Origin of the sequence: Pseudoxanthomonas sp. CF125, from assembly GCF_900104085.1 — a bacterium.
Taxonomy (GTDB): Bacteria; Pseudomonadota; Gammaproteobacteria; order Xanthomonadales; family Xanthomonadaceae; genus Pseudoxanthomonas_A.
Genome location: NZ_FNLD01000004.1, coordinates 164738 through 219922 on the forward strand (window position 1 = coordinate 164738; position 55185 = coordinate 219922).

Consider the following 55185-nt stretch of genomic DNA (forward strand, 5'->3'; position numbering starts at 1 on the left):
TTTGAGCGTGCTGACACTCTGGATTCTGATCCGTGGTTACCGCATCGTCACCGGCCAATCCCATCAACCGATGCTGGGGTTGGTCGTGGATTCCCTACGCACCACGATCATCCTTGGTTTCGCCTGCGGCATGGCCTTGGGCGGCTCCACGCTCTACGAGTTTCTGGGCAGCGACCTGCCCAACGAAATCTCGCGCGTGGTGACCGGCAGCGACACGCCAGTCATCGAACAGATCGACCGCAGCCTGGCCGTCATGCAAGTGGCGTTGACCAGCATCGATTCGCTGGAAGTGGGACACGACCCGATCGTGAACAAGGCCAAGAGCCGGGACTTGTGGTTCACCGGTATTGGCACGGCCGTACCGGCACTGAGTGGCGGGGCGATGCTGTTGATGAACCAGATCGCCCTGGCCTTGTTCATAGGGCTGGGGCCGCTCTTCATCCTGAGCCTGCTGTTCGAGCAGACCAAGAGCCTGTTCGGCAAATGGCTGTACTACGGCATCGGCACGATGTTCTCGCTGGCGGTGCTGAGCGTGATGGTCACAATGGCCTTGGACATGGTGCTGGCAGTCGCCACGGCGTTCTGGCTCAGCGCCCCACTAGCAGCCAACACCGAAGGCATCACCAGTCTGGCCATGCAACAAGGCGGCCTGGGCCTGATCCTGACCGTGCTGATCCTCAGCGCCCCGCCGATGGCGGCTCAGTTCTTCAATGGGGTGTTGGGCAATTTCAGTCCTTTATCGGCGTTTGGGGGTGGCATGGCTAGGCGTGGCGCGACCAGCGAGAGCGGCTATGCCGGAGCGGCCCAGGAAGCTCCAGAAGAGTTCCATCCGGGGCAGCATCACTTCCGGCATACATTGCCGACTCAGGATGAGGTGGATCAGGTAAGGCGCCAGCAACAATCTGAAGGATCTCAGCCGCCAGGAAGAGCGGCAGAATTTGACGTTATCGCAGATACAAATGCGGCCGCGAAATCTGCTGCTATCGCCGAGACAGGAACCGCGCAAGTCGCTGATGTAGGAATGCGAGGGGATGACTTCAATGCGTGGTTGTTTGGTCTGGGCAGGACCGACTATCTGCGCGACAACCCACAAGTACGAGACGCGCTACGTACTCAGCTACTCGCGTTTGAAGCGGGATTGATCACAGGCCCATTGGCACAAAATAATTTTCAAATAGAGGATCGCGCTGCGTTCACCATCGTCCTGAGCGAGAATCCGGATGAGCTTGCTAGAAGACTGGACAGTGGGCTCAAGTCCGCACTGCTTGGTGCCGATGAGGTGTTGTTGCAACAAGCCAGAAATCCCCAGGCGGTACTGACTGCACAGCAACAGACTGATGTAACGACCGCTCTACACAATCGGCTGATGATGGTCGGCGTTAGAGAGAACGATCCGGCCTTGACCGGCTTGCCCATCGGACAGAGGATCGAGATGCTGAAAGGCACAGACGCAGGGCTGAGAGACCGGTTGGTTGAGCGGTCGACGGAATTGCTGGAAATGTCTGCGCGTGAGTTGACGGTAAGACAAGCAATGCACAGCGACCTCACGCAGGGTGCTGATGGCGAAGTGCGTGCTGTTTACTATGATAACAACGACATCCGCCGCCAGATCCAATTCGATGCGGCACAGAATGTGGCGTATGCAGCGCGCGCTATCGGTGTCAGCCAAGAGGAAGCGTTAGCCAAAATTGATTGGTCGCTGTATGACGCGTCCTTATATGCGGCCGCCAATACAAATGGAATAACCCAAGTGCAGTTCAATGGTGCTTGGCGCCCACGGGCCGCTACGATGCGTGACTACCGCAATTCACTGGAGCGGGAGTCGCCAGAACGTCGAGAGTACGATCGCTGGTTCGGAGCATCCGGCCTTCCAAATGACTACAGTTGGTCTCGTCTACACACCGAAGGGGTAGGCGTGGATATAAGGCAGCTTAATGGCGTCAATCTGTCACCTTCCTCTGCAACCCAAGAACAATTCGATTTTATTCGAAAACTCATTGAATACAATAATGGGGATTCCGTGACTAGGATTATCGGCCCTGTGGAGCACATTGGTACAGGCATCGTGACGCACGAAACACGTGATGGATTCAGCGCGAATGTGGGAAGAAACACAACGCTCCAGAATCACAGAGATCACATCCATTACGGAGAATAGAGCGATGAAACTGTCAAATTTTTTGATTTTTGCTTTACTGCCGTTGTTCGGCTGCTGTGGATCAGGGGTGCCAGAACCGGGCTCAGATGCCGACTTCGTTGATCACAGTGCAGTGTATGTATGTGGAAAAGGAGAGTCTCAAGCAGTTAGGACTGGTGAGCCTGTTTATATCAGGGCGAAGGGCGGAGCTGATCAGCATGTCCGTTACTTCGTAGATACCTATGCCGATTTCAATGGAGATCAAGCCGCTCCTGTATTCGGGGCTTTCAGTGCGATTAGTAAGTCAATCTCTATTCCTCAAAGATGCGCTATCAATTTCGTAAACTTCAAGAGAGCAGACTCATTGGAGTCTAATTATTTTGCTTTTGATATTTCTCCCGCCGAAAAAGAGATGTGGGCGGGAACAGATAGCTTTACATATGAAGATCCAGCTCAATATTTAAAATTCATGCCGGGCGGCCGCGTTGAATTAGGTTCATATGCTGAAAGAAAGGTTGACGATAGCAGTATGCCGGATCATCTAAAGCATTATGGATGGGTGTGGGAGTACGGTGATTTCTACTATGCCAGGATTGATATTGGTGACGGACAGCATCTGTACGTAGCTGGAGGCAAGAAAGACAGAAAGATAGTCTCTGTTTTTGGTGGCAAGCCTCTTGCTTCTAACGGAGTCCAGTCGACACGATCAAACAATGATCTCGGGCCGCGTTCGTCAGCTGATGGCGTCACGGCCTCTCAAGGAGTAGAGCCAAATTGCGAGAACCGTCGAGAAGTGACTCTTAACCAGCGTGGCTTCAAGCACTCATTGACGTACTCAATCCAAGGCAAGTCATGCATGAGCTCTGTCTACACAGTAGAGATAACGAGCTCGACTGGACAGACTCTTTACTCTTTCTCCAGAAATATGGCGGAAATGTACGTCAGCCACGCAACAACGAACATGGACAAGCGCGCTGAAGCACTGAAAGAAGCGAAGATACTCATCCATGGAATTAGTCTGATCCCAATCGTGGACGCAGTGTCTCCTATCGAGGAAGAGGGTCAAGATCTGAGAATTGACGCTGCGCAAGCCGAGCGATTGACGCAGTCGAATGATTGGGCTATTGGCCATCCTGAGTCATTCGAAGGCCATAGCTTTATTGCTTATGATCCGGAACTAAACCGATATGTTGTTGTTTCCTTAATCGGCTCATGAAACTGGAAGTTAGGCCCCGTAAGGTGGCTTCAGTCCGCCGCTCTTTCCGAAATCATTGCAACTGGATTCACGGCAACGGTGGGCCAAGACCCACCCTACGAGCTGGCTCCCTCACGCGCCATCTGCCTGAAAGCCGTAGTGGCAATGATTCCCCACTTTCCCACTTCTCCGCTCGGTGAGCCGATAGGGGTGTGGTAGATCGCCGGCACGATGCTGGTGCTGATGTGTGTGTTTACAGTGATGCGGCCGGCGAAAAGCGAGCCGCGATCGTTCAAACCTCCAGCGAGGCTAGATCGCCCTTCTGTTCCAGCCACGCCTTGCGATCCGAAGCGCGCTTCTTGGCTAGCAACATATCCATCAGCGAACGCGTACCGCTGTCGTCTTCGTTGGTCAGCTGCACCAAGCGCCGCGTATCCGGATGGATGGTCGATTCGCGCAGCTGCGAAGGGTTCATTTCGCCCAGTCCCTTGAAGCGGGTGACGTTGACCGCGCCCTTGAGCTTCTCGCGCTCTATCTTCTCCAGCAGCAGGCGCTTCTCTTCCTCGTCCAGCGCGTAGAACACCTGCTTGCCCACGTCCACACGGAATAGGGGCGGCATAGCCACGAAGATGTTGCCGGCTTCCACCAGGGCAGGGAAATGCTTGAGGAATAGCGCGGTCAGCAGCGTAGCGATGTGCAAACCGTCTGAGTCCGCATCGGCCAGGATCACCACCTTGCCGTAGCGCAGGCCGGTGATGTCGTCCTTGCCGGGATCGCAACCGATGGCCACGGCAAGGTCGTGCACTTCGTTGGAGGCCAGCACGCCGCCTGAGGCCACTTCCCAGGTGTTGAGGATCTTGCCGCGCAACGGCAGGATGGCCTGGAAATCCTTGTCGCGCGCCTGCTTGGCGCTGCCGCCGGCCGAGTCGCCTTCCACCAGGAACAGTTCGGTGCGCGAGAGATCCTGCGAAATGCAGTCGGCCAGCTTGCCGGGCAGGGCAGGGCCCTGGGTGACCTTCTTGCGCACGATCTGCTTTTCGGTCTTCAGACGCGCGCTGGCGCGTTCGATCGCCAGTTGCGCGATGCGTTCGCCGAAATCGGTGTGCTGGTTGAGCCACAGCGAGAACGCATCGTGCGCGGCGCCTTCGATGAAGCCGGCGGCCTGGCGCGAACTCAGGCGTTCCTTGGTCTGGCCGCTGAACTGCGGGTCGGTCATCTTCAGCGACAGCACGAAGGCCACGCGGTCCCACACGTCTTCCGGCGCCAGTTTCACGCCGCGCGGCAGCAGATTGCGGAAATCGCAGAACTCGCGCAGCGCATCGGTCAGGCCGCTGCGCAGGCCGTTGACGTGGGTGCCGTGCTGGGCGGTGGGAATCAGGTTGACGTAGCTTTCCTGCACCAGCTCGCCTTCGGGAATCCAGGACACGGCCCAGTCCACGATCTCGCTCTGCTTGGACAGCTGGCCTACGAACAGTTCCGGCGGCAGCAGCTCGCGTCCGCTGAGTTCCCCCAGCAGGTAGTCGCGCAGGCCGTCGGCGTAGTGCCACTCGTCGCGCTCGCCGCTGGCTTCGTCGAACAGCTTCACGGTCAGGCCCGGGCAGAGCACGGCCTTGGCGCGCAGCAAATGCTTCAGCGCGCGCAGGTTGTACTTGGCGGTGTCGAAATATTTCGGATCGGCCCAGAAGCGCAGCCGGGTGCCGGTGTTCTTCTTGCCGACGCTGCCTACGATTTCCAGCTTGGAAGCCGCGTCGCCGTCGCGGAATTCCATGCGGTATTCGTTGCCGTCGCGCTTGATGAACAACTCGACCTTCTTCGACAGCGCATTGACCACGCTCACGCCCACGCCATGCAGGCCGCCGCTGAAGGTGTAGTTGCGGTTGTTGAACTTGCCGCCGGCATGCAGGCGGGTGAGGATCAGTTCAACGCCCGAGATCTTCTCTTCGGGATGGATGTCCACCGGCATGCCGCGGCCGTCGTCGCTGACCTGGCAGCTGCCGTCCTTGAACAGGATCACCTCGATCTCGCTGGCATGGCCGGCCAGCGCTTCGTCCACGGCGTTGTCGATGACTTCCTGGGCCAGATGGTTGGGCCGGGTGGTGTCGGTGTACATGCCCGGGCGGCGTTTGACCGGGTCCAGGCCGGAAAGGACTTCGATATCGGCGGCGTTGTAGCGGGTATTCATGGAGTGGGCGGTTTTTTTCTGATGGCGACTACAGCCCCGAAGTGTGCGGCTTGGTTTCTTTTTTTGCACGTTCAGTGGCAGGTGGGTTGCGGTGGACTATGTTTCGCGCGACCGGCGAGGGCGTTTCGGCTCGATTTGCTCCCCGGTCGGCAGTAAACGGAGAACCCCCATGAACAAGCGCAACCTGATCCTCCTTGGCGCCATCGCCGCCGCACTGACCGCCACGGCGGCCTTTGCCCAGTCCAAGGCCAATTCCAACGCCGACCGGACCGCTACCGCCGCCGGGGACGAGAAATCCGACGCCGACAAGAAGGCCGAGCGCCGCGCCCAGAACGAGGCCGCAGCCGCCGCCAGGGCCAAGGCCAAGGGCGAAAGCGGCAAGAAATCGGACACGGAAGAAGAAGAGGAAGAGCGCAAGCCCTGATAGGCCGCGCCTGACTACGCTTATCGGGCCGAATAGGCCCACGCATGCCCCGCTTGGTCGGGGCGTGCGGTTTTAATGGGTCCGCCCCACCGGATAGCTTTGTACATCAGAGGGTCAACCGGTAAACTATGGCTTTCCGGGAGGCCTCGAGCCATGACCCCCCTGATTTTCGTTACCGGCGGTGTAGTGTCCTCGCTTGGCAAGGGCATCGCCGCCGCTTCGCTTGCCTCCATCCTTGAAGCCCGCGGCCTGCGGGTGACGATGATGAAGCTGGACCCCTACATCAACGTGGACCCGGGCACCATGAGCCCGTTCCAGCACGGCGAGGTCTACGTCACCGACGACGGCGCCGAAACCGACCTGGACCTGGGCCACTACGAGCGCTTCGTGCGCACGCGCCTGAGCCGCAAGAACTCCATCACCACCGGCCGCATCTACGAGAACGTGATCCGCAAGGAGCGCCGCGGCGACTACCTGGGCGCCACCGTGCAGGTGATTCCGCACGTCACCGACGAGATCAAGCGCTGCATCGACGATGCCACGGCCGGATTCGACGTAGCCCTGGTGGAGATTGGCGGCACCGTGGGCGACATCGAATCGCTGCCGTTCCTGGAAGCGATCCGCCAGATCCGCACCGAGCGCGGCCAGGAAAAGGCGCTGTTCATGCATCTGACCCTGGTGCCGTACATCGCGGCGGCCGGCGAGCTGAAGACCAAGCCCACCCAGCACTCGGTGAAGGAATTGCGTTCCATCGGCATCCAGCCCGACGTGCTGCTGTGCCGCAGCGAGCAGCCGTTGCCGGATTCGGAACGCCGCAAGATCGCCTCGTTCACCAACGTGCCCGAGCGCGCCGTGATCACCGCGCGCGACGTGGATGTGCTGTACAAGATTCCGCTGGAGCTGCACGAGCAGCATCTCGATGAAATCGTGGTCAACCAGCTGAAGCTGCCGGTGACCGGTCCGGCCGATCTTTCGGAATGGGAAGCGGCGGTCGATGCCACGCTCAATCCTCTGGATGAAGTCACCATCGCCGTGGTCGGCAAGTACGTGGACCACAAGGACGCCTACAAGTCCGTCGGCGAAGCGCTGAAGCATGGCGGTCTGCGCCAGCGTACGCGGGTCAACCTGAAATGGCTGGAAGCCCAGGAGCTGGAAGGCGGCGATATGGCCGCCCTGCAGGACGTGGACGGCATCCTGGTGCCCGGTGGCTTCGGCGACCGCGGCTTCGAAGGCAAGGTCGTCACCGCGCAATACGCGCGCGAGCACGGCGTGCCGTATTTCGGCATCTGCTACGGCATGCAGGCTGCGGTGGTGGATTACGCCCGCAATATCCTGGGCATGGCCGACGCCAACAGCACCGAGAACGACAAGCAATCCACGCATCCGGTGATCGGCCTGATCACCGAGTGGCGCACGGCCACCGGCGAAGTGGAAAAGCGCGACGAACGCACCGATCTGGGCGGCAGCATGCGCCTGGGCCTGCAGGAAGCGCGCCTGAAGCCAGGTACGCTGGCGCGCGAGCTGTACGGCAAGGACGTGGTGGCCGAGCGCCATCGCCATCGTTACGAGTTCAATAATCGCTACCGTACCCAGATGGAAGACGCTGGTCTGGTGATTTCCGCCAAGTCCATGGACGACTTGCTGGTGGAAATGATCGAACTGCCGCGCAGCCAGCATCCGTGGTTCCTGGCCTGCCAGGCGCATCCCGAATTCCTTTCGACCCCGCGCGATGGGCATCCGCTGTTCGTCGGGTTCATCCGCGCCGCGCGTGAGATGAAGGCGGGTGGCAAATTGCTGAAGGAAGCACGGGCGTGACCTTACTTGCGTCATTCCTGCGAAAGCAGGAATCCAATTTGACTTTGCTTTTGCATGTCGTTCCCCGTGTCACGGAAACCGACCGCATTGGCTCGTCGGATGGGAAGGCAAAAGCAAAATGGATCCCGGCTTTCGCTGGGATGACGACAATCTGGAGTGGTTCATGAAACTTTGCGACTTCGAAGTCGGCCTCGATAAACCGTTTTTTCTGATTGCCGGTCCCTGCGTCATCGAATCCATGCAGCTGCAGCTGGACGTCGCCGGCAAGCTGAAAGAGATCACCGGCAAGCTGGGCATCAACTTCATCTTCAAGTCCAGCTTCGACAAGGCCAACCGCACCTCCGGCACCAGCTTCCGAGGCCCCGGCCTGGAAGAGGGTTTGAAGGTGCTGGCCGAAGTGAAGAAGCAGATCGGCGTGCCGGTGCTCACCGACGTGCACGAATACACCCCGCTGGACGAAGTGGCCTCGGTCGTCGATGTGCTGCAGACGCCTGCGTTCCTGTGCCGCCAGACCGATTTCATCCACAAGGTGGCCAGTGCCGGCCGGCCGGTAAACATCAAGAAGGGCCAGTTCCTTTCGCCCTGGGAAATGAAACACGTCACCAACAAGGCCAAGGCGACCGGCAACGAGCAGATCATGGCCTGCGAACGCGGCGCCAGCTTCGGCTACAACAACCTGGTTTCGGACATGCGCTCGCTCAGCGTGATGCGCGACACCGGCTGCCCGGTGGTGTTCGACGCCACTCATTCGGTGCAGTTGCCCGGCGGCATGGACGGCAAATCCGGCGGCCAGCGCGAGTTCGTGCCGGTGCTGGCGCGTGCGGCGATGGCCGTGGGCATCGCCGGCATCTTCATGGAAACGCATCCCAAGCCGGAAGAGGCATTGTCCGATGGTCCCAACGCATGGCCGCTCGGCAAGATGGAGGCACTGCTGGAAACATTGATGGCGCTGGACAGCATCACCAAGAAGAATGGATTTCTGGAGAGCGATGTCTGATGCAGCCGCTCCAGGTTGGAACCGGATGGGTGAACGCATGAAACAGCGAGCCAGGTTGCTGCTCGCGGCGCTGCTCGCCCTGGCTTGCGGTGATGCGATGGCCTGTCGGATGGCCGGTTACGTCTGGCCGACATCGATCCAACTGGCGACCAGCTCCGAGTGGGTGTTCATCATGCACGTCAACGACGTGCTTCCACTGAGTCCGAGTGAGGCTGCCTTTGCCAGCAGCGCATTCGAAAGCGTTCCTGCGGGAATTCCTTTCCGCTTCCCGACAGAGAAAGCGCAGGTCTCTCTGCTGCGCAGCTTGAAGGGCGATGCGCCTGCCACAGCGGTGGTGGAAAGTTCTGTCGAAGGCTGTTCCGGCGTTTCCCTGCAATCAGGCGGGGACTACCTGGTATTCGCCAATCCGCCGGAAACCGGAGACGGTGTGATCGCACCCATCAAAGGCTCATTCAAACTCGGGAACGCGTACGCGCAAACCGAACTGCAGAAGATCGAAAACCATCTCACCCTCCAGGCAATGAAACCATGACTGCCATAAAATCAATCCACGCCCGCGAAATCCTCGACAGCCGCGGTAATCCCACCCTGGAAGCGGAAGTCACGCTGGAGGATGGCTCGTTCGGCCGTGCGATGGTGCCCTCGGGCGCTTCCACCGGCTCCAAGGAAGCGGTGGAGCTTCGCGACGGCGACAAGACCCGCTACCTGGGCAAGGGCGTGCAGCATGCCGTGGGCAACGTCAACGGCGCCATCGCCACCGCGCTGAAAGGTTTCGACGCCGCCGATCAGGAAGGGCTGGACCGTCGCCTGATCGATATCGACGGCACCGAGAACAAGGGCCGCCTGGGCGCCAATGCGCTGCTCGGCGTTTCCCTGGCCAATGCGCATGCGGTGGCCGCCTCGAAGAAGATGCCGCTGTGGCAGCACCTGGCCAATGGCGACGACGTGGTGCTGCCGGTGCCGATGATGAACATCATCAACGGCGGTGCGCATGCGGACAACAATGTGGACTTTCAGGAGTTCATGGTGTTGCCGGTGGGCTTCGACACCTTCGCCGAATCCCTGCGCGCGGGTACCGAGATATTCCATTCGCTCAAGGCGGTGCTGAAAGGCCACGGCCTGAGCACGGCGGTCGGCGACGAAGGCGGTTTCGCCCCGGATTTCCGCAGCAATGTGGAAGCGCTTGACACCATCCTGGAGGCCATCGGCAAGGCCGGCTACAAAGCGGGCGAGGACGTGCTGCTGGGACTGGATGTGGCCTCCACGGAGTTCTTCGAGAACGGCAAGTACCACCTGATGGGCGAAGGCAAGCGCCTGACCAGCGAGCAATTCGTGGATTTCCTGGCCGATTGGGCCGCCGAGTATCCGATCATCACCATCGAGGACGGCCTGGCCGAAGACGATTGGGCCGGCTGGAAGCTGCTGACGGAGCGCATCGGCAAGAAAGTGCAGCTGGTCGGCGACGATCTGTTCGTCACCAATCCCAAGATCTTCAAGCAGGGCATCGAATCGGGCACCGCCAACGCGATCCTGATCAAGGTCAACCAGATCGGCACGCTGACCGAAACCCTGGAGGCCGTTTCCATGGCCCACCACGCCAACTACGCGGCGATCATTTCGCATCGTTCGGGCGAAACCGAAGACACCACCATCGCCGACATCGCGGTGGCCACCACCGCCACCCAGATCAAGACCGGCTCGCTGTGCCGCAGCGACCGCGTCGCCAAGTACAACCAACTGCTGCGCATCGAGGAGGCGTTGGGCAACAAGGCGCGCTACGCCGGCCGCAACGCTTTCGTGTCGTTGAAGCGGTAAGCGATGCGGCGTCTCGCATGGCCATTGCTGGTGCTGGCGCTGCTGTTCGGGTGGCTGCAGTACCGGTTGTGGTTCAGCGAGGGCAGCTGGGGCGAAGTGACCGGGCTGCAGAACCAGGTGGCGCACCAGAAGCGCGACAACCAGGGCCTGCAGGAACGCAATAACGCCCTGGCCGCGGAAGTCGAGGATCTCAAGTCGGGCGAAGAAGCGGTCGAAGAGCGCGCGCGCAGCGAGCTGGGCATGATCAAGCCGGGCGAGAAGTTCTACCGCGTGGTGGAAGCGCCCACCGCGCCGGCGCCGGTCACGGAAGAAACCGCCGCTCCGCAGGCGGAGCAAGACCGCTGATGCCCGGCATCTGGGTGGTAGTGCCCGCCGCCGGACGCGGCACCCGTTTCGGCGCCGAAATTCCCAAACAGTATCTGAGCGTCGATGGACAACCGTTGATCGCCTACACGCTCGCGGCGCTATTCGCGCATCCGGCGGTGGAAGGTGCCGTGGTGGCGCTGTCGGAGAACGACGCCGACTGGCCGGGCTGGGAAAGCTTCAGCGGCAAGCCGATCCTGACCTGTGTTGGCGGCGTCACCCGCGCCGGGTCGGTGCTGGCCGCGCTCAACGCGCTGCCGGCCGAGGTCAGAGCCGACGACTTCGTGCTGGTGCACGATGCGGCGCGGCCCAACCTGGGCCAGGAAGACCTGCAGCAACTGCTCGAGCGCGGCCGCAACGATCCGGTGGGCGCGATCCTGGCCGCGCCGGTGCGCGACACGCTGAAACGCGCCGGCGACGACGGTGGCATCGACGGCACCGAGCCGCGGCAGCGGCTGTGGCGCGCGCTGACCCCGCAGCTGTTCCGCCGCCTGCAGCTGTCGCGCGCGCTGGAGGAGGCCGGCAAGGCGGGCGTCGAGGTTACCGACGAATCGATGGCGATGGAGCTGCAGGGTTTGCGGCCGCTGCTGATCGAAGGCAGCGAGGATAATTTCAAGATCACCACGCCGGCCGACTTGGCGCGTTTCGAGTTCATGCTTTCGAAGCGGCAGACGTGAAGTAAGAACTTCCGTCATTCCCGCGAAGGCGGGAACCCGGCGACTTGGTTTTTTGCGAGGAAAGGAAGCCCGAGAGAGAAGTCACTGGGTTCCCGCCTTCGCGGGAATGACGGCAACAGCCATTCTGAATCAGGACGCATTCCATGCATAACACCTCCAATATCCGCATCGGCCAGGGTATCGACGTCCACGCCTTCGCTGCGGGCGACCACCTCATGCTCGGCGGCGTGCGCGTGCCGCACGACCGCGGCGTGGAAGCGCACAGCGATGGCGACGTGGTCCTGCATGCGTTGTGCGACGCGATGCTGGGTGCATTGGCGATGGGCGATATCGGCAGGCATTTCCCGCCGTCCGACCCGCAGTGGAAGGGCGCCGACAGCCGCGCGTTCCTTCGCCATTGCAATAGCTTGATCCAAGGAAAGGGCTGGAAAGTGGGCAATGCGGACATCACCGTTATCTGCGAGCGCCCCAAGGTAGGTCCGCACGCGGACGCGATGCGTGCGCTGATCGCCGCCGACCTGGGCATCGACGCGGACGCGGTCAGCGTCAAGGCCACCACCAGCGAGAAGCTTGGCTTCACCGGACGCGGCGAAGGCATCGCCGCGCAAGCAGTGGTGCTGCTGGTCCGTAACGCGTGACCCAATCGTTGCCCAGCGCTTTCGGCGCGCCGGTACTGCGCGCCCGCATCCGCACCGTTCCAGAGGATTTCTTCGTCGAGGAGATCGCGGGGTTCGAACCCAGCGGGGAAGGCGAGCATTTGCTGCTGACCATAGAAAAACGCGGCCTCAATACCGCCGCGGTAGCCAAGCGCTTGGCCGAATGGGCTGGTTTGCCGGAAATGGCCATCGGCTACGCAGGCATGAAGGACAGGCATGCGGTGACGCGTCAGCGATTCAGCGTGCACCTGCCCAAGCGCATCGCCCCGGAGCAGGCGCCGCTGCAGTCCGAAGATCTGACCGTGACCCATTCGGCATGGCACAACCGCAAGTTGCCACGCGGCGCGCTGGCTGGAAACCGTTTCGTGCTGATCCTGCGCGAGGTAGCGGGCGAACGCGCGCTCATCGACGAACGTCTGCGTCAGATCGCCGCCCGCGGTCTGCCCAACTGGTTCGGCGAACAGCGCTTCGGCCGGGGCGGCGATAATGTCCAATCGGCGCTGTCGATGTTCGCGGGGCGCCGCGTGCGCCATGACCAGCGTTCGATCCTGCTGTCGGCGGCTCGCTCGGAGCTTTTCAATCGCGTATTGGCCGCGCGCGTGCGCGACGCCAGTTGGGATGCCGGGCTGGAAGGAGAGGTATGGACCTTGTCGGGCAGCCGCAGCGTGTTCGGTCCGGAACCCTGGAGCCAGGCGTTGGCCGAGCGCCTGGCGCGTTTCGATATCCACCCCAGCGGGCCGTTGTGGGGAGCCGGTGAGCTTCGCAGTACGGCGCGCTGCGCCGAGCTGGAGCGATCGGCCCTGCACGGCGACGATGCGCTTGCTTTGCGCAAAGGCCTGGAGGATGCGGGGCTGAAACAGGAGCGCCGTGCCCTGCGTCTGATCGCAGAAGGGCTGGTCTGGACATGGCCGGAAGAAGCCACGCTATCGCTGGCGTTTTCGCTGCCGCCCGGCTGTTACGCCACCGCTTTGCTGCAAGAGCTCGGAGAAATCTCCGATGCGACCCGGGATTGACGCCGTTCGTCGGAAAGCCTTAGCAGGTACTGGAACGCCGGCAGGCGCGGCGTATAAGCCGAATTGACGTCTGGAGATTCACTAATCGGCATATCCGCCGGACGCCGTGACTTTCTGGCTTTCGAATCGGAGGGTGTCATGAAAACTCTTTTGAGAATCGCGACCTTATCGTTCGGATTGGTACTGCTTGTCGGTTGCGCCAGCACTAAAACCGCTTATCGCGAAGCGCCGCCGCAACAGCGGTCCGCAGGATTCAGCATGGAAGTGGACGAGCGGTACGTGACCTTGGTCGAGAACATCGCCAAGCAGCGCGGAACCCGGGTGATGTGGGTCAACAAGCCCACCAAGCGGGTGAACACGGTAGCTGCCGCGGACTGATCCCTGGCGTCAGTTTCAGCGCCGGGCCAGCAATACCACCACGGCGCCGGTACCGCCTTGCGCGGCCGGCGCGGAGTGGAATGCGAATACGTCGGCCCGTTGCCGCAACACGCGGTCGACCAGATTCTTCAACACCGGCAGCCCGCCGTCGTCGCGCTGCCCCTTGCCGTGGATGACGCGCACGCATCCGAATTCGTGGGCGTGCGCCTCGGCCAGAAAATGCCTCAGCATCGATTCGGCCTGCAGCAGGGTGGCGCCATGCAGGTCCAGTTCGTCCTGCGCCGAAAAACGCCCGCGCTTCAATCGCTGGAAGACCGCAGGCGGCACCGAGTCGCGCCGGTAACTCAGGGTGTCGCCCGCCGCCAGGGCCGACAGATCGTCCAGCCCGCGTTGGAACTCGCTGCGCGCCTCGCGCTCATCGCGTTCGGCCATGCGTGCGGCCGGCCTGGGTTTGGGTTTGCCGGGAGCGGGCGTTGATTCCGGCAATCGTTTGACCGGTCCTATCGCTTCGCGGAACAGCGCGGCATCGTCATCGTCGTCGGGAAGCATTGGCATGCCTGCAGGTTAGCGGCATCGGGGCGGGGCGCAAGAGCGTGCGGTATCATGGGCCCGTACTTGAGGAACCCCATGCGCGTACTTGTTAGTAACGACGACGGCGTAGACGCCCCCGGCATCCGAATCCTTGCGGAAGGCCTGCGCAGCGCCGGCCACGAAGTCCTGGTGGTCGCGCCCGACCGCGATCGCTCCGGCGCCAGCAACTCGCTGACCCTGGATCTGCCCATCCGCATCAAGAAGCTGGACGAGCAGACCTGGCGCGTCGCCGGCACGCCCACCGATTGCGTGCACCTAGCGCTGACCGGAATGCTGGAAGTAGAACCCGACATCGTCGTGTCCGGCATCAACAACGCCGCCAATCTGGGCGACGACGTGATCTATTCGGGAACCGTGTCGGCGGCGATGGAAGGCCGTTTTCTGGGCCTGCCCGCAGTGGCCGTATCGCTGGCCACCGCCGATCACAAGGCAAACCATTTCGCTACCGCCGCGCGCGCTGCTGTGGAGATCGTGGCGCGGTTGAAATCCGATCCGCTGCCGGCCGACACCATCCTCAACGTGAATGTGCCCGATCTGCCGTGGGATGAAATCGCCGGTTTCGAAGTCACCCGCCTGGGCAACCGCCACCGTTCCGAAGCCTGTCTGCCGCAGCCCGATCCACGCGGCGGAACGGTGTACTGGATCGGTCCGGCCGGACCGGAGCAGGACGCCGGCCCGGGCACCGATTTCCATGCGGTGCGCACCGGTTTCATTTCCATCACCCCGATCCATGTGGACCTGACCCGTTATCAGGCGCTGGAAAAAGTCGCCAGCTGGGTCGGCGGGCTGAGCGCTTCGCTGGAGGCATCGGCGTGACTCCAAGGTTGCGTGAGGCCGTGGGCCAGGGCATGACTTCCCAGCGGGTTCGCGACCGTTTGGTGGACCGCCTGCGCGCGGGAACCGATAACAGCGCCGGCATCCGCGACGAGAACGTGCTCAATGCCGTGCGCACGGTGCCGCGCCATCTGTTCATCGACGAAGCGCTGGCGACCCGCGCCTACGAAGACACCGCCTTGCCCATCGGCCATAGCCAGACCATTTCCCAGCCGTGGGTGGTGGCGCGCATGACCGAGGCGCTGCTGCAGAACGCGTCGCCGAAGAAGGTGCTGGAGATCGGCACCGGCTCCGGTTACCAGGCCGCCATCCTGGCCGCGCTGGGCCTGGAGGTGTACACGGTCGAACGCATCGGCGACCTGCTACGGCAAGCCCGCAAGCGCTTTCGCCAGTTGGGCATGAATGTGCGCAGCAAGCACGACGATGGGCGCATCGGTTGGCCCGAGCACGCGCCCTACGACGGGATCATCGTCACCGCCGCCGCGCCCGCGCTGGTGAGCGCGCTGGTCGATCAGCTCGCGGTCGGCGGGCACCTGGTGGCGCCGGTGGGCGGCGCTTCCTCGCAATCGCTGATCAAGCTGACCAAGCGCGAAGACGGCGGCGTGGACGAACAGGTGCTGGCGCCGGTGGTGTTCGTTCCGTTGCTGTCCGGCACTTTGGATTAGGCATGAAGATATTCGGACCGCTGTACGCCCGCGCCATCCAGTGGGCGCAACACCGGCATGCGCCCCGGCTGCTCGCCGGACTGAGCTTCATCGAAGCCATCATCTTTCCCGTTCCGCCCGAAGTCATGCTTGCGCCGATGTCGCTGGCGCAACCCAAACGCGCGCTTTGGTTCGCCACCTTGAGCCTGATCGGTTCGCTGGCCGGCGCGGTGGTCGGATACGCGTTGGGCCACTTCGCGTTCGAGGCGTTGAAGCCGGTGATCGAATGGCTGGGGTGGAGCGCCGGCATCGACGAGCAAGTGACGCATTTGCGGCAGGTGGTGGCGGAGTCTCCGTGGAAGGCATTCTGGTTGTTGGTGCTGGCCGGATTCACGCCGATCCCGCTGAAGATATTCACGTGGGCCTCAGGCATTGTCGGCGTACCGCTGCTACCGTTCCTTGCCAGCATGCTGGTCGGCCGCGGCAAGCGCCTGTACCTGGTTGCCGGCGCGATCAGACTCGGCGGCGCGCGCGCTGAAGCTGCGTTGCATCGCTGGATCGAACCGGTAGGCTGGATCTCCACCGCGTTGCTGGTGCTGTTGATCGGCTGGCTGGTGTGGAAAGCCAACGGCGGATGACGCATAACAAACCACGGAACGACCGACGGAAATGACCAACAGCAAATGGAATACGCATAAGTCATTGGCCCTGTTGGCTGCCGCAGCCCTGTTGGCCGCATGCAGCAGCACCGTGGTGCGCGAGACCTCTTCTTCCCGCACTCCGCAGCGCATCGTTTCCCAACCCAAATACGGCGCAACCGTCAGCGTGCAGCGCGGCGACACCTTGTTCGGCGTGGCCTTCCGCAACGGCATCGATTTCCGCGACTTGGCGGCCTGGAACAACATCCCCTCGCCGTACACCATCTACCCGGGGCAAAGCCTGAAGTTGTATCCGCCCAGCCGCAGCAGCGTTGCGGCTCCGGTCACCCGGCCCACTCCCGCCGCGCCGCGTCCGCCGGCAGCGGTGAAGCCGGTGCCGGCGCCAAGACCGGCCAGCAGCGGTTTCAACTGGCGTTGGCCGGCGGAGGGCGTGGTCATCGGGCGCTTCACCGCGGGCGACGCCACCAAGCAGGGCGTGGACATCGCCGGCGCCAACGGCCAGGCGGTGCGTGCGGCCAGCGATGGGGTGGTGGTGTATTCGGGCGGCGGCCTGGTGGGCTACGGCGAACTGATCATCATCAAGCACAACGAATCGTGGCTGTCGGCCTATGGCCACAACCGCAAACGCCTGGTCAACGAAGGCCAGAACGTGAAGGCCGGGCAACAGATCGCGGAAATGGGCCGCAGCGGCGCTTCGCGCGACATGCTGCATTTCGAGATCCGCTACAACGGCAAGCCGGTGGATCCGCTGATCTATCTACCCAAACGCTAAAGTTCTAGCTAGCGCGTCGTAGGTCGGCCCCCGTATCAAGTACGGGGCAGGCTCTACGTGGCCGACGCCCGTGAAAGATGAACGTCCAGCATGGCCGCGCGTCGGGGGGCGTAGCCCCGACCTACGTTAGTCCCGGTAGGGCCGAGTTTGCTCAGTTGCTCTTTACGGTAAGCCACACAGCGACTCTGGGGACCTCCGCCCTACAACTTGCACAGCGAAGTGCGCCGGCTGTGGTCGCTGCCCCAGGTTCGAAAGCCAGATGTGTCCAGGTGAATTTTCGTGTCCGTGTAGAAACCGAGCCCCAGCTTCAATGCGGGTCCTTTGCTACGCCAGTACTCGCAAAGGCGGGCCACGTTGGCGGGCGAGGCGGGCAGGTCGAAGTCCAGCGCGTTGTTCTGCACGTGCCGGCTGCGTGCAGCGCCGCCGGCACATCGATTGAGCGCGGCATCCCGGTAGCCCGAAGCCACCCGGTTGGAATCCACCAGTCCTGCAGACCGCAGGTCTTCAAGTGCGCGCAGGGTTGGCAGCAGATTGGGCCACAGCGCTCGCGGCGGGATCGCGAACTCACTGGCTTTGCATTCGCGCCAGGGTCGCGCGCTGCGCAGCAGCGAGCGCATCGGGGCCACTCCGCCCAGGCCTTTGCTGTCCAGAAATTGCTGGTACTGGGCGACCCCGGCCGCTTGAGGAGTCGTCGACCATTGCAAGTAGCGATCCGGCGGAGGCGACTCGGCACAACCCGCCGATAGCAACAGCAAAAGCAGAGCCGGCAGTCGCCTCATGGCCGCGCCCCACAAACGGACCTCGGTCACGGCGTCAGCAGGAAACCGGCCACCACCCGCCTGCCTTCGCCTGCGAGCACATTGAACGTGCGCGCCGCGGCGGGATTGGTCATGACCTCGATACCGATGCCGCGGGTCAGACAGGCGGCCATGACCGCTGCGGATGGGAAAACCTGCCGCTCGCCGGTTCCCAGCACCACCAGCTCCGGATTGAGCGCAAGCAAGGGGGCGAGGTCTTCGGGCAGCAGCGCTGCCGGGTCGCGGACGTTCCAGTCCTCGATCAGCTCGTTCGGCGCCAGGATGAAACTGGCTTCCAGTACCCGGTCGTTGACCTTGGCACTGCGGCCGTCGGCCGCGCGCAGGGCATAAGCGTAGTCGGGGCGTTCGTGGTTCAGTTGCATGTGGGTCGTCTGCGGCTGACCGGGATCAGGCCGGTGGAAGGTCGCCTGTTACTTCCGCGGCAACACGATCTGGCGGTGGTCCTTGCTGGGCCGGTACAGCACCGCCACATGGCCGATGCGCTGCACCAGGGCGGCTCCGGACTTGTCCACGATTTCCCCGATCATGGCGTCACGGGTTTCGCGGTCTTCGGCGCCGATCTTCACCTTGACCAGTTCGTGCTGCTCCAGCACCGCGTCCAGTTCGGCCAGGAAGGCCGGGGTGAGCCCTTTGGCGCCGATCTGCAGCAGGGCCTTCAGGTCGTGGGCCTGGCCACGCAGGAAGCGCGACTGGCTGGAGGTCAAAGCTGTGGACATGCGCTGCGGTACGGGGTCTCAAGGGGGTTCAGGGTATCATGGCCGCCCCACCGAACCCGTTTCTCCAGCCGCCTGCGTGCGGGCCGGGGGACTGACGCGCCCATGGCCACCCGCAGCAAAAGCAGCCAACGCTGGCTCAAAGAGCACTTCGCCGACCCCTATGTGAAGAAGGCGCAGGCCGAGGGCCTGCGTTCGCGCGCGGCCTACAAGCTGGAAGAGCTGATCGAGCGCGACCGCCTGCTCAAGCCGGGCATGGTGGTGGTGGATCTGGGCGCGGCTCCGGGCGGCTGGTCGCAGTTCGTGCGCAAGGCGCTGGGCGACAGCGGCCGGGTGGTGGCGATGGATATCCTGGAGATGCCCAGCCTGGCCGGGGTGGACTTCCTTCATGGGGATTTCAGGGAAGATGACGTCCTATCGCAGCTGGAAGCCATGTTGAACGGCCAGCCCGTGGACCTTGTGCTCTCGGATATGGCCCCCAATAAGAGTGGTGTGGACGCGGTCGACCAGCCGCGCATGATGCATCTGGCCGAGCTGGCGATGGATTTCGCCGACGGCCATCTGAAACCGGGCGGGGCTTTCCTGATCAAGCTGTTCCAGGGCACCGGTTTCGATGACTACGTGCGCGAACTGCGGCGGCGTTACGAGAAAGTGGTCATCCGCAAGCCGGATGCCTCGCGCAAGCGCTCCCCGGAAGTCTATGCGCTGGGGCAGGGCAAGCTTCTGCACATGAAATGAAGCGGTTAGTTGTAGTCTTCCAATCGAATTAACAGGAAACACCGGAGTCAATGAGGATGAACGGCTTGAGCAAGAATCTGCTGCTGTGGGTAGTCGTCGCCGTCGTGCTGATGGTGGTGTTCCAGAGTTTTTCGCCGAAGCTGGGCAACGCCGCGGGTGCCGAAACCAATTATTCGCAGTTCCTGCAGGAAGTGGACAACGGTTCGGTGGCATCGGTGAATTTCACCAACGACAGCAACCTGGTCACCAACGCGATCCAGTACAAGCGCACCGACGGCACCGCCGGAACGGTGTACGGGCCGCAGGACAACTACCTAGTCAACATGCTGGTGAAGAAGAACGTCGCCATCACCCGCGAGAAGCCGGCCAGCGGCCTGTCCCTGGGCTCGATCCTGATGACCTTCCTGCCGGTGCTGCTCATCATCGGTTTCTGGATCTTCATGATGCGGCAGATGCAGGGCGGCGGCGGCGGCGCCAAGGGCGCCATGTCCTTCGGCAAGTCGCGCGCCAAGCTGCAGGGCGACGATCAGATCAAGGTGACTTTCGCCGACGTGGCCGGTTGCGACGAGGCCAAGGAAGAAGTGAGCGAGCTGGTCGAATTCCTGCGCGATCCGGGTAAGTTCCAGAAGCTGGGCGGCAAGATTCCGCGCGGCGTGCTGATGGTCGGCCAGCCGGGTACCGGCAAGACGCTGCTGGCCAAGGCCATCGCAGGCGAAGCCAGGGTGCCGTTCTTCAGCATCTCCGGTTCGGATTTCGTCGAGATGTTCGTCGGCGTCGGCGCCAGCCGCGTGCGCGACATGTTCGATCAGGCCAAGAAGCACGCGCCGTGCATCATCTTCATCGACGAGATCGACGCGGTCGGCCGCCATCGCGGCGCCGGCCTGGGCGGCGGTCATGACGAGCGCGAGCAGACCCTCAACCAGTTGCTGGTGGAGATGGACGGTTTCGAAGGCGGCGAAGGCGTGATCGTGATCGCCGCGACCAACCGTCCCGACGTGCTCGACCCGGCGTTGCTGCGTCCGGGCCGTTTCGACCGTCAGGTCGTGGTCGGCCTGCCCGACGTGAAGGGCCGCGAACAGATCCTGCGCGTGCATATGCGCAAGCTGCCGCTAGCCGACGACGTGGTGCCGATGGTGATCGCCCGCGGCACGCCCGGTTTCTCCGGTGCGGATCTTGCGAACCTGTGCAACGAAGCGGCGCTGTTCGCTGCGCGCGAAAGCGGCAAGGAAGTGCGCATGGAGCACTTCGACCGCGCCCGCGACAAGATCATCATGGGCACCGAGCGCCGCTCGCTGGCCATGAGCGAGGAAGAGAAGCGCAACACCGCCTACCACGAGTCAGGCCACGCCATCGTCGGCCGCCTGGTGCCCGAGCACGACCCGGTCTACAAGGTCACCATCATCCCGCGCGACCGCGCGCTGGGCGTGACCGTGTACCTGCCCGAAGGCGACAAGTACAGCATCAACCGCACCGGCATCGAGAGCCGTCTGGCGACGCTGTACGGCGGCCGCGTGGCCGAAGAACTGATCTTCGGCGCCGACAAGGTCACCACCGGCGCCTCCAACGACATCGAGCGCGCCACCAAGATGGCCCGCAACATGGTCACCAAGTGGGGTCTGTCCGAGGAACTGGGCCCGATCACCTACGCGGAAGAGGAAGAGGAAGTGTTCCTGGGCCGTTCGGTGAGCCAGCACAAGAACGTCTCCGACGACACCGCGCGCAAGATCGACGAAGTGGTGCGCACCATCCTGGACAAGGCCTACGCGCGCACCACCAAGATCCTGACCGAGAACATCGACAAGCTGCATGCGATGGCCGAGACGCTGATGCTGTACGAGACCATCGACGTGCCGCAGATCGACGCCATCATGGAAGGCCGCGAGCCGCCGCCGCCGGCCGGCTGGACCAAGACCGACAAGGGCGAAGTGATGCCGCTGCCGCCAATTGGTGGGCCGGCCGCGCAGACCTGATGCGAACGCTGCTTGTCGTGCGATACCGAAAAGGCCAGAGTTCGTTCTGGCCTTTTTTGTAGGTCGGGGCTACGCCCCCGACACGCTTGATGCATGGTCGCGCGTCGGGGGCGTAGCCCCGACCTACGATGCAGCCGGCGCGGCCCTACACTAACCGTCTTTTCAGGTTGGCTCATCCCATGTTCGATACCACGCCCCAACTCGACTGCGCAGGCCGCTTGATCAGGCTCGACCGCCCGCAGGTGATGGGCATCGTCAACGTTACCCCTGATTCCTTCTCCGACGGCGGCGCGCACGTCACGGCGGAAGCGGCGGTGGCGCATGCATTGAAATTGGTGGAAGAGGGCGCCGACCTGCTCGACATCGGCGGCGAATCCACACGGCCAGGCGCGGAAGAGGTTTCCGTCGAAGAAGAGCTGCGCCGTGTCATCCCGGTAATCGAGCGGCTGGCCAAACAGACTTCGCTGCCGATCAGCATCGACACCTCCAAGCCCGAAGTGATGCGTGCCGCGGTCGCGGCGGGTGCGGGCATGATCAACGACGTCTACGCCTTGCGCCGCGAAGGCGCGCTGGAGGCCGCGGCCGCGCTGGGCGTGCCCGTGGTGCTGATGCACATGCGGGGCGAACCGCGCTCAATGCAGCAGGCGCCCGATTACGACGATGTGGTCGGCGACGTGCATCGCTTCCTGGCCGAACGTCTGTTCGCCGCCGAAATGTCCGGCATCTCCAAGAAGAACCTCATCGTCGATCCAGGTTTCGGCTTCGGCAAGAACACCCAACACAACCTGTCGCTGCTCGCGCAGCTGCAACGTTTCACCGAACTGGGCGTGCCCGTGCTCGCCGGGCTTTCGCGCAAACGCACACTGGGCGAGATCACCGGGCGCGACGCCGCGCAGGATCGCGTCTCCGCCTCGGTCGCTGCCCATCTCATCGCCGCCCAGCGCAGCGCGTCGATCCTGCGCGTGCATGACGTTGCGCAGACCGTCGATGCACTGAAAGTGTGGAATGCGGTCGCCGCCGTTCCCATGCCGCGCGGCAAAGCCCAGGCCGCCACGATCCGCTGGCCGGACGACGATTGATGGCGGCCGATCGCCGGCCGATAGCCATCGCCCTGATGGGCCCCACCGCCTCGGGCAAGACCGCGCTGGCGATGGAATGGGCGCAGCGCCTGCAGGGGGAAATCGTCAGCGTCGATTCGGCCCTGGTCTATCGCGGTCTGGATATCGGCGCGGCCAAACCGGAGGCGGCCATGCTGGCCGCCGTGCCGCACCACCTGATCGATGTGCGCGAGCCGTGGCAGCCCTACTCGGCGGCGGAGTTCGCTGCCGACGCACGCGCCGCGCTGGAGACGATTGCAGCGCGTGGCAGGATCCCGATCCTGGCCGGCGGCACCGGGTTGTATTTCCAGGCGTTGCTGGAAGGCTTGGCGCCGATGCCCGAAGCCGATCCGGCGATCCGCGCAACCATCGCCAGCGAAGCGGCCGAAAAAGGCTGGCCGGCGCTGCATGCAGAACTGGCCCAGGTCGACCCACGCGCCGCAGCGAAGATCAAAGCCACCGATCCGCAGCGCATCCAGCGCGCGCTGGAAGTGTTCCGCCTCAGCGGCAAACCCATCAGCCAATGGCAGGCGATGCCCGCGCGCGACCGCCTGCCGTTCCGGGTGCTCAAACTGGTGCTGGCGCCGCGCGACCGCGCCGTGCTCCATCAGCGCATCGAGTCGCGTTTCGATGCGATGCTCGCGGCCGGCTTCCTGGAGGAGGTCAATCGTTTGCGCGATCTGCCGCAACTGCAGGCGGTCGACAAGCCGCTGGACCTGCCGGCGATCCGTGCCGTCGGCTACCGGCAAGCCTGGGAATATCTGGACGGCGCCATTGCGGAAGCCGAATTCCGCGACCGCGCCATCTTCGCCACCCGCCAGCTGGCCAAGCGCCAACTCACCTGGCTGCGCGGCGAACGGGATGCGCGCTGGTTCGATCCTCTGGCCGACCGCCAGGCCCTTGAAGCCGCCCTGGCCCTGTTCCTGCCCTCGAATCTGCGCACTGGGTAGCTGGTCAATCGCCCGATGTTGTGTAACATCGGGTTTCCGGGTTTGCGGCAGGGGAGCTGTGCGCCGTCCCGGACCAATAAAAACAACACCTATAGAAATAGGCGGGAGTTAGAAATGTCCAAGGGGCAATCCTTGCAGGATCCTTTCCTGAATGCGTTGCGGCGCGAGCGGGTGCCGGTTTCGGTCTACCTGGTCAACGGCATCAAGTTGCAGGGCACCATCGAGTCGTTCGATCAGTTCGTGGTGTTGCTGCGCAATACGGTCAGCCAGATGGTCTACAAGCACGCCATTTCCACGGTGGTGCCGGCGCGCAATGTGCGCGTGGGGCCGGGCGGCGGTTATGTGCAGGGCAATGAAGACGGTGGCGAGGAAGGCGGCGACGAGAACGAGTAGGTGGCTGGTTTCTCCATAGCGATCTGATTCGTAGCGTCCCGATTCTTTCTGACGTCATCAAAATTACCGAGGTCATCCCAGCGAAAGCTGGGATCCGTCTTGATCTCGCCTTTGCTCCTGCTCCTGCGTTTGCTTCTGCCACCTCCCTCGCGCGCAGCGCAGGAGAGGATTGAGGAGGGGTGCTCTTGATCTCGCTTCTCTCGTCATCCCCGCGAAGGCGGGGACCCAGCGACTTTGCTTTTGGCTTGTGAAGTGCAAAAGCGTTGACCAGCCGTTCGGCTGTTAAAAGCCGCGCTTTGCGCGAGTCACTTTTCTTTGAACGGCAAAGAAAAGTAACCAAAAGAAAGCCGCCCTAACGTCGCGCCCCACGATGAAGCCGTGGGGTCCGCAAGCGAGGCGGGAATTTTTGGAAGCAGCATCCTGCTGCTCCAAAAACGGCGCACATCCTTGTGCGCCGCCCCTGCGGGGTTTACCCACCTCGCTTGCCGCTCCTCACGGGAAGGGTAAAAAGCCAAATCTGAAGCAAGACCAGCCCCAGCCCTTTGTATTCCGACGTTTCGCCCCCACACTTGTCCCATGTTCGAAAGATCCAGAAAGGGCGAGCACGCCCTGTTGATACAGCCCATGCGCTCGGGTTCGGGCGGGAGTTCGCCCGATGATGGGGCGCAGGAGGAATTCGCCGACCTGGCCCGTTCCGCCGGCGCGTCCATCGCCGCGGTGATCACCGCGCGCGTGGATAAGCCCAGTCCTTCGACCTATATCGGCAGCGGCAAGCTGGATGAGGTGAAGGCCGCGGCCGACGCCACTGGCGCCGATCTGATCCTGGTCAACCATTCGCTGTCGCCCGGCCAGGAGCGCAACCTGGAGAAATTCCTGGAGCGCCGCGTGCTGGACCGCACCGGGCTGATCCTGGACATTTTCGCCCAGCGCGCCCGCAGCTTCGAAGGCAAGCTACAGGTCGAACTGGCCCAGCTGCAGCACATGGCCACCCGACTGGTGCGCGGCTGGACCCACCTTGAGCGCCAGCGGGGCGGTTCCATCGGCCTGCGCGGTCCCGGCGAAACCCAGTTGGAAACCGACCGCCGCCTGCTGCAGAAACGCGTCGACCAGCTGCAGAAGCGCCTGGAAAAAGTCGAAGTGCAGCAGACCCAGATGCGCCGCGCCCGCGTGCGCAGCGAAATGCCGCGCGTGGCCCTGGTGGGCTACACCAACGCCGGCAAATCCACCCTGTTCAACGCCATGACCGGCTCGGACGCCTATGCGGCCGACAAGCTGTTCGCCACGCTCGACCCCACCGTGCGCCGGGTCAATCTGCGCGGCGGCGGCATCATGCTGTCGGACACGGTCGGCTTCGTGCGCGACCTACCGCACGAACTGGTCGCCGCATTCCGTTCCACCCTGTCCGAAGCGCGCGAGGCCGACCTGCTGCTGCACGTCATCGACGCCGCCGACCCGCTGCGCGAAGACCGCATTGCCCAGGTCGATTCGGTGCTGCAGGAAATCGGCGCCGGCGATATTCCGCAAGTGCTGATCTACAACAAAATAGATCGGATCGAAGGCGCGCAGCCGCGCCTGGACCAGCCCGGCGAAGGCCGCGAACGCGTCTGGCTGTCCGCCCGCGACGCGCTGGGTCTGGAATTGCTGGAAGAGACGCTGGCCCAGCGCCTGTCGCTGGTGCGCATCCAGGGCCCGCTGCACCTTCCGGCCGCGCATTCCGAACGCCTGCGTTCACGCCTGCACGCCCTGGGCGCGGTGCGCGCCGAAACCCACGACGAGGACGGCTGGCATTTGCAAGTCGATCTCTCGCTCGCCGACGCCCAGCGCCTGGCGGTGCAGGCCGGCGGCGCGCCGCTGGAGGCGCTATTGCCGGAACCGGCCCGCGAGGAATGGATGGCGTAGGGCGGGTTTTAACCCGCCATTGCCATCTTCCCGTCACCGACGTCCCCAATCGAGGCGGCCATGCGACACGACGGGCGGCTTCGAACCAATATCGCGTCGACCGGAAGGATGGCAATGGCGGGTTAAAACCCGCCCTACGCTTGTCTGCCGGACTGTAAGGCCCTATCTAGTAGAATCGGAACCGCAACGGCCCCGGCCTGCGCTCATCATCAATCGTGGAGTAGGCATGGCCTGGAACACCCCTGGCAGCAGTAGCAACGGATCGAACGGCGACGGCGAAAAGCCCAGGCCCAACCCTTGGAAACCGAAAGGCAACAAGGGCGGCGGCAACGATCTGAACGGCCTGCTCGACCGCTTGCGCGGCATGTTCGACGGCAGCGGCGGCAACCCGCTGCGCTGGGTCGTTATCGGCCTGGCCCTGCTGCTGGTATTCAGCAGCTTCCAGCTGATCGGCGAACAGCAGCGCGGCGTGGTCCTGCGCTTCGGCCAGTTCGCCCGCATCATGCAGCCCGGCCCCAACTTCAAGTGGCCCTGGCCCATCGAAAGCGTCACCAAGGTCAACGCCACCGAAATCAAGACCTTCAGCAATACCGTGCCGGTGCTGACCAAGGACGAGAACATCGTCACCGTCTCGCTCAACGTGCAGTACCGCATCAGCGATCCGCGCCTGTACCTGTTCGGTTCGCGCAACGCCGACGAAGTGCTCAAGCAGGCCGCCCAGAGCGCCGTGCGCGAACAGGTCGGCCGTTCCGACCTGGATACCGTGCTGGGCGTGCGTGGCCCGCTGGGCAGTTCCGCCAAGGAGCGCCTGCAGCACTCGCTGGACGCCTATCGCACCGGCCTGGTGGTGACCGAGCTGAACCTGCCCGACGCCCGCCCGCCCACCGAAGTGCAACCGGCCTTCGACGAGGTCAACAGCGCCCAGCAGGTCCGCGAAAGCCTGGTCAACCAGGCCCAGGCCTACGCCGCCAAGGTCGTGCCCGAAGCCCGCGGCGAAGCCGCGCGCCGGCGCACCACCGCCGACGGCTACAAGACCGCCGCCGTGGCCCGCGCCACCGGCGACGCCGCCCGCTTCAGCCTGCTGCAGGAACAGTACAAGTCCGCGCCCGAGGTCACCCGCAAGCGCCTGTGGCTGGAAACCGTGCAGAGCGTGCTGGCCCAGAACCGCAAAGTGGTCGGCGGCGACGGCAAGCAATTGATCTACGTGCCGATGCCTGCGCAGAACGGCGCTCCGGCGGCGCCCGCGCCCGCCCTGCTGCCCAATGAAGCGGTGATGCCCGCCGTGCAAAGCACGGCGCCTTCCAGCTCGAGCGAACGTCCCGCGCGACCCACCGGCCGTGAGGAGGTCGAACGATGAAAGCTTCCCTTTACGCCGCCATCGCAGCGGTCATCCTGTTCGGCCTGCTGGGTTCGGTCTACGTGGTCCGCGAGGACCAGACCGCGCTGGTGTTGAACCTGGGCCGGGTGGTCCGCGCCGACATCAAGCCCGGCCTGCATTTCAAGGTGCCGCTGGTGGAAACCGCGCGCGTGTTCGACCGCCGCTTCCAGATCCTGGAAACCGCGCCGGAGCGCTACCTGACCCTGGAGCGCAAGGACGTCAGCGTCGACTTCTTCGCCGTGGGCTACATCTCCGACGTGCGCGCTTTCTACCGCGCCACCGGCGGCGAGGAAAAGACCGCCAACGAACGTCTGGCGCCCATCATCACCGACTCGCTGCGCAACGAGATCAACTCGCGCACCCTGCAGCAGCTGGTGTCCGGCGACCGCAACGAAATCGTGACCAAGCAGCTCACCGCCATCAACGAAGGCGCCGGCACGCTGGGCATGCACATCACCGACATCCGCCTGAAGCAGATCGACCTGCCCACCGACAGCGAAGTCATCAAGCAGGTCTACGAGCGCATGCGCGCCCAGCGCATGCAGGTGGCCAGCAAGCTGCGCGCCGAAGGCGAGGAACAGGCCCGTACCATCCGCGCCGCCGCCGACCGCGACCAGGTGGTGCTGGTGGCCGAAGCCGAACGCGATTCGCAGAAGCTGAAAGGCGAGGGCGACGCCGAAGCCGCCCGCATCTACGCCGAAGCCGCCAACCGCGACCCGTCGTTCTATGCCTTCCAGCGCAGCCTGGAGGCCTACCGCACGTCGTTCTCGGACGGCAACAGCGTGATCGTGCTGGACAAGGACGATCCGTTCCTGCAGTACATGAAAAGCGATCGCTGACTCAATCTGTCATTTATGGCGAAGAACCCTTCCCCCGTTTACGGGGGAAGGTGCCCGTAGGGCGGATGGGGGCAGCTCTTGATCTTGCTTCCGGTTCTCAAAATCAAAAGCCGAGCCCTCACCCGGCCTCCGGCCACCCTCTCCCGCGAAGCGGGAGAGGGGATCAATCGATAGCGGGAGAGGGGACCAATCGGCAGCGGGAAGGAGAGCAGGGTAGCCCCCGTCCCCCAAAACCCGGATAATGCACAAAAGCCGGATGGGGCTGCTCTGAACGAGTGCTTCCCCTCCGGCTTTTTCTGCGTCTGCGGTTGTAGGAGCTGCGTAAGCTGCGACCTGCGTCGGCGCCACATTCCTTCCTGTGCGGAAGATTCACGGTCGCGGCTTACGCCGCTCCTACAAGGTTCTGGAGCTAATCATGGGTCAGTCAGTCGTCGTTCTCGGTGCCCAGTGGGGCGATGAAGGCAAGGGCAAGATCGTCGATCTGCTCACCGAGGAAATCGGCGCCGTGGTGCGCTTCCAGGGCGGCCACAACGCCGGCCACACCCTGGTCATCAACGGCAAGAAGACCGTGCTGCACCTCATCCCCTCCGGCATCCTGCGCGCCGACGCGCTGTGCCTGATCGGCAACGGCGTGGTCATTTCCCCGGCCGCGCTGATGAAGGAAATCGGCGAGCTGGAAGCCAACGGCGTGGAAGTGCGTTCGCGCCTGAAGATCTCCCCGGCCGCGCCGCTGATCATGCCGTACCACATCGCCCTGGATCAGGCCCGCGAAATCAAGGCCGGCGGCAAGGCCATCGGCACCACCGGCCGCGGCATCGGCCCGGCCTACGAAGACAAGGTGGCGCGCCGCGGCATCCGCATCGCCGACCTGCATTACCCGCAGCAGCTGGCCGAACTGCTGCGCGTGGCGTTGGATTACCACAACTTCGTGCTCACCAAATACCTCAACACCGACCCGGTGGATTTCCAGCAGACCCTGGACGAAGCCCTGGCCTTCGGCGAATACGTGCAGCCCATGAAGTCCGACGTGGCCGGCATCCTGCACGACCTGCGCAAGCAGGGTAAGCGGGTGATGTTCGAAGGCGCGCAAGGCTCGCTGCTGGACATCGACCATGGCACTTATCCCTATGTCACTTCCAGCAACACCACCGTCGGCGGCGCGCTGGCCGGCACCGGCGTGGGCGCCGATGCCATCGACTACGTGCTGGGCATCTGCAAGGCGTATGCGACGCGCGTGGGCGGCGGCCCGTTCCCGACCGAGTTGAACGATGAGATCGGCGAACTGATCCGCGCCAAGGGCCAGGAATTCGGCGCCACCACCGGCCGTCCGCGCCGCTGCGGCTGGATCGACATCGTGGCGCTCAAGCGCGCGGTGGCCATCAACGGCATCAGCGGCCTGTGCATCACCAAGCTGGACGTGCTGGACGGCATGGAGAAGCTGAAGATCTGCATCGCCTACGAGTACCACGGCAAGCGCACCGAATACGCGCCGCTGGACGCGCAGGGCTGGGAAGAGTGCACGCCGGTGTATCTGGAATTCCCGGGCTGGGAAGAGAACACCCACGGCGTCACCGAGTGGGACAAGCTGCCCGCCGCCGCCCGCGCCTACCTGCGCGCGCTGGAAGAACTGGCCGGCTGCCCGCTGTCCATCGTCAGCACGGGCCCGGACCGCGACCACACGATGGTGCTGCAGGATCCGTTCGCCTGATCCATTGAGCCGATGCGATAACCCTCTCCCGGGATAACCCCTCTCCCGTTTACGGGAGAGGGTGGCCAACGGCCGGGTGAGGGCGCTCTTGGCGCAAACTCCAGCACGCACCCTCTGCTTGCAAATACCCATATTGGGCATTATCGTGCCCAATATGGGTATAAGCCGATCCGACACTCACTCCCCCAAGCCGGTCGGCTTGGCCGATGCGCTATTCACCCAGACCCAGCAGCGGGTGCTGGGGCTGTTGTTCGGGCAACCGCATCGCAGCTTCACCGTCAGCGAGCTGATCGCCGCCACCAGCGCCGGCTCCGGCGCCGTGCAACGCGAACTGGCGAAGCTTGCCGACAGTGGCCTGTTGAGCATGCGACGCAGCGGCAACCAGAAACACTATCAAGCCAATCCCGCTGCACCCATCCATGCGGAATTGGTCGCCATCATGCAGAAGACGGTGGGCCTGACCGAACCGCTGCGTGAGGCATTGGCGCCGCTGGCCGATCAAATTATCGCTGCGTTCGTGTACGGGTCGGTGGCCAAGCGCAGCGATACCGCCGTCAGCGATATCGACCTGATGATCCTCTCCGATACGCTGGGATATGCGGATGTCGTGCTGGCACTGCATGCCTTCAATGAGCGGATAGGGCGCGAGGTCAATCCCACGCTGTACTCGCGTGCGGAGTTCGACAAGCGCGTGAAAGCGGGAAATTCGTTTATCACGCGTGTATTGGAGCAGCCCAAACTTTGGCTGATAGGAGGAAGGGATGACCTCGGCACTTGAGAATCTGGTGGGACTGGGAAGACCGTTGGCGGCGGAGCCGGTGGTGGATATGATCGCTGCCTGTGAGGCAGTGGCCGTCAAGCTGCGCGATGCGATGATTCGGGCATGAGTGGGAAGAGTGCAGGCTGGGGTGTTTGAAAAGCTCCGTGCATTCTCTTTTAGAAAGCCCCGCAACGCGGGGCTTTTTCTTTGTCACTCTTCACGCCTCCGCAGCAATCGCCTCATCCCCCTGATCCTCCCGCCGAAACTCCAACAACTCCCCCGGCTGGCAATCCAACACAACGCAAATCGCCTCAAGCGTAGAAAAACGAATCGCCTTGGCCTTGCCGGTCTTGAGTATCGACAGGTTGGCGACAGTGATGTCCACGCGCGCAGCTAATTCGGTCAGCGTCATGCGCCGTTCGTGCAGTTTTTCGTCCAGGCGTACCAAAATCGCCATGTCACACCGTGCCTTCAAGGTCGGCGCGCATGCTTGCGCCGTGGGCGAACACGCCGGCCAGTACGAACATCAGCAGCACCGCCAGCCATGCGGCGAACGAGAATGCGTCGACCTTTCCCGGTTCCCACACCGCCGCCGCAATCGCTGCGACGATCAGTCGCAGTCCTTCGAGCGCTGCGATGCTCCAGGCGATGGCGGTCAGGCGTTGGGCGTTCTGCAGGATGAAGGGGTCGCCGCCGCGCACGGTGTCGACGATGGCCAGCAACCGACGCAGGATGGTGTGGACGATGGCGGCGCCGACCAGGCCGATGAAGACGATGGCGCGCAGTCCCTGGCCCACCAGCGGGTGGGCGTTGGTCATGTCGAAGCCGAGCGGCCGTTGCGGCCAGCCTTCTATGAAGAAGCTCCAGATCAGCAGGGCGGCGATGACCAGGGCGTAGAGGGCATTGAGGAGGATCAGGCCTTGGATGACGGGCCGGGCAACGGCGAGGGCTTGGGCGCTGGTACGGGTCATGGCACGGCCTCCGGTGATATCGTTAATCGATATTAAGCACATCGAAATACAATATGCAAGCGTGCCGGCTTAGCCCCCTCCCTTGCGAAAGCAGGGGAGGGCCGGGGAGGGGTGCTCTTCGCCTGATCCCCCGGCCAAGACCAGCCGGAAAACTACGCCGACCGAAAAGCAGCCCCAGCCACAATCCGATCCGCAGCCTCCGCTAGTTGGCTGAAGCAATGAGCCAAGCCAGCACGCGGCAGGATCAGATGGTCGGGGTTGAGGATTTCCGGTTGGCTGAGTTCGGCCAGCAGGTGCAGGTGTTGGCAGAGGCACTGCAGTTGTTGGTGGGCTTCTTCGGGCAGCAGGTAGCCGGGGGAGGGCATGGCGGTGCGACGGGGCTTGGGCATGGTGGCGGTACTCCGGTCCGTGGGTACGCCCGCTTGCTAGGGGCAGGCGGGATGTCGGGAGGCTAGAAACCGCACACAGACGGCGGGCATATTCCCCTCACGGGTCTTTTATTAGCCCACTCCCGACGCAGAAGTCTGCGCCGGTCATGCCCAATACTGCAGGCATAAAAAACCCACCGGTGTTTCGGAGGTGGGTACCGCTGTGTGGGGAGTTTCTAGGCTGGCTCAACCTATCCTGCGAGCTGTAGCGATTGCCGCACTTGCCGGGACCCTCCTTGGATCAAGCAATGTCAGGGAACCAGAGAGACACTTGAACACCACGCTCCCTGAGTGCGCTGCGCTTGCCCAGGTCATGGTGATTTTGGCCAATAGCCACGGAGTCGCCGTTCTCTGAAACCCTGGCCGTCACTGTTGTTTTAGTAGACAACGCCTCGCGCGTCTGGTTTTGATTCATCCCAAGTGCTATCGACGGACTGCGTTGGAACGCGGATCCAATGGTCGATGGGCCGGACTGCAATGCTCCGTATCCTGGCGCTCAATCCGCGAGGCGGGGCGTGCTGCGGTGCTGCATCTGTTCGGTACGCACCGCGCTGGGCGACTGGCCAATGACGCGCTTGAAGGCTCGACTGAACGAAGCCTCGGAGTCGTAGCCCAGCCGATGGGCGGCGACAGTGATGCGCATGCCTTCCTGTGCGATCCAACGGCGGGCCTGGAACATCTTCACCTTGGCCACGTATTTGGCGGGACTCTCGCCAACCGTGCGGGTAAACGCATCGGCGAAGGTCGAGCGCGAAGCGCCCATCAGTTCGGCCAGCACCGGCACGTTCCAGTCGCGCTCCGGCTCGGCATGGATGGCGGCCATGACCTTGCCGATCCGCGGACATTGCACAGCCGCAATCCAGCCCGTCGAATCGCTGCAGCCGCATTCCACCCATGCACGGATGATGCTGGCGGCCAGCACGTCCGCCAATCGAGCCAGAATGCCGCAAGCGCCGATCCGGTCCAGCGACACCTCGCGCTCCATCGCCTCCAGCAGGCCGGGGACGGTCGGATCGCGCTTGACCAAAGCACCGGCGTGCATCACCTCCGGCATCATCGCCAGCAGCGGGTGCAGCGGATCCAGGTTGAAGCGCATCGAACCGCAGAACATGACGCTGGGCAGCGCCGCATCGCTGCCGGCAGCCTCGCTCCGCACCAGATAGATGTTTTCGGCAACCGGCACGCGAGCCAGTCGGCCGATGTCTACGGTGGTCGGTACCTCGGGTGCGCTGGCCAGGACATGGAAGCTGCCGTGCGGCAACAACACCGCGTCCCCGGGTTCCAGCCGCATCCACTCCGAGGATGCCGTGCGCAGCCAGCAGCCTCCTTGGGCGACGAAGTGGAAACGGGCTTCACGACCGGCAGGAAAGGCGACCGCCCACGGCGCCTGCATCAGGCAGCGACCGTATTCGACGCCCTCCAACCGCAGCCCCAGCAACACCTGGGTAAGCATGTCGTGCGGGCCTGGCGAGGTGAGACCGGTGCCAGGATCGGGCAAGGAGTCGGACAAATTGACAAGCATTTCGGTATTTTCGGCATGGAAACGCCGAAAGGATAACGCCAAACTGCCGGCCCGGTTCAACCAAGCGACCCCCCGTGTCCTCTACCGCCTGCTCCGAATGCACTGATCTTCCTCTTCTTCCCGACACCACTGACACGCCACGCTGGAGCGCCGTCGTCTCTCTGGCCTTGGGCGTGTTCGGCCTGGTCACCGCCGAATTCCTGCCAGCCAGTCTGTTGACCGCCATGGCCTCCGACCTGTCGGTGAGCGAGGGCGTCGCAGGTCAGACCGTCACTGCCACAGCGCTGATCGCTGCCATCGCCGCGCCTTCCCTTCCCTTGCTGACGCGTCGCATCGATCGCAAGCACGTGATGATCGCGCTGACCTTGCTGCTGGTGCTGTCCAATGGCCTGGCGGCCATGGCGGGCAGCCTGTCCACCTTGCTCATCGCCCGGGTGGTGCTGGGCGTCGCGCTGGGCGGGTTCTGGTCGATGGCGGCGGCTTTGGCCATGCGCCTGGTGCCAGAACATCAGTTCGCACGGGCGATGTCGCTGATCCTGACCGGTGTTTCCGTCGCCACCGTCTGCGCCGCACCGATAGGCGCCTGGATGGGCGAGTTGTGGGGGTGGCGCAGCGCATTCGTCGCTGCAGGTGTGGTCAGCGCGATCACCTTGATGGCCCAGTTGTTTTCGCTGCCGGCGCTACCGCCCAAGGCCAATCCCAATCTGCGTGTGCTCGGCGAACTTTTGACGCGTCCCGCCGTGCGCATGGCGTTACTGGCCGTGCTACTGGTGATCTCGGGCCACTTCGCCGGCTTCACCTACATTCGCCCATTGATGGAAAACATCGCCGGGCTATCGGTGAGCGCCATCTCGATGATCCTGCTGGGTTACGGCATCGGCGGGTTCTTCGGTAATTTCGTCGGCGGATACATCGCCGGACGCAGCGAGCGCCATGCCATCGTTTTCGGCGGCACGCTGATCGCGGTGTTGGCGGCCAGCCTGCTGCTGGCGGGCCACTCGTCCGCGGTCACCGCCGTTGCAGTGGTGCTGTGGGGCTTCTCCTTCGGTGCATTCCCGGTCGGTTTTCAGATATGGATCGCGCGCGCCGCCCCCGATCAGGCCGAAGGCGCCGGCGGCCTATTGGTCGCGGCATTCCAAATCGCCATCGCCACCGGCGCCATCGGTGGTGGACTGCTGGTCGACCACATCGGCGCTTCCGGGGGCCCGCTGTTCGCCGTCGTCGCGATGATGCTGGGAACGTTGCTTACGCTGCGTTATGGCCCGAACGCGGCGAGGGCGCAAGCAAGTGCGGTGTCGCCGTCCGAACTTCCCGCCGACTGATCGACGCAAACCAAACTGATTGATGCAAGGAAAGCGCATGAACCCCGACGCCAAGCTCAATCGCCGCATCCTTCTCGCCGCGCACCCGAAAGGTTTGCCGACGCTGCAGGATTTCCGGCTTGATACACAACCGATTCCCGCGCCCGCCGATGGCCAGGTGCTGCTGCGTACGCTGCACCTGTCGCTCGATCCCTACATGCGCAACCTGATGGACGAAGTCGGCCCAGGTTACGCGCCGCCGGTGCCGCTGGGCGAGCCGATGGTGGGCGGCACGGTCAGTCGTATCGTCGCCTCGCGCAATCCCCGCTTTCGCGAGGGCCAGATCGTGCTTGCCAGCGCGGGATGGCAGGACTACGCCCTATCGGACGGATCCGATCTGCAACCGCTGGACGACATGGGCCAGCCGTCGCTGGCCCTGGGAGGTCTGGGGATGCCGGGTTTCACCGCGTACGTCGGGTTGCTGGACATCGGCCAGCCTAGCCCTGGCGACACGGTGGTCGTCGCTGCGGCGACCGGCGCAGTCGGTGCTGTGGTCGGGCAGTTGGCCAAGCTCAAGGGCGCTCGTGTGGTCGGGATTGCCGGTGGCGCCGACAAATGCCGCTACGCCGTCGAAGAACTGGGTTTCGACGCTTGCCTCGATCGTCGCGAAGGACGGCTGCAGGACCGGCTCGCCGCAGCGTGCCCAGGTGGCATCGACGTGTACTTCGAAAATGTCGGCGGCGAGGTGCTGGACGCAGTGCTTCCACTGCTCAACCTGGGCGCACGCGTGCCCGTTTGCGGCTTCATCGCGCACTACAACGCATCATCGCCATCTTCCCGCGAGGATCTGCGGCCGCAGTTGCTGGCCACCGTGTTGCAGAAGCGCGTCCGCGTGCAGGGCTTCATCATTCTCGACCACTACGCCGATCGTTTCGAGCAGTTCCGTTGCGACATGGGGCAGTGGCTCGACACGGGCCGGGTAAAACTGCGCGAGGACCGGGCCGATGGATTGGAGCAAGCGCCGGCTGCCTTCATTGGACTGCTTGAGGGCAGGAATTTCGGCAAGCTCATTGTGGATGTCGCCTCGAGGTGAGGCAGCGATACCCATGGCATATCAACGGAGGAGCTCTCCGATCTCCGGGTAATTTACGATCACCAGAACTCATGGGGCGGGCTCATTCAAGCCGGGCCCACATCAGGGCGGTGCCTGAGTGTATGCCTTCGGCTATATTCGTACTCAGTCGCCGCCCCGCTGCGGGTCGGCTGTATCGGGCGTTAGGCAGTCTAAATTCACATGATCATTCAAAAGCAAAGAACCTGGCTCACTGCCAACACTGAGCACGAGGGCTTCCCGATCTACTTCCGCCGGCCGGATGTCCGGGTCGCGGAGTTCGAGTCGCTCCGTCCCAAGTACCCTGTTCTTCTTGCCGTTAAGCACCAACTTTCCCAAGTGAAAGACAACGGCCTTCCGGAGGCCGACTACAACGACACGCTTGCGCCACTGGATGCCGCTTTGACCGACTCTTTCCGGGATGAAACAGACGGCCTTGTTGCCCTGGTTGAAACATTCGCCGGCAAGCGTACCTACTACGTCTACCTTGCATCGACATTCGACACAGACAACTTCATGAGTGGCATTGCGGCCCGCTTCCCACAAGAGAGTCTCGCTTGGAAACGGCATGACGATCCGGCGTGGCGGTTATTCAATGGCTACGCAACGGACTTCGGCTTTGCCTAACAGTCCCCATAGGGCGGGCTCAAGCCCGCCGCATGCGGCAGTAACGATTCCATTCGGCGGGCCAGGGCCCGCCCTATGTTTCTCTGCAAGATGAGGCGCATCGCCTTCGGCCCAACCTATCCAACGAGCTGATTGACGGACTTCCCAGGCCACACCCACAATCCGCGCTATGCCTCACTTTTGGGGTCTAGTCGTAGTTAGGCGTTGAGGATAGATCGTGACGAAGAAGTTCTTAGAGGGGATCGTTTTCGGTGCCGGATTCGGTATTTCGTTCTTGCTCGTTTTCTTCCTATACACATTCATTGCAATGCCCGCATTTGTGTCTAGCAAGATTCAAACGAATGAAGAGCGCCCTGTGAATAGCAAGCCATGGCCCGGCACCGGCCAAGAGCACCCTGATTTTAACGAACTTACGTTGGAGGAACAGATCAAGGCGGCAAGCGTTATTGCATTGATCCGCTACGAACCAGCCTCTGGCGGCAAGGTCAAGGCTGTAATCAGGGAGTTCTTGAAGAAGGGCTCTGGCGTTGAGCTCCACTACAACATTGGCGATGAGTATGCTCCCGCCAGCTATTACGCAGGCGCGGGGTCTGACCGTGGCGACGGAGTCATTGTCTTCTTCGTTGGATCTCCCGCAGAAATGCGCATGTCTGCGACGTATGCTGGCGATCGCATTCGGGGCTTGGGGGATATCCCTTTGGAGTTGTTCAAAGACAAATGCATGGCGACAATGCCTAACAATTCATTAAAACCGAAACCGCTTCCCGGCTCAGCTTAGATCTCGTAGGGCGGGCTCAAGCCCTCCGCATGCGGCAATAACTATTTCATTCGGCGGGCCGGGGCCCGCCCTATGTCTGTCAGGAGTAGCGATGAGCGAAGCAATTCTGTACGCGATTGATGCCCCGCAAATGAAGGACGCGGATGCGGCCGCGGATTTCGTCGAAAAATGGCAAGACAGCAAGGACGCGCCGACCGCGCGCATCGCCACCTTCTTCGTGCGCCTGTTGCAGACCTGGCCGGAGGATGGATCGAAGGGCGTCGTCTGGCATGAAGACTTCCAGCACAACCGGCCCGCGGGATCGATGCTAGAGATGACATTCGAACTCAGCGAGTTCGACGCCGAGCGACTGCAGCATCTGCGCGCGATCGCCAAGCATCACGGCGTGCATGTCTTCGACCCGGAAGGCCATGTGCTGTATCTCGCCGACGGCAGCGAAGCCGGCGTTCCGGCGATGGCTGCCCCTGAGCCCGGCGCACCCACCCAGTGCGAATCCGGCGTCCGCTTCGACGGCGTCTACGAATCCAAGATGGACAAAAGCTGGAGCTACCTGTGCTTCACCGCCGATGGCAAAGTCCTCTGGCAAAGCATCGGCGGACGCTTCCCGGCGCGTGCGGTGATGGACACCTTCATCGCCGGCGATGCCTTCGTCGTCAAAGGCACTTACAAGCCCGGCGAAAATGCATTCAGCGCGCGACTCAAAGCCGCGTTCGGCGCGTTCAAGATGGAGGGCGCCTTGAAGGACGATGGCCTGCATGTCCATTCCGAACGCACCAACGGCAGATACCCGTACGACGCGGTGTACACGTTCCTGCCGCTGTAGATCCCATAGAGCCCATAGGGCGGGCTCAAGCCCGCCGCATGCGGCAATAGCGATTCCATTCGGCGGGCCAGGGCCCGCCCCCGTATCTCGTACAAAGCACGGGACAGGCTCCGTGAACCTTACGGGAGACTAGCCAATCGCTACCTACTGCTCCTCATTCCGCATGATCCTGGGAATAGTGTTGACCACCGCCAACCCAATCAGCGTGGTGGCCAGGGCCATGACCTCCATGCCCATGCCGGCGGCCATGCCCACCGCAGAGACCATCCAGATGCCCGCCGCCGTGGTGAGCCCCTCGATACGCTCATCCCGTTCCAGCTTGATGATCGCCCCGGCCCCCAGAAAACCGATGCCCGACACAATGCCTTGCATCACCCGCGTCACATCCCCCGGAGAGATCCCCGACAACAACGGCGCCATTACGAACAACGCCGACCCTATCGACACCAGCATGTGCGTCTTCAACCCGGCCGCGCGTCCCTTGCTCTCCCGCTCGAGCCCCAACATCCCGCCCAACACCGTGGCCGTAAGCAGCCGCACCACGATTACCGTAGTGGTGCCCGCATCCGGCAAAGCGAACTCCCTGGCCAGCGCCTGTCCGATCTCTGCGGTCACACTCATGCAAGACCTCCCATCAATAGTGAGCGGCGCAAGCCCGCAAGGCCCGCGTGACCCTGGATTGTCTGCGGCCCGCCGTTAGGGGTACGTGTCCGGCCAGCCAGCGCAGCCCGGATAAGCGCAGCGCCCCGGCTCCCGTATCGGTTACGCACGGCGTGCCACGCACTTGTCGATTTCCACCCCTGTCGCTCGTCGCCGGTATATCCAACCACCAACAAGGACTGCACCCATGCCACGCATGATCTTCGTCAACCTTCCCGTTACCGACCTTGCCGCCTCTATGAAGTTCTACGAAGCCCTGGGTTTCCACAACAACCCGCACTTCACCGACGCCACCGCCGCCTGCATGGTCTTGAGCGACACCATCCACGTCATGCTGTTGACCCACGAAAAGTGGAAGACCTTCACCACCCGTCCCATACCACCCAACACCCACAGCGAAGTGTCCAACGCGCTTTCCTTCGACGACCGCGACGCCGTCGATGCCTTCAACGCCGCTGCCGCAGCCAATGGCGGAACCGGCGATATCAATCCGATACAGGACCTCGGTTTCATGTACGGCCGCGACGTGGCCGACCCCGACGGCCACGTCTGGGGAGCCTTCTGGATGGACCCGGCCGCCATTCCCACCGGCGAGTGACAAGCGGGGCGAACCGCGTGAAAACGGCGTCATTTCACCTGTTTTGAGGTGACGCCGTGTTCAGCTGCCTTGCACACGCGGTGGCTACACTCGGGCGGACCTGGAATATCGGATATTTCTCTCATGTCCCCCGCCAACATGCCTTCCGCCAACCTGTTTACCCGATCCATCACGCTCGCCCTGGTCCTGGCGGCATCGCTGACCGCCTGTGGCTCGAGCCAGACAAAAAAAGAAGAGCCGGCGCCCTTGGGCGAGACCTTCGGTGCCGACGACACCTATTCGCGCAGCTATGAGGTGCCGCCGCCCACTGCCTGCGAAGCCACACGGCGCGCTTTGCTGGGGCAGGGCTATGTGATCGGCAAGATGTCCCCAGGCGCGGTGGAGGCGATCAAGAACTTCCAGCCCCAGGCCGATGTGCACACCCAGCTCAAGGTGCTCACCACCTGCGTGCCGAAGTCCGACGGTGGTTCCCTCGTCTTCATCAACGCCGTGCAGGACCTTTACGCCCTCAAGTCGCAGTCCAATTCGGCCAGCGTCGGCGTGAGCATGATCGGCTCGGTGTCGCTGCCGATCGGCACCAGCAATGCCAACCTGGTGCGGGTGGGCAGCAATACCGTGCAGAACCAGGATTTCTACCGCCGCCTGTTCGACCGCGTGACGTTCTACCTGCCCGGCACCCCGACCAACGCACCGCCCCCGCCAGAACCGGAAGGCCCGCCCGATCCGGTCACGCCGAAACAGTGAGAAGTGGCTCATAGGGCGGGCTCAAGCCCGCCGCATGGCTACCTTCACGGGCTGGAGAGCCGCCCTATCACCGCATTGCGAGGAGCTGGTGCAGCGTTTCGCGGTAGCGACAGCGAGGTCACCAGCGCATCGCTGCCGATGGTTCCTTGAGGCAAATAAAGGCTCACGCCTCAGTCGGTAACGAATGGATCACCATTGGGCGATCGGGGAGGGCACTCCACAGGATGGCCTGCCGCTCTGCACGGCCACAGCGCACGCGGCACTGTAGTCCTGCGCTCGAATCGTTCGCCATTCCAGACTATGAAGCCGGCATGGGCGTTATGGCCACCGTTGAATATGGGCGGATCCGGTGACATCGACGTTTGCTCCGGATCGAACTCAACCACCCAGCGGAAGACCGGCACCTGGTCTAGATTATGTTCGTCGGCGAAGACACCGCTGGCGCCTACCGATGCATATTGCTCGAGCATGGCCTTGGATGAGACGGCGGGATCCGGCGCGATACTGGCGGTCACATCTTCCGGTGGCTGCCCCTCGATCACGCGGTAGGCGCGCATTCCCGAATCGAACTCCCAGGGAGGACCTGCCGTGCTGCACTGGCGTTCGGCTGCTGCCGCCAATGGCGTGCCTGTCGGAGTCGTTGCTTTGAGATCGGCGCACAGCCCCCGCACCTGGACCAGATAGCCGGTGAGTTCTGGCCTGGCGCCGTGGAAGCTACGGATCCAGAAACCGTACCAAGATCCATTTTTATCGACCACCAGATAATCCCGGCCATCTCCCTGGCCAGGGAGTTCCTGCACCAACACTTTGCCCTGCAAATAACGCTGCCTCAATGCCGGAGACGCGAGGACATCTTGCGTGGGCAGTGACAGCAGGAAACGAGAGATGGCTTCCGTTGCGGGTATGTACTTACTCTTCCAAAGTCGCGGTCCGGCCAAACCGGGCAACGATTCGGTGTCGGTTGCATGTGCAATGGGTGCCGGCACGCTGGTGCAACTCGCCAGGAGCAACAGTGGCAACAATAGAGAGTGGATGCGCATGGATATTCTTCCTTGTGGGTAGGAGCTAACCCAGGCGGATGCTGGGCGTATCCTGCGTGACATTGCGGTTCTGTTGATCGATCACGGTAGTACTCGCCACCGCTTGGTTAAGGCTCTCGATTCGGGACAGACTTTCCTCCACCGGCGTGTTGCTGGCAGCGGCAGTATTCACCATCGCGCGCTGCGCAGCCGGGTCGTTGGGCCGCCCTTGCACCAGGAACAAGTGCTCGCCCGGTTTCAAGGTTGCAGTGGCGTGGTTGGGAAACAAGTGGTCCACCTGCGAAAGGCCTCGCGCTTTCGCTTCGGCCAGCAGACTCATCGACAGTTGTTCGCGGTTTTCGTGGAAGCCCGGACCCAGTGCGCCGACGCGATCCTGGATCTGCCGATGCAGGCCATGGTCGGTATGCTCCGGATCATCAGGACGGCGTGGCGGCAATGGACGTGCGGCTTCAGGGGGTTGGGGCAAGGGCGGCTGGCCTTCGTTAGGCAATGCTCGCTCCTGTTGTGGTTGCTGTCCGGCGCCGACCGAGGTCAGCACGTACTGCCAGCGGTCCTGTTGTGGATTGCGGCGGACTTCCGCAATGAATTCATCATATTGACCGCCGCGGATCGTCTGGCAACCTGCGGAATCGGTGTTGCGGCTTTCGCCACCGCTACCGCGATGGATCTTGAAGGTGTTGTTCAAATCCTGCACACCGTTCACATCGGCAGCGGTGAACCAGCCGTCGGCATTGCTATCGCGTTGCACACGCCTCGTGCCGTCCGTTACTGCTTCGGGGCTGGGACGCAGGGCGAATTCAGTACCGTTTTGTCGCCCGCGTGCATAGGCCGGGTGGGTCGTTGCCAGCATTTCCGTCGTTCCCTCGCCAAGCCTGCCCAGATCACGCACGCCATCGCGGTTGACGTCTTCGCCTTCGATCTTCCGGCGTGATACCTGTTCGTAGCCCAGCGACCTTTCCAGCGGAGGCGCATTCTGGCCTCCCTCGGCATAGCGGCGAGTGCCGTCGCTGCCTGCGTGGTGATCGTATTGCGCGCTCGGCTCCGTATTGGCCTCGTTGAACTCACGCGCATGCCGTACGCCGAGGTGATCTTTCCAGACCACAACCAAGCGGTCGTCGTAGGCTCCAACTCCATGGCGGACGGTGGTCTGGGTCTCATTGCGGAGCCCGAGAATCACGCGCTCATTGTTCGTGTCCAGGGAGTCGCGCGCGGCCTGGTTGCCGCGACTGGCCACCATGCTGCCGTACACGTCATGCAGTTGGGCCTGGGAAAGATCCCGGGTTTCGGTTTCGGCGGGGAAACGGGGCGAAGCGGTGGCAGTGCGCAGCCGTTCCACTATAGGGCCGACACGTTCGTCGGCAGCGATCACGCCAGGCGCAGTCAGTCGATCACGGGCGCGTACCGCGACCAAACGATCGAGCGATTCCTGCACCACCAAGGCCTGATTCTGGCGCAGTGTTTCGAGTCGTTCGGCTGCTTGGCGGATCTGGCCCTGGTTCAGAAGGTCGGCCACTTCACGGGCGGAGGCATCAATATCAAGCTCTGGCATGGGAAATTTCCTTTTCCTTGTAAGTTGTCTTCATGACCTGAAGGCGGGCACTGCTCGCGCATTCGTCGTCCGAGCGAAAAAACCTCGCGCGTGTTGCCCTCCACGCTAACCCTGATTTTTTAGTGGCGTCAACTCACAAATGTAGCCATCCGTGTTCTCTGACCTTTCTTCGTCTCCCGGCCACCCATTCAATACCTACGACAAACCAGCAGCACCTCATCGACCTGTTCGGTACCAACCAGACCCGCAACCAACGCCAACGGCTTCTGAAAGCGCACGAACAGCGGCAGCGTGCGGTTGTACCACCACATTGCCCGCTGACGCCGATGGGTGAGGAACCACATGCCCAAATCCAACAGCCGCGACGACTTGGGCTGCATACCGTAGATCGCGCTCTGCTCCAGAGTCAGACCATGCGCGCGGAGCTTCGCCAGCAGTTGCTCCGGTTCGTAGCGGCGGTAATGGCCCACGAAGTCGTCGAACGCCGTCCAGCTTGCCGGATGCAGCGGCGCGGACAACAACATCGCGGCGCCGGGTTTTGCGACGCGCGCAAGCTCGGCCAGAGCGCCATCGTCGTCGACCACGTGTTCGATGATGTCCAGCGCGCAGACCGCATCGAAAGTGGCGTCCGCGAACGGCAACGCAGTCACGTGGCCTTGCAAGGCGCTGGCGCCGCCGGCTTGCAGGCGCTGCAGCGCCGGTACGCTGATCTCCACGAAGTGGGTGCCGTGAAGCGGAAACCGCGGCCGCAGGCCGGGCGCTACTTCCAGCCGCCGCGTGGCGCCAGCGGTCAGCCGCGTGACCAGCGGCCAGGTATTGAAACGCTGCGGTTCGGTCAGCCGCGCACCGCTCCACAGCCCATCGTAGAAGCGGCGGTTGCGCTCGAGCAGCTCATGCTCGACAGGCAGCGGCGGGGTAGACATGCCCGTAGGATAAACCTGCTGCGGGTTTGCCCGGGATGAAGGAAGGCAGATTCATCCCCTTCACACCTTGAGTAGGTGGATACAAATTGGCACCGCCATGACCAGCCATTCGGCTGTTGAGAACTCCGTGAAAGCGGGAACCCAGCTTCAATAGCTTAAAGTCACTGGATCCCCGCCTTCGCGGGGACGACGGATAGAAAACATTGACGTGTGGAATTTGAGGCGGGTTCCAGTGCGATGCTTGTATTGATCGTATGAATCAGCAACCTCAACCCACCCGCATCCGCAACCCATGCAACCGCTCGAAACACGGCCTGCATTCCTCGGCGACTTCCGCCGCCGCACCGGAAAGGCTGATCTCCTTCGCTACCGGCGCTTCGAAGCCCGTGGACTCCCACACATGCGCATACCAATGCGGCGCCCAGATGCCGTCGCTGTCGCGCCGGCCCGGCGGCCAGTGCAGCATGCGCTCGGTGAAAGGAATGCCCAGCCAATCGCACAACGCGCGCAGATGCGGCTCCGGCGCGCGCAGGAAATCCCCCGCGTCCAGGATCGGCGGCGGCAAACCGATCGCACACAACTCGTCGTACAACGCCACCTGCTGCGGCAAGCCGATGTCGTCGGCGGTGACCGTGGCCCGCGACTTCACGTACGACGCCACCACCTCGCGCGGGTCGCGGATCAGCAGCACATTGCGCAACCCCGCGATCCATTCGTGGCCCATGTGCGGCAACAGATGATGGGTCATGTGCTTCTGGTACCACACCGCCGTACCGCCGGGCGCAGGACCCAACAAGGCATCCACCACCCGCCGCCAGTCGGTGTCGCCGTCGGCGATCACCTCCTCGCGCGCAGGATGATCCAGCCCGGTATGGTCCAGATAGTGCGCGTACAGCGGCTCGTCGCTGACCGCGCAATCGCCCCGGTTTTCCCAGGCCCGCATCATGGCCGTGGAAATATTGCGCGGCCCCGACCACATGGCCAAGCGGACCGCATCCGCGGACGCGTTCATGCCGGACGCACGCGCGCAGCCACGTCCGCCGCCGCGAACGCGCGGTACAGCGTCTGCAGGCGCTGCACCATCGGCCCGCGCGCATCCTCGCCGCGCGGCTCATTGCCGATGCTGCGATGGTCCACCGTATGCACCGGCACCACGCCGCCGAAGGTACCGGTGACGAAGGCCTCGTCGGCGCCGTAGACGTCGGTAAGGCTGAAGGATTTCTCGAACACCGGAATGCCGTTCTGGCGGCACACCGTGATGATGTTGGCGCGGGTGATGCCGCCCAGGCAGTACTGGCCGGTCGAAGTCCACACTTCGCCCTTGCGCACGATGAAGAAGTGGGTGGAGTTGCAGGTGGCGACGAAACCGTGCGGGTCCAGCATCAGCGCCTCGTCCGCGCCCGCGCCGTAGGCCTGGATGCAGGCGGTGATGCAGTTGAGCTTGCTGTGCGAATTGAGCTTGGGGTCCTGCACGTCCGGGTAGCCGCGGCGCACGTGTACCGTGTACAGCGACAGGCCGCGCGCGGCGGTGTCGGTGGAGGCGGTCTTGTATTCGGGAATGATGACCACGGTGGCCGGGCCCACGGTGACGCGCGGATCCTGATACGGCGTGCTCTTCACCCCGCGGGTGATCATCAGCCGCACGTGCACGCCATCGCCGTGCATGCCGTTGGCGTCCAGCGCGGCGTACAACGCGCGGGTCAGTTGTTCGCGGCTCAGGCCGATGTCCAGCAGGATCGCTTTGGCGCCTTCGTATAGACGGTCCAGGTGCGCTTCGAGGAACAACGGATGCCCGCCCATCACGCGGAAGCCTTCCCACACTCCGTCCCCCAGCACGAAGCCGCTGTCGAACACCGACACCATCGCCTCGCTGCGGTGCTTCATCACGCCATTGATGGAAATCAGGATGTCGGCGTTGCGTGGATCGTCGGCCGAATGCTGGGTGCCCTGGGTCATGCGTGGTCTCCTGGTCGATGGACCGATGGTAGCCGTTCACTCCCGGTGCTTCCATGCGAGCAGCGCAGGTCGGGCAAGCGCGGCGCCGACTACGGTGATTGCGAGTAGACGAAGCCCCCGTTCTCTGGAAGCCCGGCCGTCACCGGTGGTACCTTTCCGCCATGACCAGACCCACCGCCCCGATCAAGTTCAAGGCGAAGTTGTCGCGGCCCGTGGCGCCGAAGGGCGCGGCGTGGACCTTCGTGGTGCTGCCTGCGGCCGCCAGCAAGCAACTGCCGACGCGCAGCATGGTCACCGTCGATGCCGCACTGGAGGGCCAGCGCTTCCAGGCCACGCTTGAGCCCGACGGCCAGGGCAGCCACTGGTTCAAGATCGACAAGGCCTTGCGCGAAGCGGCCGGGGTTGCAGCGGGCGACACCCTCGCGCTCGAGATCGCGCCCGTGGCCAAGGAGCCGGAGCCCAAAGTGCCGGCCGACCTGAAACAAGCGCTGGCCGGCAACGCCGCCGCGAAGGCGACCTGGGCCGAGATCACCCCCGTCGCGCGGCGCGACTGGATCCACTGGATCACTTCCGGCAAGAAGGCCGAGACGCGCGTGAAGCGCATCGGCGTGGCCTGCGACAAGCTCGCCTGCGGCAATCGCCGCGCCTGCTGCTTCGACCGCTCGGGCATGTACAGCAAGGGCAACATGGGCGCGCCCGAAGCGGCGGAGTAGGCCGCAAGCCCGCATCGCTTCGTGACGTTGCCGTTCATCCCCGGCGGGTAGCATCCCCAGGTGCCGTCTTTTCCGCCAAGGAGCGCGCCATGTCCGAGGAAAATCCCAAGACCCCGCTCGATCACGTTGCCGATACCCTGTCCCAGCTCAAGGAGATGCGGCACTACTCCAAGAACAACGTGGAGCTGCTGACCACGCAGTGGCTGATGTTCGACGGCGAGCTTTCCAAATTGAAGCAAGCCGCCAAGATCGAAAACCTGATGATGCGGCAGAGCGAATTCCACGATGCGCTGGAAACGGTCATCGCCGATCTGGAAGAACTGAAGACGGAATTGCAGCCGGCGCCGGATGCGGAAGGGTAGCCGGTACCGCTGATAGCCGTGATCGTGGGAGCGGCGTCCCGCCGCGAGCTTTTCGTCGATTCAAAAGCTCGCCGCGGGACGCCGCTCCCACCTTTGCGGCACCGACCGGCATGTGGCACCACCCCGCCCGCATGCGCCTTCCCTGAATCCCCGTCTGTGGCGGCGTTCACCCCCCGGGGGCCCGATCCCCTTTAGCATGAGGGCTCTCTCACCAACCCGCCCTGGCATTCCGCCTGTGGTGATGCAGAGGATTGCCCGCCTTGCTAAACCGGCTCCAGCGCAATTCCCAGCTCGGTATCATCGTCCTGCTGGGCCTGACCACCGTTCTCACGCTCGCGATCTTCGCCGTCTACCGCGCATTGCAAGGCCAGTGGGCGGCAGCGTCCATCGATTTCGGCATCGCGGTGCTGATCGGCGGGCCGGTGCTCTACGCCATGCGTACCGGCAAGACCATCGGTCCGGGCATGTTGCTGTGCACCACCAACAGCCTGGGCTGCGCCGTCGCCTGCTATGTCATCGGACCCGCCTCGCTGCCCTGGGTGTACCTGGTGCTGATGACCAACTTCTTCATCGCCGGCCCGCGCCAGGCCCTGGTCTTCAACCTGCTGCTGACGCTCACGCTGCTGTTCTTGCCGCATATGTTCGGCCTGCCGATAGACCGCATGTCCGCCGCGGTCGTCGCGGCGCTGGTCACCCTGTTCGCATATCTATTCGCGCTGCAGGTCAGCAGCGACCACAGGGTGCTGGAAGACATGGCCTCGCTGGACGTGCTGACCGGTCTGCCGAACCGGCGCATGATGGAGCAGGCCCTGGAAGAAGCGGTGGCCCTGCAGCGCATCGGCAAGCGCAGCCACGGCTTGCTGATCGCTGACATCGACCATTTCAAGGAAGTCAACGACAGTTACGGCCACGCCGCGGGCGATGCCGCTATCGCCGACCTGGGCGCCATTCTCAAGTTCGAGATGCGCAAGCACGATCAGGTGTTCCGCTTCGGCGGCGAAGAGTTCGTGATGCTGCTGGACGTCGATACCCCGGAAGACCTGCGCGCCGCCAGCGAACGCCTGCGGCAGGCGGTGCGCAACGGGCTGCGCGGACCCGCGGGCAGAATCACGGTGTCACTGGGCGGTGCGATGGCGGGCGAAGAGGAGCGCTGGCAGGAATGGTTTTCGCTGGCCGACGAAGCCCTGTACCGGGCCAAGAACAACGGGCGCGACAGTTCGGTGATCGCCGGCCTGGCGACGCCCGCCGACGAGCAGCCCACCCAATCCGCGCCGGAGCACGTACCCTGATACCTGGGCCGATAGCGATAGCGACCGCCCCATCCACATGACCACCCGACCACGAGGCAATCGATGAAGAATCTCCTTTACCCATCGGCAGCGGCGACGCTAGTCGCGCTGATGGCCCATTCCTCCGGTTACGCCGCTGAAACCCCCATGAAAAAATTCTCCAGCAACAGCGACGCCGTCGTCATCTACACCAGCGCGCAAGGGTCGGACCAGCGGTTGAGCAAGAGCGGGACGGCCACCTTGCGCCCCGGACACAAGCTGGTCGAGGTGGAGAACTCGATCTTCGTGAATCCCGACAAACGCTTCCAATCCGTGCTGGGCATCGGTGGCGCCATCACCGATTCCAGCGCCGAGGTGTTCGCCAAACTGGACGCGGCGCGGCAGGCCGAATTCCTCAAGGCCTACTACGACAAGGAAAACGGCATCGGCTACACGCTGGCGCGCACCACCATCCACAGTTCCGATTTCAGCAGCGGCAGCTACACCTACATCAAGGAAGGCGACAAGACGCTTTCCACTTTCTCCATCGACCACGACCGCACCGCGCGCATCCCGCTGATCAAGAAGGCCATCGCGGCGGCGGGCGGCAAGCTGACCCTGTTCGCCAGCCCGTGGAGCGCGCCGGCCTTCATGAAGACCACCAACAACATGCTGAAGGGCGGGGCGCTGTTGCCGGAATACAACGAGGCCTGGGCCACGTACTTCACCAAGTTCATCGCCGCCTACGAGAAGGAAGGCATTCCGATCTGGGGCATCACCGTGCAGAACGAGCCCATGGCCACCCAGACCTGGGAGTCGATGCTGTACACGGCGGAGGAGGAGCGCGACTTCCTCAAGAATCACCTGGGGCCCACGATGCACAAGGCCGGCTACGCCGACAAGAAGATCATCGTCTGGGACCACAACCGCGACATGATGGCCTACCGCGCGCGGGTGATCTTCGACGATCCGGAAGCGGCGAAATACGCCTGGGGCATGGGCTTCCACTGGTACGAAACCTGGGCCGGCTTCGAGCCGATGTACCGCAACGTGGCGGCCGTGGCCGAGGCCTACCCGGACAAGCCGCTGCTGCTGACCGAAGCGGCGGTGGAGAAGTTCGACCCCGCGCGCTATCAGTACTGGCCCAACGCCGAGCGCTATGGCAGCGCCATGATCAACGACTTCAACAACGGCGCGGTGGGTTGGACCGATTGGAACATCCTGCTGGACGAAACCGGCGGCCCCAACCATGTCGGCAACCTGTGCTTCGCGCCGATCCACGCGGACACCAGGACCGGCGAATTGATCTATACGCCGAGCTACTACTACATCGGCCATTTCTCAAAATTCATCCGTCCCGACGCACGGCGCGTTAGCGCGGTCAGCAGCCGCAGCACCTTGCTCGCAACGTCCTTCCTCAATGCGGACAACAAGCTGGCGACCGTGGTCATGAACCCGACCGACAAGGAGATCGCCTACAACTTCTACGTAGGTTCGGCCTCGGCGCAGGTGAGCATCCCCGCGCATGCGATCCAGACGCTGGTGCACTGACGCTGGCGCACGAAGGATTGGGCCAAGCCCTGAAGCATGGCTGCTTCGTCAAGCAGCCTGCGGTAACGGAGGCATGTTCTCTTCGGTGAGCGAATGCCGCGGCAAGTCGATGGTGAACACGCAGCCCCAGCCGGGCAGGTCGCGCACCCTGAGGATGCCGCCGTTCGCTTCCACGCTGCGGCGCGCGATCGAAAGCCCCAGGCCCAGGCCGCTGCGGTCCTCGGCACTCTGCGTGAAGGGCGCGAATATGCTTTCGGCGCTGCCTGCCGGCAGGCCGCCGCAATGGTCCTGTACGTCGATCAGGATGCGGTCGGCCAGGGCGTAGGCGTTCAAGGTCACCTCGGTGTGCGGATGGGTGAACTTGAAGGCGTTCTGCAACAGGTTACCCACCGCCGACAGCAGCAGATCGCGGTCCACGTCCACCGCCAACGACGGATCCACGTCCGATACGATCAGCACGCATTCCTTCACCTGCGCCTCCAGCGAAGCGGAGAGCTTGATCTCGGCGATGAACTCGGACAGCGAGCACAAGTGATACTGGATCGGCATGCCCGCGGTCATGCGCACTTCGGCCAGCGAGCGATCGATCAGATTGCTCAGGCCGACCAGCGCGCGATCGAGCACGCCGCCGGTGGCGCCGCTCAGACCCACGTTGCCCTGCTTGATGATGGAAAGCGCCAGCGTGGCCGTGCACAACTGGTTGCGCAGTTCATGGGCGAAGTAGCCCAGGCGCTCGTTCAGCGCCGCCGTCTGTTTGTCGGCGAGGGTGAAATCGTGCTGGTAACCGAATTCGGTCACTGCATTGGCGATGGCGTTGTCCAGACAGCGGTTGAGGGTGCGGAACTCGTCGACGCCGATGGGCGCGTTGGTTTCCACGGCCAGATCGGAGATGGCCTGGCATAGGTCGCCGTAGTCGTGGACTACTTCTTCCATTGTGAAACCGTGTGCCTGCAGTTCCTTGCCGTGCAGAGTCGCCGACTCGCCGATTTCGGAAAGCACCGGTTTGCCGCCGCCGGCAGGGCCGGATACGCGTCGGCTCTGCAGCGGGCTGGTGGTCTGTTCCACCACCAGCGTTTTGATCAGCTGATCCAAAAAGATGCTCACGCCATGGGCCAGCTCTTCCTCCGGCACGCCCGGCGGCGCCCGCAGTGCAACCTTGGCCCGGCAACGGGCAATCAACTCGGTCCGGTTGGCGGTGAGGAACTGATGCATCATCTCCCCACCATACGCCCCTTGCTGCGGCGCAAGGCGGGCAGGAGACCAACGGTAGCGTGGCCCGCCAGCCGGGTGCCCGTTGATCCGGCCCAATGGACCGGGCGTGCGTCTTGGACAGTCGCTGACGGAGATCAATGCGCTTAACGTCTGGCGTGCGCCCGAATGGACATGCTATGCACGCATCCGCGTTCTGCCGCAAATCGCAAATAGCCCCGCCACCTGCTTTGCATCGCTTGTGATGCCGTGCGCACTTTGCCGCGATGCGCCTCCGCAATACCGTCTCTTCACGCGATCCAGGAAAAATATTGGGCACAATCGTATGGTCGTACGATGGAGTCCACCATGTCCGAACGCGAGCGACGCAGTTCGATCATTCAGGAAGATACCTCCGAGTTGAAGGCAGGGCTGACGCCGCAACAACTCGCAACGCTGCACACCATGGAACAATTCCATTGGAGGTTGCGTTTCGTGCGCCGCCCGCTGTTCCAGGCACCGATTCCGATCGTGTTCCATCGCGACGGCGTGCGTTTCGCCGTACTGGAAGCCGACGGCACCATCAACGAAAATCCGGGATTCAAGATCCGGCCGTAGGCGGGCGTCGCCGTCTTCGCATTCGGCCGCGACGCTAGGGGAGGTCCGAGCCTCGTCCATTCGAGCTGGAGTTCCCTAGATGTCGTTGTACTTCCTGATGCTTCCCCTGGAGCGATCCACCGGATACTTCTCCGCATTGAGCCCGATCTTGCGCCAGGCGGCTTCCATCACATCGATCTGCAGCTTGTCCGACAGCTGCAACAGGTAGAGCAGCACATCGGCGATTTCCTCGCCCACCTGCACGCGTTTTTCGTCCGGTAGCGTGCGGCTTTGTTCCTCCGTGAGCCACTGGAAATGCTCCAGCAACTCGGCCGCTTCCACGGCAAGGGCGGAGGCGAGGTTCTTAGGGGTATGGAATTGTCCCCATTCCCGTTCCTGCGCGAAGGCGCGTTGGGCGGCTTGCAGTTCGTCTATGTCCCGGCTCATGGCTCGACTCTGTCTTGCGGTGGGTCACATCGTAAATCAGGCGGTGCTTGGGGGAAGGGCAAGATCAAGATCAAGGGCACCCCTCCTCAATCCTCCCCTGCGCTGTGCGCAAGGGAGGAGGCAGAGCGACAGCCAAAAAAAGACCCCGCAATGCGGGGTCTCTTTTTCGTGCGAAAGAAGAATGGTCCTACATCACGTCCGGTTCGCTGAAGGCCTCGATCTCGCCGGCGAAAGCGTTGATCGGGATGCAGCTGCAGAACACGTTCTTGTCGCCGTGCACGTTGTCCACGCGGGCGACCGGCGACCAGTACTTCTGCAGCTTCAGCGTGGCCAGCGGGAACGCCGCCAGTTCGCGCGGGTAGGCGTGCGTCCATTCGCTGCCCATCACCATCGTCGCGGTATGCGGCGCGTGCTTGAGCGGGTTGTCCTCGCGGTCCAGGCGGCCGTCTTCCACGGCACGGATCTCGTCGCGGATGGCGATCATGGCGTCGATGAAACGGTCCAGTTCGTGCTGCGATTCGCTTTCGGTCGGTTCCACCATCAGCGTGCCGGCGACCGGGAAGCTGAGGGTAGGAGCGTGGAAGCCGAAGTCGATCAGGCGCTTGGCCACGTCCTCGGCGCCGATGCCGGTGGCGTCCTTGAGCGGGCGCAGGTCCAGGATGCATTCGTGCGCCACCAGACCGTTACGGCCGGTGTACAGCGTCTCGTAGTGGGGCGCGAGCCTCTTGGCGATGTAGTTGGCGTTGAGCAGCGCGACCTGGGTGGCCTTGCGCAGGCCGGCGGTGCCCATCAGGGTGATGTACATCCAGGAGATGGGCAGGATGGAAGCCGAGCCGAAGCTGGCGGCGCTGACCATGCCTACTTCTGTGCGAAGAGCGCCCCCATCTGCCCTGCGGGCATCTTCCCCCGCAAGCGGGGGAAGAGTTAGTTCCCGCGGCAAAAACGGGGCCAGATGCGATTTCACCGCGCACGGGCCTACACCCGGGCCGCCGCCGCCGTGCGGGATGCAGAAGGTCTTGTGCAGGTTGAGGTGGGAAACGTCCGAACCCCACTTGCCGGGTTTGGCCACGCCGACCAGCGCGTTCATGTTGGCGCCGTCGGTGTACACCTGGCCGCCATGCGCATGCACGATCTCGCAGATGGCGACGATGTCTTCCTCGAACACGCCGTGCGTGGACGGGTAGGTGATCATCAGCGCGGCCAGGCGCGAAGAATATTTCTCGGCCTGCTTGCGGATGTCTTCCACATCGACGTTGCCGTTGGCGTCGCATTTGGTCACCACCACCTGCATGCCGCACATCTGCGCCGAGGCGGGGTTGGTGCCATGCGCGGATTCGGGGATCAGGCAGATGTCGCGGTGGCCTTCGTCGCGCGAGCGGTGGTAGGCGCGGATCGCCAGCAGGCCGGCGTATTCGCCCTGCGCGCCGGAGTTGGGCTGCAGGCTGACGGCGTCGTAGCCGGTGCACTCCACCAGCATGGCTTCCAGCTCGTCGATCAGCTGCTTGTAGCCGGTAGCCTGGTCGGCCGGGGCGAGCGGGTGGAGGTTGCCGAACTCGGGCCAGGTGACCGGGATCATTTCCGCCGTGGCGTTGAGTTTCATGGTGCAGGAACCCAGCGGGATCATGGTGCGGTCCATGGCCAGGTCCTTGTCCGCCAGCGAACGCATGTAGCGCAGCATTTCGTGTTCGCTGTGATGGGTGTTGAACACGGGATGGGTCAGGAACGGGCTGGTGCGGCGCAGGGCCTCGGGAATCAGCGACGGTGCGCTGGCGTCCAGCACATCGATCGACGGCAGGGCGACGCCCTCGCCGGTGAACACGCTCCACAGCGCTTCCACCTCGGCACGGGTGGTGGTTTCGTCCAGCGAGATGCATAGCGAACCGTTGCCGCGTACGCGCAGGTTGATGCGCGCATCGCGCGCGCGCGCCAGGATCGCGTCGCGCGCATCGCCCGGTTCCACGCACAGGGTGTCGAAGGCGGTGGCATGCAGTGCCGGGTAGCCCAGGCCGCGCAGGCCTTCGGCGAAGATCGCGGTGAGGCGGGCGACGCGGCTGGCGATGCGGGTCAGGCCTTCCGGGCCGTGGTAGACCGCGTACATCGACGCCATCACCGCCAGCAGCACCTGCGCGGTGCAGATGTTGGACGTAGCCTTTTCGCGGCGGATGTGCTGTTCGCGCGTCTGCAGGGTGAGGCGGTAGGCGGGTTTGCCTTCGGCATCCACCGACACGCCGATCAGGCGGCCGGGCATGCTGCGCTTGTAGGCGTCGCGGCAGGCCATGAAGGCCGCGTGCGGACCGCCGAAACCGAACGGCACGCCGAAACGCTGCGAGTTGCCGACCACGATGTCGGCGCCCATCTCACCCGGTGGCTTGAGCAGAGTCAATGCCAGCAGGTCGGTGGCAACCACGAATAGCGCGTTGTGCGCGTGGATGATCTCGGCGTCGCGGGCCCAGTCGTCGACCCAGCCGCTGGATGCGGGGTATTGCACCAGCACGCCGAAGTAGTCGCCCGCAGCCAGCTTTTCGTGGAAGGCGTCGGTGGAACGCACCACGTCCACGGTGATGCCCAGCGGTTCGGCGCGGGTATGCAGTACTTCCAGCGTCTGCGGATGGGTATCGCCAGCGACCAGCAACACGTTCGATTTCGACTTGGCCGAACGTTTGGCCAGGGTCATCGCCTCGGCGGCGGCGGTGGCTTCGTCCAGCAGCGAGGCGTTGGCGATTTCCATGCCGGTGAGGTCGGCGACCAGGGTCTGGAAGTTGATCAGCGCTTCCATGCGGCCTTGCGAGATTTCCGCCTGGTAGGGCGTGTAGGCGGTGTACCAGGCCGGGTTCTCCAGGATGTTGCGCAGGATCACGTTGGGCGTATGCGTGCCGTAATAGCCCTGGCCGATGAAGCTGCGGAAGACCTCGTTCTTGTCGGCGATGGCGCGGATCTTGGCCAGCGCCTCGACTTCGGTGATCGCTTCGGGCAGCGCCAGTGGTGCGGGCGACTTGATGTTGCCGGGCACGATGGCGTCGGTCATGCCGTCCAGCGAATCGTGGCCGATGACCCGCAGCATGTGCGCGATCTCGGCGTCGTTGGGGCCGATGTGGCGTTCGACGAAGGCGGAGTGGTGCTCCAGATCGAGCAAGCTGAGGTCGCGCAGGGAAGGCGAGGGTGTCTTTGACATGGCGGGGACGTCCGAAAGGGCTCGGTCAAGAGCTGCACGCGCGAAGCCGCACGTGGGGCGCCCCTCTGTCCTTTTGCCTGAGAGTTTGGAAGCGATGGCGAGGAAGCGTTCTCCCCGGTCCCTTCTTGCCCCTTCGGCGCCGGCATTCTGCCGATCTCTCCAGAGTGTGTGCACGCGGCGGTCACTGGCCTGAGCGATTACGGGCGTTGCGCCTTCGGCAGCGGGCCGGCTCCTTTGGGCCGGACCGCTTCTTCCACCACGTGCTGCGGGGGAATTATAGCCTCAAGAGCCTCGCACGTAGGTCGGGGCTACGCCCCCGACGCTCCAAATCGTGATGCTCCCATACGTCGGCCACGTAGGGCCGACCTACTACCGATTCGTTTAAAATGAACGATCAAAGCCTGGCTATGCCAATGAATCCGCGTTCCTCTTCCGCTCCTG

57 protein-coding genes and 1 riboswitch (1 of these 58 running past the window's edge) are annotated in these 55185 nt (G+C 63.3%); of the genes, 39 read left to right on the plus strand and 18 right to left on the minus strand.

The window, feature by feature from the left end; all coding sequences use genetic code 11:
* Both BLR66_RS18370 and BLR66_RS19055 read left to right on the plus strand, forming a co-directional pair.
* Positions 1-2158, plus strand: the 3' portion of a protein-coding gene (locus tag BLR66_RS18370) for a TrbL/VirB6 family protein (RefSeq protein ID WP_093290097.1). It extends 119 nt beyond the left edge of the window; 2158 of the gene's 2277 nt are visible here — the last part of the coding sequence; the start codon falls outside the window, past its left edge; it ends in the stop codon at positions 2156-2158.
* Positions 2159-2162: 4 nt separating this feature from the next.
* Positions 2163-3353: a hypothetical protein gene (locus BLR66_RS19055; protein ID WP_143014701.1), complete on the plus strand. Its 1191-nt coding sequence runs from the start codon at positions 2163-2165 to the stop codon at positions 3351-3353.
* A 271-nt stretch (positions 3354-3624) separates the two neighbouring features.
* On the opposite strand, the gene parE is transcribed toward BLR66_RS19055, so the two are convergent.
* Positions 3625-5514 (minus strand): DNA topoisomerase IV subunit B, encoded by a 1890-nt coding sequence (gene parE, locus BLR66_RS18380; protein WP_093290099.1) that lies wholly within the window; start codon positions 5512-5514, stop codon positions 3625-3627.
* Positions 5515-5683: 169 nt separating this feature from the next.
* On the opposite strand from parE, the gene BLR66_RS18385 reads away from it, so the two are divergent.
* The 10 genes from BLR66_RS18385 (at position 5684) to BLR66_RS18430 (ending at position 13652) form a co-directional block, all read left to right on the plus strand.
* Positions 5684-5938: a hypothetical protein gene (locus BLR66_RS18385; protein ID WP_093290100.1), complete on the plus strand. Its 255-nt coding sequence runs from the start codon at positions 5684-5686 to the stop codon at positions 5936-5938.
* Positions 5939-6091: 153 nt separating this feature from the next.
* Positions 6092-7753, plus strand: coding sequence for a CTP synthase (locus BLR66_RS18390; RefSeq protein ID WP_093290101.1), 1662 nt, complete (start codon positions 6092-6094; stop codon positions 7751-7753).
* Positions 7754-7916: 163 nt separating this feature from the next.
* Positions 7917-8750 carry a 3-deoxy-8-phosphooctulonate synthase gene (gene kdsA / locus BLR66_RS18395; protein WP_093290168.1) on the plus strand — a complete coding sequence of 278 codons (834 nt, stop codon included), beginning with the start codon at positions 7917-7919 and terminating at the stop codon, positions 8748-8750.
* Positions 8743-9282 carry a hypothetical protein gene (locus BLR66_RS18400; protein WP_176943963.1) on the plus strand — a complete coding sequence of 180 codons (540 nt, stop codon included), beginning with the start codon at positions 8743-8745 and terminating at the stop codon, positions 9280-9282. The genes kdsA and BLR66_RS18400 overlap by 8 nt, the downstream gene beginning before the upstream one ends.
* Positions 9279-10565, plus strand: coding sequence for a phosphopyruvate hydratase (eno, locus tag BLR66_RS18405; protein WP_093290103.1), 1287 nt, complete (start codon positions 9279-9281; stop codon positions 10563-10565). Before BLR66_RS18400 ends, eno begins: the two co-directional genes overlap by 4 nt.
* Positions 10566-10568: 3 nt before the next feature.
* Complete coding sequence (ftsB, locus tag BLR66_RS18410) at positions 10569-10910, plus strand: cell division protein FtsB (protein ID WP_093290104.1); 342 nt, start codon at positions 10569-10571, stop codon at positions 10908-10910.
* Complete coding sequence (gene ispD, locus BLR66_RS18415; protein ID WP_176943969.1) at positions 10907-11605, plus strand: 2-C-methyl-D-erythritol 4-phosphate cytidylyltransferase; 699 nt, start codon at positions 10907-10909, stop codon at positions 11603-11605. Before ftsB ends, ispD begins: the two co-directional genes overlap by 4 nt.
* 143 nt (positions 11606-11748) lie before the next feature.
* The gene (gene ispF / locus BLR66_RS18420; protein WP_093290106.1) at positions 11749-12243 is read left to right on the plus strand and encodes a 2-C-methyl-D-erythritol 2,4-cyclodiphosphate synthase; all 495 of its coding nucleotides are present in this window, start codon (positions 11749-11751) and stop codon (positions 12241-12243) included.
* Complete coding sequence (gene truD / locus BLR66_RS18425) at positions 12240-13274, plus strand: tRNA pseudouridine(13) synthase TruD (protein WP_093290107.1); 1035 nt, start codon at positions 12240-12242, stop codon at positions 13272-13274. Before ispF ends, truD begins: the two co-directional genes overlap by 4 nt.
* A gap of 138 nt (positions 13275-13412) precedes the next feature.
* Positions 13413-13652: a hypothetical protein gene (locus tag BLR66_RS18430; protein WP_093290108.1), complete on the plus strand. Its 240-nt coding sequence runs from the start codon at positions 13413-13415 to the stop codon at positions 13650-13652.
* Between the two features lie 15 nt (positions 13653-13667).
* Here the strand turns inward: BLR66_RS18430 and BLR66_RS18435 are convergent, their stop codons facing one another.
* Positions 13668-14207, minus strand: a complete 540-nt coding sequence (locus BLR66_RS18435; RefSeq protein WP_093290109.1) for a Smr/MutS family protein — start codon at positions 14205-14207, stop codon at positions 13668-13670.
* A 72-nt stretch (positions 14208-14279) separates the two neighbouring features.
* On the opposite strand from BLR66_RS18435, the gene surE reads away from it, so the two are divergent.
* The 4 genes from surE to BLR66_RS18455 are packed head-to-tail and all read left to right on the plus strand — an operon-like array spanning position 14280 to position 17152.
* Positions 14280-15059 (plus strand): 5'/3'-nucleotidase SurE, encoded by a 780-nt coding sequence (gene surE / locus BLR66_RS18440; RefSeq protein ID WP_093290110.1) that lies wholly within the window; start codon positions 14280-14282, stop codon positions 15057-15059.
* Positions 15056-15742, plus strand: coding sequence for a protein-L-isoaspartate(D-aspartate) O-methyltransferase (locus BLR66_RS18445; protein ID WP_093290111.1), 687 nt, complete (start codon positions 15056-15058; stop codon positions 15740-15742). The genes surE and BLR66_RS18445 overlap by 4 nt, the downstream gene beginning before the upstream one ends.
* A 2-nt stretch (positions 15743-15744) precedes the next feature.
* Positions 15745-16359 (plus strand): YqaA family protein, encoded by a 615-nt coding sequence (locus BLR66_RS18450; protein WP_093290112.1) that lies wholly within the window; start codon positions 15745-15747, stop codon positions 16357-16359.
* A gap of 31 nt (positions 16360-16390) precedes the next feature.
* Entirely contained in the window at positions 16391-17152 is a 762-nt protein-coding gene (locus BLR66_RS18455; RefSeq protein ID WP_093290113.1) for a peptidoglycan DD-metalloendopeptidase family protein, read from the plus strand.
* A 200-nt stretch (positions 17153-17352) separates the two neighbouring features.
* Here BLR66_RS18455 and BLR66_RS18460 read toward each other — a convergent pair whose 3' ends face one another.
* From BLR66_RS18460 to yhbY, 3 genes are read right to left on the minus strand one after another with little or no spacing between them, the layout of a single operon-like run.
* The gene (locus tag BLR66_RS18460; protein WP_143014703.1) at positions 17353-17931 is read right to left on the minus strand and encodes a D-Ala-D-Ala carboxypeptidase family metallohydrolase; all 579 of its coding nucleotides are present in this window, start codon (positions 17929-17931) and stop codon (positions 17353-17355) included.
* A gap of 26 nt (positions 17932-17957) precedes the next feature.
* Complete coding sequence (locus tag BLR66_RS18465) at positions 17958-18332, minus strand: Mth938-like domain-containing protein (protein ID WP_093290115.1); 375 nt, start codon at positions 18330-18332, stop codon at positions 17958-17960.
* A gap of 48 nt (positions 18333-18380) precedes the next feature.
* Positions 18381-18686 (minus strand): ribosome assembly RNA-binding protein YhbY, encoded by a 306-nt coding sequence (gene yhbY / locus BLR66_RS18470; protein WP_093290116.1) that lies wholly within the window; start codon positions 18684-18686, stop codon positions 18381-18383.
* Between the two features lie 102 nt (positions 18687-18788).
* On the opposite strand from yhbY, the gene rlmE reads away from it, so the two are divergent.
* From rlmE to BLR66_RS19465, 11 genes are all read left to right on the plus strand, one after another.
* A complete protein-coding gene (rlmE, locus tag BLR66_RS18475; RefSeq protein WP_093290117.1) occupies positions 18789-19421 on the plus strand; it encodes a 23S rRNA (uridine(2552)-2'-O)-methyltransferase RlmE in 633 nt (210 codons plus the stop codon).
* A 56-nt stretch (positions 19422-19477) separates the two neighbouring features.
* Positions 19478-21391, plus strand: a complete 1914-nt coding sequence (ftsH, locus tag BLR66_RS18480) for an ATP-dependent zinc metalloprotease FtsH (RefSeq protein WP_176943964.1) — start codon at positions 19478-19480, stop codon at positions 21389-21391.
* 179 nt (positions 21392-21570) lie between these two features.
* Positions 21571-22470, plus strand: a complete 900-nt coding sequence (gene folP / locus BLR66_RS18485; protein WP_093290119.1) for a dihydropteroate synthase — start codon at positions 21571-21573, stop codon at positions 22468-22470.
* Entirely contained in the window at positions 22470-23438 is a 969-nt protein-coding gene (gene miaA / locus BLR66_RS18490; protein ID WP_093290120.1) for a tRNA (adenosine(37)-N6)-dimethylallyltransferase MiaA, read from the plus strand. The genes folP and miaA overlap by 1 nt, the downstream gene beginning before the upstream one ends.
* Before the next feature lie 114 nt (positions 23439-23552).
* Positions 23553-23831, plus strand: coding sequence for an RNA chaperone Hfq (gene hfq, locus BLR66_RS18495; RefSeq protein WP_093290121.1), 279 nt, complete (start codon positions 23553-23555; stop codon positions 23829-23831).
* A gap of 576 nt (positions 23832-24407) precedes the next feature.
* Complete coding sequence (gene hflX, locus BLR66_RS18500) at positions 24408-25730, plus strand: ribosome rescue GTPase HflX (RefSeq protein ID WP_093290122.1); 1323 nt, start codon at positions 24408-24410, stop codon at positions 25728-25730.
* Positions 25731-25956: 226 nt separating this feature from the next.
* Entirely contained in the window at positions 25957-27087 is a 1131-nt protein-coding gene (gene hflK / locus BLR66_RS18505) for an FtsH protease activity modulator HflK (protein ID WP_093290123.1), read from the plus strand.
* On the plus strand, positions 27084-27947 hold the full coding sequence (locus BLR66_RS18510; protein ID WP_093290124.1) for a protease modulator HflC: 864 nt from the start codon (positions 27084-27086) through the stop codon (positions 27945-27947). The genes hflK and BLR66_RS18510 overlap by 4 nt, the downstream gene beginning before the upstream one ends.
* 415 nt (positions 27948-28362) lie before the next feature.
* Positions 28363-29655: an adenylosuccinate synthase gene (locus BLR66_RS18515; RefSeq protein WP_093290125.1), complete on the plus strand. Its 1293-nt coding sequence runs from the start codon at positions 28363-28365 to the stop codon at positions 29653-29655.
* A 154-nt stretch (positions 29656-29809) separates the two neighbouring features.
* Positions 29810-30433, plus strand: a complete 624-nt coding sequence (locus tag BLR66_RS18520; protein WP_093290126.1) for a transcriptional regulator — start codon at positions 29810-29812, stop codon at positions 30431-30433.
* Positions 30417-30542 carry a hypothetical protein gene (locus BLR66_RS19465; protein ID WP_255402776.1) on the plus strand — a complete coding sequence of 42 codons (126 nt, stop codon included), beginning with the start codon at positions 30417-30419 and terminating at the stop codon, positions 30540-30542. Before BLR66_RS18520 ends, BLR66_RS19465 begins: the two co-directional genes overlap by 17 nt.
* Before the next feature lie 90 nt (positions 30543-30632).
* Here BLR66_RS19465 and BLR66_RS18525 read toward each other — a convergent pair whose 3' ends face one another.
* The 4 genes from BLR66_RS18525 to BLR66_RS18540 form a co-directional block, all read right to left on the minus strand.
* Positions 30633-30872: a helix-turn-helix domain-containing protein gene (locus BLR66_RS18525; RefSeq protein ID WP_093290127.1), complete on the minus strand. Its 240-nt coding sequence runs from the start codon at positions 30870-30872 to the stop codon at positions 30633-30635.
* 1 nt (position 30873) lies between these two features.
* Positions 30874-31386, minus strand: coding sequence for a DUF2975 domain-containing protein (locus tag BLR66_RS18530; protein WP_176943965.1), 513 nt, complete (start codon positions 31384-31386; stop codon positions 30874-30876).
* Positions 31387-31538: 152 nt separating this feature from the next.
* Entirely contained in the window at positions 31539-31775 is a 237-nt protein-coding gene (locus BLR66_RS19060; RefSeq protein ID WP_143014704.1) for an XAC0095 family protein, read from the minus strand.
* Between the two features lie 535 nt (positions 31776-32310).
* Complete coding sequence (locus tag BLR66_RS18540; protein ID WP_093290130.1) at positions 32311-33336, minus strand: AraC family transcriptional regulator; 1026 nt, start codon at positions 33334-33336, stop codon at positions 32311-32313.
* Positions 33337-33410: 74 nt separating this feature from the next.
* Between BLR66_RS18540 and BLR66_RS18545 the strand changes: the two genes are divergently transcribed.
* From BLR66_RS18545 to BLR66_RS18565, 5 genes are all read left to right on the plus strand, one after another.
* On the plus strand, positions 33411-34658 hold the full coding sequence (locus BLR66_RS18545) for an MFS transporter (RefSeq protein WP_093290131.1): 1248 nt from the start codon (positions 33411-33413) through the stop codon (positions 34656-34658).
* A gap of 37 nt (positions 34659-34695) precedes the next feature.
* Entirely contained in the window at positions 34696-35730 is a 1035-nt protein-coding gene (locus tag BLR66_RS18550; protein WP_093290132.1) for an NADP-dependent oxidoreductase, read from the plus strand.
* A gap of 201 nt (positions 35731-35931) precedes the next feature.
* Positions 35932-36375, plus strand: coding sequence for a DUF695 domain-containing protein (locus tag BLR66_RS18555; RefSeq protein ID WP_093290133.1), 444 nt, complete (start codon positions 35932-35934; stop codon positions 36373-36375).
* Between the two features lie 217 nt (positions 36376-36592).
* The gene (locus BLR66_RS18560) at positions 36593-37153 is read left to right on the plus strand and encodes a hypothetical protein (protein WP_093290134.1); all 561 of its coding nucleotides are present in this window, start codon (positions 36593-36595) and stop codon (positions 37151-37153) included.
* 91 nt (positions 37154-37244) lie between these two features.
* Positions 37245-37976 carry a hypothetical protein gene (locus BLR66_RS18565; protein ID WP_093290135.1) on the plus strand — a complete coding sequence of 244 codons (732 nt, stop codon included), beginning with the start codon at positions 37245-37247 and terminating at the stop codon, positions 37974-37976.
* A 144-nt stretch (positions 37977-38120) separates the two neighbouring features.
* Here the strand turns inward: BLR66_RS18565 and BLR66_RS18570 are convergent, their stop codons facing one another.
* On the minus strand, positions 38121-38597 hold the full coding sequence (locus tag BLR66_RS18570) for an MgtC/SapB family protein (protein ID WP_093290136.1): 477 nt from the start codon (positions 38595-38597) through the stop codon (positions 38121-38123).
* Positions 38598-38823: 226 nt separating this feature from the next.
* Here BLR66_RS18570 and BLR66_RS18575 point away from each other — a divergent pair, with 226 nt between their 5' ends.
* Both BLR66_RS18575 and BLR66_RS18580 read left to right on the plus strand, forming a co-directional pair.
* Positions 38824-39234, plus strand: a complete 411-nt coding sequence (locus BLR66_RS18575) for a VOC family protein (protein ID WP_093290137.1) — start codon at positions 38824-38826, stop codon at positions 39232-39234.
* A 123-nt stretch (positions 39235-39357) separates the two neighbouring features.
* Complete coding sequence (locus tag BLR66_RS18580) at positions 39358-39978, plus strand: DUF2242 domain-containing protein (RefSeq protein WP_093290138.1); 621 nt, start codon at positions 39358-39360, stop codon at positions 39976-39978.
* A gap of 170 nt (positions 39979-40148) precedes the next feature.
* On the opposite strand, the gene BLR66_RS18585 is transcribed toward BLR66_RS18580, so the two are convergent.
* From BLR66_RS18585 to BLR66_RS18605, 5 genes are all read right to left on the minus strand, one after another.
* The gene (locus BLR66_RS18585; RefSeq protein WP_143014705.1) at positions 40149-41018 is read right to left on the minus strand and encodes a hypothetical protein; all 870 of its coding nucleotides are present in this window, start codon (positions 41016-41018) and stop codon (positions 40149-40151) included.
* Between the two features lie 25 nt (positions 41019-41043).
* Positions 41044-42567, minus strand: coding sequence for an XVIPCD domain-containing protein (locus tag BLR66_RS18590; protein ID WP_255402777.1), 1524 nt, complete (start codon positions 42565-42567; stop codon positions 41044-41046).
* A gap of 188 nt (positions 42568-42755) precedes the next feature.
* Entirely contained in the window at positions 42756-43490 is a 735-nt protein-coding gene (locus BLR66_RS18595) for a class I SAM-dependent methyltransferase (RefSeq protein ID WP_093290140.1), read from the minus strand.
* A gap of 268 nt (positions 43491-43758) precedes the next feature.
* Positions 43759-44502 (minus strand): sulfotransferase-like domain-containing protein, encoded by a 744-nt coding sequence (locus tag BLR66_RS18600; RefSeq protein ID WP_093290141.1) that lies wholly within the window; start codon positions 44500-44502, stop codon positions 43759-43761.
* The gene (locus tag BLR66_RS18605) at positions 44499-45446 is read right to left on the minus strand and encodes an aminotransferase class IV (RefSeq protein ID WP_093290142.1); all 948 of its coding nucleotides are present in this window, start codon (positions 45444-45446) and stop codon (positions 44499-44501) included. Before BLR66_RS18605 ends, BLR66_RS18600 begins: the two co-directional genes overlap by 4 nt.
* 161 nt (positions 45447-45607) lie before the next feature.
* On the opposite strand from BLR66_RS18605, the gene BLR66_RS18610 reads away from it, so the two are divergent.
* From BLR66_RS18610 to BLR66_RS18625, 4 genes are all read left to right on the plus strand, one after another.
* Positions 45608-46159: a YdeI/OmpD-associated family protein gene (locus tag BLR66_RS18610; protein ID WP_093290143.1), complete on the plus strand. Its 552-nt coding sequence runs from the start codon at positions 45608-45610 to the stop codon at positions 46157-46159.
* Between the two features lie 89 nt (positions 46160-46248).
* Positions 46249-46521 carry a hypothetical protein gene (locus tag BLR66_RS18615; RefSeq protein WP_093290144.1) on the plus strand — a complete coding sequence of 91 codons (273 nt, stop codon included), beginning with the start codon at positions 46249-46251 and terminating at the stop codon, positions 46519-46521.
* 260 nt (positions 46522-46781) lie between these two features.
* Entirely contained in the window at positions 46782-47810 is a 1029-nt protein-coding gene (locus tag BLR66_RS18620; protein ID WP_255402778.1) for a GGDEF domain-containing protein, read from the plus strand.
* 147 nt (positions 47811-47957) lie between these two features.
* A complete protein-coding gene (locus BLR66_RS18625; RefSeq protein ID WP_255402779.1) occupies positions 47958-49340 on the plus strand; it encodes a glycoside hydrolase family 30 protein in 1383 nt (460 codons plus the stop codon).
* A gap of 48 nt (positions 49341-49388) precedes the next feature.
* Here the strand turns inward: BLR66_RS18625 and BLR66_RS18630 are convergent, their stop codons facing one another.
* Entirely contained in the window at positions 49389-50552 is a 1164-nt protein-coding gene (locus BLR66_RS18630) for a sensor histidine kinase (RefSeq protein ID WP_093290145.1), read from the minus strand.
* A gap of 345 nt (positions 50553-50897) precedes the next feature.
* Here BLR66_RS18630 and BLR66_RS18635 point away from each other — a divergent pair, with 345 nt between their 5' ends.
* Positions 50898-51146: a hypothetical protein gene (locus tag BLR66_RS18635; protein WP_093290171.1), complete on the plus strand. Its 249-nt coding sequence runs from the start codon at positions 50898-50900 to the stop codon at positions 51144-51146.
* 75 nt (positions 51147-51221) lie between these two features.
* Here BLR66_RS18635 and BLR66_RS18640 read toward each other — a convergent pair whose 3' ends face one another.
* Entirely contained in the window at positions 51222-51572 is a 351-nt protein-coding gene (locus BLR66_RS18640; protein WP_093290146.1) for a nucleotide pyrophosphohydrolase, read from the minus strand.
* 187 nt (positions 51573-51759) lie between these two features.
* Positions 51760-54744: an aminomethyl-transferring glycine dehydrogenase gene (gcvP, locus tag BLR66_RS18645; RefSeq protein ID WP_093290147.1), complete on the minus strand. Its 2985-nt coding sequence runs from the start codon at positions 54742-54744 to the stop codon at positions 51760-51762.
* A 55-nt stretch (positions 54745-54799) separates the two neighbouring features.
* A riboswitch (glycine riboswitch) is annotated at positions 54800-54917 on the minus strand.
* Positions 54918-55185: the final 268 nt, after the last annotated feature.

Bases quoted from the DNA above. Each gene is read 5' to 3' on its own strand.
- BLR66_RS19055 (WP_143014701.1), top strand. From the start codon at position 2,163: ATGAAACTGTCAAATTTTTTGATTTTTGCTTTACTGCCGTTGTTCGGC.
- parE (WP_093290099.1), bottom strand. From the start codon at position 5,514: ATGAATACCCGCTACAACGCCGCCGATATCGAAGTCCTTTCCGGCCTG.
- BLR66_RS18385 (WP_093290100.1), top strand. From the start codon at position 5,684: ATGAACAAGCGCAACCTGATCCTCCTTGGCGCCATCGCCGCCGCACTG.
- BLR66_RS18390 (WP_093290101.1), top strand. From the start codon at position 6,092: ATGACCCCCCTGATTTTCGTTACCGGCGGTGTAGTGTCCTCGCTTGGC.
- kdsA (WP_093290168.1), top strand. From the start codon at position 7,917: ATGAAACTTTGCGACTTCGAAGTCGGCCTCGATAAACCGTTTTTTCTG.
- BLR66_RS18400 (WP_176943963.1), top strand. From the start codon at position 8,743: ATGTCTGATGCAGCCGCTCCAGGTTGGAACCGGATGGGTGAACGCATG.
- eno (WP_093290103.1), top strand. From the start codon at position 9,279: ATGACTGCCATAAAATCAATCCACGCCCGCGAAATCCTCGACAGCCGC.
- ftsB (WP_093290104.1), top strand. From the start codon at position 10,569: ATGCGGCGTCTCGCATGGCCATTGCTGGTGCTGGCGCTGCTGTTCGGG.
- ispF (WP_093290106.1), top strand. From the start codon at position 11,749: ATGCATAACACCTCCAATATCCGCATCGGCCAGGGTATCGACGTCCAC.
- BLR66_RS18430 (WP_093290108.1), top strand. From the start codon at position 13,413: ATGAAAACTCTTTTGAGAATCGCGACCTTATCGTTCGGATTGGTACTG.
- BLR66_RS18435 (WP_093290109.1), bottom strand. From the start codon at position 14,207: ATGCCAATGCTTCCCGACGACGATGACGATGCCGCGCTGTTCCGCGAA.
- surE (WP_093290110.1), top strand. From the start codon at position 14,280: ATGCGCGTACTTGTTAGTAACGACGACGGCGTAGACGCCCCCGGCATC.
- BLR66_RS18450 (WP_093290112.1), top strand. From the start codon at position 15,745: ATGAAGATATTCGGACCGCTGTACGCCCGCGCCATCCAGTGGGCGCAA.
- BLR66_RS18455 (WP_093290113.1), top strand. From the start codon at position 16,391: ATGACCAACAGCAAATGGAATACGCATAAGTCATTGGCCCTGTTGGCT.
- BLR66_RS18460 (WP_143014703.1), bottom strand. From the start codon at position 17,931: ATGAGGCGACTGCCGGCTCTGCTTTTGCTGTTGCTATCGGCGGGTTGT.
- BLR66_RS18465 (WP_093290115.1), bottom strand. From the start codon at position 18,332: ATGCAACTGAACCACGAACGCCCCGACTACGCTTATGCCCTGCGCGCG.
- yhbY (WP_093290116.1), bottom strand. From the start codon at position 18,686: ATGTCCACAGCTTTGACCTCCAGCCAGTCGCGCTTCCTGCGTGGCCAG.
- rlmE (WP_093290117.1), top strand. From the start codon at position 18,789: ATGGCCACCCGCAGCAAAAGCAGCCAACGCTGGCTCAAAGAGCACTTC.
- ftsH (WP_176943964.1), top strand. From the start codon at position 19,478: ATGAACGGCTTGAGCAAGAATCTGCTGCTGTGGGTAGTCGTCGCCGTC.
- folP (WP_093290119.1), top strand. From the start codon at position 21,571: ATGTTCGATACCACGCCCCAACTCGACTGCGCAGGCCGCTTGATCAGG.
- miaA (WP_093290120.1), top strand. From the start codon at position 22,470: ATGGCGGCCGATCGCCGGCCGATAGCCATCGCCCTGATGGGCCCCACC.
- hfq (WP_093290121.1), top strand. From the start codon at position 23,553: ATGTCCAAGGGGCAATCCTTGCAGGATCCTTTCCTGAATGCGTTGCGG.
- hflX (WP_093290122.1), top strand. From the start codon at position 24,408: ATGTTCGAAAGATCCAGAAAGGGCGAGCACGCCCTGTTGATACAGCCC.
- hflK (WP_093290123.1), top strand. From the start codon at position 25,957: ATGGCCTGGAACACCCCTGGCAGCAGTAGCAACGGATCGAACGGCGAC.
- BLR66_RS18510 (WP_093290124.1), top strand. From the start codon at position 27,084: ATGAAAGCTTCCCTTTACGCCGCCATCGCAGCGGTCATCCTGTTCGGC.
- BLR66_RS18515 (WP_093290125.1), top strand. From the start codon at position 28,363: ATGGGTCAGTCAGTCGTCGTTCTCGGTGCCCAGTGGGGCGATGAAGGC.
- BLR66_RS18520 (WP_093290126.1), top strand. From the start codon at position 29,810: ATGGGTATAAGCCGATCCGACACTCACTCCCCCAAGCCGGTCGGCTTG.
- BLR66_RS19465 (WP_255402776.1), top strand. From the start codon at position 30,417: ATGACCTCGGCACTTGAGAATCTGGTGGGACTGGGAAGACCGTTGGCG.
- BLR66_RS18525 (WP_093290127.1), bottom strand. From the start codon at position 30,872: ATGGCGATTTTGGTACGCCTGGACGAAAAACTGCACGAACGGCGCATG.
- BLR66_RS18530 (WP_176943965.1), bottom strand. From the start codon at position 31,386: ATGACCCGTACCAGCGCCCAAGCCCTCGCCGTTGCCCGGCCCGTCATC.
- BLR66_RS19060 (WP_143014704.1), bottom strand. From the start codon at position 31,775: ATGCCCAAGCCCCGTCGCACCGCCATGCCCTCCCCCGGCTACCTGCTG.
- BLR66_RS18540 (WP_093290130.1), bottom strand. From the start codon at position 33,336: ATGCTTGTCAATTTGTCCGACTCCTTGCCCGATCCTGGCACCGGTCTC.
- BLR66_RS18550 (WP_093290132.1), top strand. From the start codon at position 34,696: ATGAACCCCGACGCCAAGCTCAATCGCCGCATCCTTCTCGCCGCGCAC.
- BLR66_RS18555 (WP_093290133.1), top strand. From the start codon at position 35,932: ATGATCATTCAAAAGCAAAGAACCTGGCTCACTGCCAACACTGAGCAC.
- BLR66_RS18565 (WP_093290135.1), top strand. From the start codon at position 37,245: ATGAGCGAAGCAATTCTGTACGCGATTGATGCCCCGCAAATGAAGGAC.
- BLR66_RS18570 (WP_093290136.1), bottom strand. From the start codon at position 38,597: ATGAGTGTGACCGCAGAGATCGGACAGGCGCTGGCCAGGGAGTTCGCT.
- BLR66_RS18575 (WP_093290137.1), top strand. From the start codon at position 38,824: ATGCCACGCATGATCTTCGTCAACCTTCCCGTTACCGACCTTGCCGCC.
- BLR66_RS18580 (WP_093290138.1), top strand. From the start codon at position 39,358: ATGTCCCCCGCCAACATGCCTTCCGCCAACCTGTTTACCCGATCCATC.
- BLR66_RS18585 (WP_143014705.1), bottom strand. From the start codon at position 41,018: ATGCGCATCCACTCTCTATTGTTGCCACTGTTGCTCCTGGCGAGTTGC.
- BLR66_RS18590 (WP_255402777.1), bottom strand. From the start codon at position 42,567: ATGCCAGAGCTTGATATTGATGCCTCCGCCCGTGAAGTGGCCGACCTT.
- BLR66_RS18595 (WP_093290140.1), bottom strand. From the start codon at position 43,490: ATGTCTACCCCGCCGCTGCCTGTCGAGCATGAGCTGCTCGAGCGCAAC.
- BLR66_RS18600 (WP_093290141.1), bottom strand. From the start codon at position 44,502: ATGAACGCGTCCGCGGATGCGGTCCGCTTGGCCATGTGGTCGGGGCCG.
- BLR66_RS18605 (WP_093290142.1), bottom strand. From the start codon at position 45,446: ATGACCCAGGGCACCCAGCATTCGGCCGACGATCCACGCAACGCCGAC.
- BLR66_RS18610 (WP_093290143.1), top strand. From the start codon at position 45,608: ATGACCAGACCCACCGCCCCGATCAAGTTCAAGGCGAAGTTGTCGCGG.
- BLR66_RS18615 (WP_093290144.1), top strand. From the start codon at position 46,249: ATGTCCGAGGAAAATCCCAAGACCCCGCTCGATCACGTTGCCGATACC.
- BLR66_RS18625 (WP_255402779.1), top strand. From the start codon at position 47,958: ATGAAAAAATTCTCCAGCAACAGCGACGCCGTCGTCATCTACACCAGC.
- BLR66_RS18630 (WP_093290145.1), bottom strand. From the start codon at position 50,552: ATGCATCAGTTCCTCACCGCCAACCGGACCGAGTTGATTGCCCGTTGC.
- BLR66_RS18635 (WP_093290171.1), top strand. From the start codon at position 50,898: ATGTCCGAACGCGAGCGACGCAGTTCGATCATTCAGGAAGATACCTCC.
- BLR66_RS18640 (WP_093290146.1), bottom strand. From the start codon at position 51,572: ATGAGCCGGGACATAGACGAACTGCAAGCCGCCCAACGCGCCTTCGCG.
- gcvP (WP_093290147.1), bottom strand. From the start codon at position 54,744: ATGTCAAAGACACCCTCGCCTTCCCTGCGCGACCTCAGCTTGCTCGAT.